Origin of the sequence: Haloactinopolyspora alba (assembly GCF_003014555.1) — a bacterium.
Taxonomy (GTDB): Bacteria; Actinomycetota; Actinomycetes; order Jiangellales; family Jiangellaceae; genus Haloactinopolyspora; species Haloactinopolyspora alba.
Genome location: NZ_PYGE01000013.1, coordinates 1 through 54,918, shown reverse-complemented (window position 1 = coordinate 54,918; position 54,918 = coordinate 1). Strand labels below are relative to the sequence as shown.

The window sequence follows — 54,918 nt, the reverse complement described above, 5'->3', positions numbered from 1 at the left end:
GAGGCGCGCAGTCTCTCGCGGAGCTGGCGGCAGCGGATCGAGCGTGCGACCAGCTTCCCGGATCCGCGTGCGGCGGCGTCGTTCATCGACGGGGTGTGCCGCCCGGCGGTCCGCGAGGTGGCCGAAGAGCTGCGCGCGCAGGGCGCCGACGTGACCGTGAGCGACAGCGCCGGCCAGGTCGTGCGGGCGCCGGACCTGCCGTGCATCGACCTGGTGGTGGACCTGGCCGACGAGCGCCCCTTTGCCTACCGGTTGCATCCGGTCGAGGCGCCGACGCCGTCGTTCGCGAGCCGCTCCCCGCGGTTCGAGGAGACGTACATCCGCATCGAGGTGCATCTGGACGAGGGCGGTCAGGGCTACGACGTCATGGGGTTCAGCCAGGACCAGCTGATCGGTGACATCCTCGACCAGTACGAGCGTCACCTCGAGTTCCTCCGGCTGCACCGTGAGGCCACCGGCAACAGCAGCACCCTGCCGGACACCGAGACGACGACGCCAGGGACCATGGACGACGGTCCGGATCAGGACGGGCAACGGCCCGTCGAGCAGGCGTGAGGAGGCGACGATGACACCGGCCACACTGTTCATCGACGGCAGATGGGAGGCCGCGGCGTCGGCGGGGGTCCGCGAGATCCGCTGCCCGGCCGACGGCACGCCTGTGGGCACGGTCTCCGAGGCGACGGCAGAGGACACCGAGCGTGCCGTCGCCGTGGCCCGGCGCGCGTTCGACGACGGGCCGTGGCCGCGCACACCGGCGCCCGAACGCGGCGACGTGGTGCTGCGCGTGGCCGCGCGGCTGCGTGAGCGCAAGGAGGAGTTCGCCCGCGCCGAGTCCCTCGACACCGGCAAGCGCGTCGTCGAGAGCCGCATCGACATGGACGACATCGCGAACTGCTTCGACTACTACGGCAAGCTCGCGGGCCAGGACGCCGGGCGGTTGGTCGACGCCGGCGATCCGAACGTCGTCAGCCGGGTCGCCTACGAGCCGCTCGGCGTGTGCGGGCTGATCTCGCCGTGGAACTACCCGCTGCTGCAGGCCGCGTGGAAGGTGGCCCCGGCTCTGGCCGCGGGCGACACGTTCGTGCTCAAGCCGAGCGAGCTCACACCGCACACCGCGATCCTGCTCATGGAGGTGCTGGACGAGGTCGGTGTCCCGGCCGGCGTGGCGAACCTGGTGCTCGGCGCGGGACCGGTCGCCGGTGCGCCACTGGCCGAGCACCCCGACGTCGACCTGGTGTCGTTCACCGGCGGGCTGGCGACCGGGCGCACCATCGCGGCGGCCGCGGCCGGCACGGTGAAGAAGGTCGCGCTCGAGCTCGGCGGGAAGAACCCGAACGTGGTGTTCGCCGACGCCGACTTCGACGCCGCCCTCGACAACGCGCTGAACGCCGCGTTCGTGCACTCCGGGCAGGTCTGTTCGGCCGGTGCGCGGCTGGTCGTCGAGGAGTCGCTGCACGGCCGGTTCGTCGACGAGTTGGTGCGGCGCGCGCGGGGGATCCGGATGGGCGGGCCGTTCGACGACTCCGCCGACACCGGACCGCTGATCTCGGCCGCGCACCGCGACAAGGTCACCGAGTACGTCCGCCGCGGCGTCGAGGAGGGCGCGGTGCTGCGCTGCGGTGGGACCTGGGGCGAGGGCGAGCTCGCCGACGGCTTCTACTACGCGCCCACGGTGCTGGACGGCGTGCGCTCGGGGATGTCGGTGGTCGTGGACGAGGGCTTCGGCCCGGTCGTGACGGTCGAGACGTTCAGCACCGAGGACGAGGCCGTCGGCATCGCCAACGACACCCGCTACGGCCTGGCCGCCGGCGTCTGGACCCAGGATGCGGGGAAGGGCCAGCGGGTCGCGCAGCGGCTGCGGCACGGCACCGTGTGGATCAACGACTTCCACCCGTATCTGCCGCAGGCCGAGTGGGGCGGTTACGGACAGTCCGGTGTCGGGCGCGAGCTCGGCCCGACCGGCCTGGCCGAGTACCAGGAGGCCAAGCACATCTACCAGAACATCGATCCACAGGTGACCGGGTGGTTCCCGGAGCGCGAAGGGTGAGCGGCGCAGTGAACGGACAGCACGGAATCGAGGAGTACGACTACGTCGTCGTGGGCGGCGGGTCCGGCGGAGCTGCAGTTGCCGCCCGGCTGAGCGAGGACCCCGACGTGACGGTGGCGCTTGTCGAGGCCGGGCCCAGCGACGTCGGTGACGACGCGGTCCTGCAGGTCACGCGGTGGATGGAGCTGCTGGAGTCCGGCTACGACTGGGACTACCCGGTGGAGCCGCAGGAGCACGGCAACTCGTTCATGCGCCACGCCCGTGCCCGGGTGCTGGGCGGCTGCTCGTCGCACAACTCGTGCATCGCGTTCTGGGCGCCGCGCGAGGACCTCGACGACTGGGCGGGCAAGCACGGCGCGGACGGATGGCAGGCCGAGAACACCTACCCGCTGTACCGCCGGCTCGAGAGCAACGCGGACGGCGGCGACGGGCACGGGACCGATGGCCCGGTGCGGATCCGGTCGGTGCCGCCGACCGACCAGTGCGGCGTCGCGCTGCTGGACGCGTGCGAGGAGACAGGGATCCCGCGGGTGCGGTTCAACACCGGCGAGACGGTCGTCAACGGCGCGAACTTCTTCCAGATCAACGTCCGCGAGGACGGCGTGCGCTCGTCGTCGTCGGTGTCGTACCTGCACCCGATCATCGACCGGCGGCCCAACTTCACCCTGCTCACCGGCTTGCGCGCGAAGAAGCTGGTGATCGACGACGGGCGCTGCACCGGGGTGGACGTGCTCGACAGCGACCTGATCCACACCCGGCGGATCGGCGCCAGGCGTGAGGTCGTGCTCTCGGCCGGCGCCGTCGACTCGCCGAAGCTGCTGATGCTGTCGGGCATCGGTCCGGGCGAGCACCTGCGCGAGTTCGGTCTCGACGTCGTCGTCGACGCGCCCGGCGTGGGGGAGAACCTGCAGGACCACCCCGAGGGCGTGATCCAGTGGGAGGCGAAGCAGCCGATGCCGGCCACGTCCACGCAGTGGTGGGAGATCGGGATCTTCACCACCACCGAGGACGGGCTGGACCGGCCGGACCTGATGTTCCACTACGGCTCGGTGCCGTTCGACATGCACACCGTCCGCCAGGGCTACCCGACGACGGAGAACGGGTTCTGCCTCACCCCGAACGTGACGCACGCGCGTTCGCGGGGCACGGTGCGGCTGCGCAGCATCGACTTCCGCGACAAGCCGAAGGTCGACCCGCGGTACTTCACCGACCCGCACGACATGCGGGTGATGGTCGAGGGCATCAAGCTGGCCCGCCGGATCGTCGGGCAGCCGGCGATGGCCGCCTGGGCCGGGCGCGAGCTGTACCCGGGCCCGGATGTGCGCACCGACGACGAGATCGCCGACTACATCCGCCGTACCCACAACACCGTCTACCACCCGGCGGGCACCGTGCGTATGGGTGCGCCGGACGACGACGGTTCGCCGCTGGACCCGCAACTGCGGGTCAAGGGCGTGCGCGGGCTGCGCGTCGCCGACGCGTCCGTGATGCCGGAGCTGACCACCGTCAACCCGAACATCACCACGATGATGATCGGCGAGCGCTGCGCCGACCTCCTCAAGTCCGCTGCTCGGGAATGACCACGTTCACCATGGAGTTCCATGCGTCACCACCCCTGCGGGCCTGGTGACGCGTGTAGACGCCTGGTGATGGCCAGCCGGCCGCCCGCCGCGCGACGAGACGTGCTCACCGCACCGCGTCCGCGCAGCGGGCGGCCTGGCGACGGATTTCGACGCTTCGAGTCGGTGTGCCGGGCAAGCGACCGGACGGTACGTTGTTCAGCGCATCTGAACGTAGAACAGCCTTGGCCGAATGGGGACCATGTCCGGCAACGACGAGTCCAAAGTCTCGAATCCGGCGCATGAGCGGTTGGTAGCGCTCAGGGATCGCGTCACGAACAATCGCTGGATGATCGAGCGGACGCTGAAGGACGCGAAGACGCGGATGCACGACGGGGAGACCTGGACCGGCAGTTCGGCCGCCGAGCCCTGGGCCGAAGAGGTCGGCGGCCGGCACGACAAGTTGCCTGACTTGCTGGACCGTGTGATCGACGCGATCGAGGACCGCATGGGTCAGGTTCCTGAGGAGATCGAGTCGCCACCGTACGGCGGCACGAGGCCCAACTGAGACGAGGGACGGCAGATGGCGGTGACGCGTGGCGGCGGGGGCGGCGGCAGCTACTCCAGCATCGACGTCGACTCGTTCGACTCGATGATCTCGACGCTCGAGAGTCGTACGGAGGACTCCCGCGAAGAGATGTCCGGTCTCAAAGCGAGCATCGAGAGTGAGGACGTCGACGCCACGAACGCCAAGGAGATCCTGGACATCTTCGATTGGGTCGACGACGAGCTGCCGCTGCTGCGACGGCGGTTGAGCTTGGCGAAGGTCGCCGACAGCGGGCAGGCGGACGGCCTGTCGGCGTACATATCGGAGCCGGTGACGCTACCCACCGAGGAAGAACTCAGCGAGGCGCGTGACCTTGCCGATAAGATCAAGAACCACGGGTACACCGACGAAGAGCTGGCCCAGATCATTCACGAGGTCGCCGGCAAGCTCGACACCAGCGACCCCGACGTGATGTCGGAGTTCTTCGGCAGGCTGGGCGTGCAGAACACCCAGATGCTGGCGTCCCAGATGAGCGCCAGCGGGAGCGACACCGGCCAGGAGGACATCCGGGCCTTCAGCCGAGCTCTGGGTGCCGCCACGATGGACACCGATCCGGGTGCGGACTTCACCGAAGTCGTCGACGCCTTCGCCACCGCGCCGGTCGAGGGCGATCACCTGGTCAACCCGGCCGCATGGGGCCGGCTGGCGCTGATGCAGCACGGCACCTTCGACCAGGAGTTCGTCGAGGACGTCGTGAACGCCAATGCTCTCGACCGCTTCAGCGACAACCCCGATTACGACTTCCGTGGCGGGAGCACCTTCGACGTCCAGACCACCGGTCTGTCCGAAGACGTGCTCGCGCTGGCCTTCGGAGCTCTGGGCAATCACCCGGACGCGGCCCGCAACGCGATCAACGGCCTGCCCGGGGACATGGGCGACACCGTCGGCTCGGTCTTCGGTTACGCCGAGTCGCGCGGAACCGGTGACGACGTCGCCGACGCCTTCGGCCAGGCCATCAACTCAGGGTCCGGAGTCAACGACGAGTACTGGCGCGACCACAGCGACGAAGCGTCCCGGTTCGCCTTGGAGTTCATCAAGGCCGCTGGAAAGCATCCGGAAGTGCCGTGGCCGATCAAGGACGACATGAGCGAGCTGGCGGCGTCGTACCGACAGGAGTTCCTGACCGGCGCGAGCATGGACGACGCCGAGTTCCGTGAGTCGCGGACGACCGCGCCGGAGAATTTCGACGGTCTGTACAACGTCGACCCTGCGTTCTACCTGTCTCCGCAGGACACGTACAAGTTCCTGCACGGTTTCGCCGACAACGACGAACTCATGGCACCGTTCGACGAGGCCATGGGTGAGATGTTCGAGACCCTCCCGTCTCAGGCCGCCAACGCCGACTATCGAGCCCAGAACGACGGCGAACAGGATCCGCGGAACTTCGAGAACATGATGACGGCCTTCGGCAACCTCGCCGGGCTGGAGAACACCGCGATGATCGACGTCCGCGGTGACCTGGACGAACTCGAAAAGAGCGTGCGTGAGGGCATCGCAACAGTGCTGACGTTGGGTCTGGCAGAGGTGCCGACGCCGCAGTCGATCGGCCCGAAGCTCGCCTGGAAAGCATTCACCTTCGCTGCGGGCAAGGGTCTTGGTGAGTACAAGAAGGGTGGCGAGACCCGAGTCGACCAGGTCGAGGCCGAAGACCACCAGGTGGCTCTGACGGTTCAGTACCACATCGCCGAGTCACTGATCGACGCCGACTACCCGCACACAGAGATGCCGGACGCGATCACCGACGACTCCGGCAACCTGCTCCCGGTGGAGGACATCGCCAAGAGCGAGGAAGCAATGCGTGCTTTCGCGGAGTGGTCCGACTCTAACAACAACGGCGACGTCACGCCGTTCGACACGAAGCTGGACCACGGCAGCATGATCTTCCTCGGCGGGCAGGACGATTCTGAGCACCGAGTGCGATCGTGGGACCTCGGCGAGGACTGGACGCCTCCGGAGTGATCCGGAACTGCGTCAGGTGCTCGCGCAGGTTGTCTTGCCGGTGAAGGTGACCTCGCTGTTGGGCTCACCGGTGGCGTGTACCTCGAACGTGATCGTCTCGTCCTCGTTCGTGGCCCGGTAGGTGCGTTCGGTACCGGAGTGGTAGTCGTCGCCAACCATGGTGTAACCATGATTGTTCTCGAAGCTCACGACGACTGCTCGCGTGAAGATCTCTAGGTTGCTTTCCGGGTCGCCTTCCATCATGGGGAAGGTCGCATCGAACTCGCGTCGGGCGCCGTCGTCGCAGGGGATGTTCTCGCTGCCGTCGTTGGTGATCTCGGCGGCGTCGGTGTTCGCGCTGTAGCTGTCGATGAGTTCTTCGAACACTTCGTTGGCGTCCTGTTCGAACTTGGGGCCGATCTCGTTCAGGCTCGGTTCGCTGGTGCAGGCGGTCAGGCCGAGGCCGGCGACGACGGCGATGCTGACGACGACGGCACCATGGCGCGGCCGCATACTCTCCACCTCCGTACCGCCCGACGAGCGGCGCTCCTGGATCACGTCCCAGCGGAACAGTAACCGATCACGCGACTGCGGTGTTGCTCCGGATCTTCGGTGACGAATGGGATGCCGGAACGATCAAGTGTCCGCGCAGGCGGTTTCACCGGTAAACGTGACCTGTCGGGGAGGTTCGGCGACGGCGTGTACCTCGAACGTGATCGTCTCGTCTTCGTTGGTGCCGTAATCAGTGCGTTCGGTCCCGCTCATCAAGCCGTCTTCTGTGTAGTTGCCGCCGCCCTCGCTGACCATCTCGTAGTCGTGATCGATCGATATTGCAGTGATGACGTTGTTGGTGAAGCCATCCAGGGTGTTGTCGGGGTCACCTTCGATCATGGGGAAGGTCCCCACGAACTCGCGTCGGGCGCCGTCGTCGCACGGGACGTTCTCGCTGCCGTCGTTCGTGATCTCGGCGGCCTCCGGATCGGCGCTGTAGTCGTCGGCGAGTTCTTCGAACACCTCGTTGGCGTCCTGCTCGAACCGGGGCGCGATCTCGTTCAGGCTCGGTTCGCTGGTGCAGGCGGTCAGGCCGAGGCCGGCGAAGACGGCGATGCTGACGACGACGGCATCACGCCGTACCCGCATACGGTTCGCCTCCCTACTGCCGAACGCGCCGCTGCTTTCCCTTGATCATCAACGATTTCCCACACCATAGACCGAGCTTGTTCTAGTCATGTAGACGGGTGCTCCCAACACCGCCAAGTGACAGGGAGCACCAGCAATGACGATCCTAGCCGCAGACACGCTCACCGGCCGCGCCTACGTCCGCTGTTCCAGCAACAACGATCAGTCGGTTGAAGGTCAGCTCGATGACATCGGGCTGGCGTGCGCCGAGCGTGGCGTCATGCTCAGCGCCGAGCGATACGAGGACAACGACCGTTCGGCGTCCATTCATGCCACAAAGGCCCGTGAGGGATACGACCAGTTGATTGGTGACCTCACGAACGGCCGGTTTACCGATCAGCTTCTGATCATTACCGATTCCTCGCGCGGTTCCCGCCGAGTCGGTGAATGGGTTCTACTTATCGACTTGCTCGCCGAACAGGGTAAGCGCGTATTCGTCGTGGACGACGAACAGATTTACGACCCAACCAACGGTAACGACCGTCACCACTTGGTAGGCAATGCGAACAACGCTGAGAAGTTCATTTGGGAGCTCAAGCAGAAAACGGGTAGGGGCATGGCCAAAGCAGCCAAAAAGGGAAAGATGCACGGCGGTCAATCCAACTACGGGCTACGGAAGGTTTACGACTCCGATACCGGCAAGCTTATCGGCACTGAGCGTGTCGAGGATGAAGCGCGCGTTATCGAGGAACTGTTTCAGCGTGTCCGGGCGAAAGAGACCATTGCGTCCATTTCGCGGGATTTCGAGCGGCGTGGTATCCGGTCTCGTAGTGGGAAGGTGTTCACGCAGCAGACGTTGCGAAAGATGCTGACGCGTCCCGCGTATACGGCTCTGCGGAAATATAAGGATGAAGAGTATGAGGGCAACTGGCCCGCCATCATTGACCGGGAAACGTGGCGCGCCGTCCAGGATATCATTTCCTCGCCCGGACGGGGGTCATCGAAGAACGCTGGAAAGCTCACGCATGAGTTCACCGGTGGTGCGGTGAAGTGCGACGTGTGCGGTTCCGGTCTGACGCTGAGCTATAACCGCAAGGACACGGGCGAATATCGGTGCGCCGGTAAAGGGTGCGTGAGCGGTATCGACAAGCTTGAGCTGGACGACAAGCTTGAGACCGTGATCCTCGCCTACCTGAGTGATCCGCACCGGGGGGAACAGCTCACGCGCGAGACGGACGACACGGAGGCATCGTCGCTACGCGCCGAGATTGCCCGTCTCGATGGTGAGCGCCGCGCCCTGGCCGACGACATGGATATTTCGGTTGAGTTCGCCAAGCGTCGTGACGTGAGGATCACCGAGCGTGTGAAGGCTGCTGAGGCGCGTCTACGGGAGTTGTCGACGCCGTCGGCTCTGCGGGACCTGGTAGGCCCCGGCGAAGATGTCGCGCGGCGCTGGGCGGCTGCGTCGGTGCCCGCCAAGCGGGAAGTTGCGGCGCTGCTATTCACGCCTGCCATCCTTGGTGAGGCACGGATCACACGTAAGCACGCACGGAACGTGATAGTTCCGATTGAGGATCGGATCATCTTCCGGCGTGAGCAGGACTGACACACAATCGCTCTGCCCAAGTCTTAGGCGTTTCCCTTTGCCTAAGACTTGGGCATTTCTCTGTTCGGGTATTGGCGCTCAGCCTGACAGCGGTTAGCGTTGTTTGTGGGTCGTGAGTAAGGACCATCATCATAGGTGGGCCGAGACTCCGTGCAGCGGCGAACACGACAGGGTGTTGCGGCCGTAGGGTCGACCAGTGATTCAAGCTGGTCAGTATCGCCTCAGCCCGGGTTGACCCCCAACTAGAAAGTGAGGCGCACTTCTCACACGTGGAGTGTGCCCGTTGGCTGGGAATGCCCCGAATACCCGTGAGCGCCGCGCGAAGAACACCCAACCGGCGCGTGACGCATTCATGCAGCGTTTCGAGCAGGAAGCCGACCCAGACGGGCGGCTGAGTCCTCAGGAACGCGCACGGCGTGCACAACAGCTCAAGCGCGAACACATGCAGAGCATCGGTAAGAAGGGTCAGTCGCTCGATGCATGGGTTGAACGCGTCGTGAACCGTGCTGGCGAACTGACCCCCGAGAACATCGAGCGGTTGCGCGCCCTGCTACCCCCGGCCGAGACGAACACGGATTCGGCCGCATGAGGGCAAAGGAAGGCCCGCCGCTTCGGAGGAGACGGCGGACCAACGGGGGAGCAATACCACCAACCCTAGCGCACCGTTGCGCGGGTGGCGCGTGATGTCTCGCAAGCAAGCCAAATTCGCCCGCCAGTGTCGGAAGTGTGGCGCACCGTGCCGCCAGTACGCCTATTGCGCCAACTGTGATCCCCGGAAAAAGACCACGGCGCATTTCGATAAATACGCCGCTGGAAGAAGGCCGGGCGATTATCGATGAGCGGCAGGAACAAGGCCATCGTCGTTACCTGGCTGAGGTACCTATACGGCTGGCTTGAGGAAATCGAAGACGGGCCACAACACGGCGTCATTCTCTCCGTAGCCGTCGCGCGCGTTCTGCATGCGAATCCGAACGGCACAAACTGTTTCATCTCGAAACAGGCGATAGCGCAACGTCTCGGATACAAACGCGAAACCGTTCGCCGCGTCGATGAGTTTCTAGCCGCGCACGGCTGGCTGACCGAAACCGGGACGCGCGGACGTGGCCGGACAGTGGTCTATCGGCTCACGATCCCGGTTGTGACGGTGACCCCCGCAGGGACCACCGTGGAAGCTGACGGTGACCCCCGCAGGGACCACCGTCACAACGACGGTGACCCTGACGGTGACCCCGACGGTGACCCCCGCAGGGATCACGACCTCCCACCTCCGACGGAGGAGGAGGGGCGCGCACGCGCGGGGGCGCGCACGCGCGAGAACGGCAAGCCTGGCGAAGCACTCGGGAAGCCAACCGCAGAAGAAAAGATGCTTGCCTTTTTCGCGGAGAAGTGGATGCCGGAAGCGAACATCAACCATCCGGATATTCGGCGAGAGTTGAAGCGGCTAGCCGACGGTGGCTGGGAAGGCGAAATGCTGGGCTGGCAGCTTGACCGGGACCAAAAGCCCAAACAGGTTAAATACCCGGTCGGTTTCCTAAGGCAGACGTTGGAGACGTTACCCAGTGATCCTGAAGAAATGATTATCGATGAAGGCGATTAGACAGTTAGAACCCCTCGGGCGCTTCGCGCCCGGTCGTGGCCAGCCATTGCCCCGGCGGCTTCGCCACCTGAGCGGGAAATCTACACGGGAAGGATGCAGACATGAGCGCAAAGCCAGATTGGAACACAGCGGCGGAGCTGGATAACGAATACTGGATTGCACATGTCATCGATGCCGACGGCAACGCCTGGCCGTGGTTGGTGAAATGCCAGTGCCCCGATTGCGCGCATGGTGCGGTCAACGGTTGCCACCACGGCGCGATACACGAGCGTGAAGGTCGCTTGCCACGCGAATACCTTGAGCGCTTGGGCATGCTCTGCGGCGCGCCAACGTCGACCACTGGTAGGCCATGCCGTAACTACCGGCCATGCTCCAAGCACACCGACAATCCAGCCACGCAAAGCGGGAATGGAGCGCGCGCCAATGTTTGACGACAAAGTGAACGAGGACGTGTATCACGAGCATTACGAGAATGCGCGCAAGCTGATCACACCACCCACCATGGGTGGCGAAGAGATTCTGCCGATTCCCGACGACAACCGGGATCGCGCCATTGTGCACGCATTGCTTGCTGTAGCCGCAGCCGCGAACCGGTTGGCGGACCAGCAAGCCGCAGAACGGGCCGGGGGTTGAAGCATGCCCCCCGCCCGCCGTGCGAGCACACGCCAGCCTGGCTGGACCGCCACCCCCGGGTGGGGCGGCCCACACGGGCCACCCCTACCCGTGGCAGGCCGCACACGCCCCACACAGAGCCACACACGCGCCCCGCCTGGCTGGCTTGCCCCCTCCCCGTCTGGCCGGACCCCCGGCCACGCCAGCCAACCACCCTGGCGGGCATCTCCGGCCGACCCCCGCCCACTCCGCCGCACCGAGCACCGAGCCGAATGAGAATGCACAAACGAATGAGGCAAAGATGGACAAAGGGAATGGTTCGGTCGGCGCATTCCGGTTGACCGATTCGAGGAATGCGAACAGGAATGGAGAATGCAAGAATGCACCGACGGGGATTCGGGGGTCGTTTTTTCCCTTGACCTTTCGAGTCGGGGCGGTGATTGCCCCTTGTTCTCTTTCTCCGGAAGCGCGTTTTTACTGGTGAGAAGCTTACGAGCGCTTCAAGATTGTCGACAGAAAGGCGGAATCATTCAAAATAGCCCAAAGAAATGCCCGATTCGTTGAAGAAAGGCGGAATTATGACGAAGAAATGTCCAGCATGCAGCGAGAATCTGCCAGTGGCCGATTTTGCGCCGGACGATTACCGCACAGACGGGCTGGCGTCGAAATGTAGGGAGTGTGATGCGGCAATGTCGCGGGAGTATTACGCCAAACACCGGGATCAGGTATTGGCGCGTCAAAGGAAGGCGAAAGCATGACTATCAAAACCGAGTTCCGGGCCAATCAGAAGGCTCGCACCGTATCGGGTCTGATCGTTCCTTGGGGACGGAAGGCGCGCACCAGTGGCAGGGATGCGCAATGGTGGCTGTTTGAGCCGGACAGCCTGAAATGGTCCGGCTCGATTCCGCTGGTGCTTGATCATGACAAGGAGCGGCGGATCGGTGAGATGCTGAGCATCAAGAACACCGAGTTCGGCGCGTATGGCATGTTTCGGATCGACAACACGCCGGAAGGTGATCGTGCGCTTGAGCAAGTCCGGAACGGCAGGCTCGACGGGTTCAGCGTCGGTATCGAGGTCAAACCTGGCCGAGACACCATCGTCACTGACCCGGTTGATTCCGAGTTCCAGATTGCGAAATCGGTCACGCTTCAGGAAGTCACGCTAACCGGGATGCCGGTGTATCAGGAAGCCAGGGTTAACTCGGCCCGGTTCGAGGATTCTGGCCAGGTGTACACGTTCGCGCTTACTGAACCGTCGTTCGCTTCACCTAGGTCCAGTCCTAGCGGTGCCCGTCCTGGCGGGGCGTTGTCGTTCGGCACGTTGAAGCGCAAACCGGCCAAGCGGCCCCATTGGGAAACGGAAGTCACGATTCGGCGGCAGTCCGAGATGTCGCCGTTGGGCTTCAATAAGGAAGACGAAGAGGCGAAGATCAGGCAACACCGAGCCGAACAGCGGGAAGCGCAACGGCGGAAGGAAGAACGGGAGAAGACTGAAGCTGCCGAACGGGAACTGATTCAAAACGGCTGGGGCCAGGCGTTGCTTGATACGTCGGACCGTCAGATTGCTAACGAGCTTACGGTTGAAGAGCGGAAACAGTATTGGGACGAACCGTATAAGCGGAGTGAGATTATCGAGAACGCTCGTGCCCGCGCGTACGGTCGTGGATTCACGAATCAAGTTGGAGGTACACGCTAATGAGTGAGCAGGAACACGAACAGAGCCAGGCGGAAGCCTTGCAAGACGTGCTGGGCGAACCGCGTACGGCGAAATCCAGTGACGGTCACCCGATGAACGACTATGGCAGGGCGATTGACCAGCCAGGTGCGCGGTTGCACGGGCCGGACGGTGAGAACGTGCGGGATCAAGGCGTGTTCTCGAATATGGGCCGTCACAAGCGGCAGGAATCGACGGACGACGACACTGCCGCCTAGGGTGGTTGGTGGTTGTATTCATGTTGTGCCGCCCGATGTGGCGCGGCGGCACTGGTGCCCCGCCGGGAAGGTCCGGCGGGGCACTGTCATGCCGTCAGCAAGGCGCACAGGGCCGCACAACGTGAAACGGCCCGCCACCGGGCAAGTGGCGGGCCGTTCGGTGTGGCCTGGCTCAGCTAGCCGAACCTAGAACGTGTCGTCATTTGCTGTACCTCTTAACCGCCTTGAGCAGCATTTCCCCGAGTTCTTTGGCCTCACTCCACGTCAACGATGCCGAGATGAAGAATTTCGGTTCGTCTTTCGAGTCGAGGGTGAGTTGCAAACCCGGCTAGCTGGTTTCGCTGGTCAAATTGACATTGAGCAACCATGCAGACGCGCCGCGAATTCCGCCTATCGGATCGGGCTTCCGGTTCGTGAGAACAATGTTGCCAATGAAGTTGTAATGCGGGCCGATGTGATTCGGGATTTCGTCACACCAGTTCGGGCACTTGCCGTCTGGCCGGTGTCGCCTGGCTTGATACGTCGACATTGGGTTAATTCACCCCAGACATAGCGGTAATCGGTGCGATGTCGGCACCGTCGGCAAGATTGCGCCATTCGGCGGTGCGCATGAGGCCAGCCACGGCTAGGGCAGCGTCGGCGGCATCAACGTCAGCCACCGGCCGCACGGCGAGCACGGTGTGATCGGTCCGCTTGGCGATGTCGGGCAGCGTGGCCGGTTCTTGCTCAGCCTCGATGATCCAGCAATGCGCCGGAACATCGACGGTGGCACGGAGGACAACGGCGAGGATCATCACCGACCACCCCCGCCGCAGACCTCGTTGCCGTGGATGCGGCAGTCCCAAGCGGGATCGTCCTCCGCTGGCTGGCCGGTGTCGGTGACGACGCCGACAACCACGATCACGGCCATGGCGAGCAGCAGCCCAACAAGCAGGGCAAGCGCGTCCGAGCGCGTCACGACTCATCACCACCCTGAGCGGTCACGAGGTCACGTACGACGCGCAGATTCCGGCGAAGCTCCACCAGCGCGTCCGATGCGTCGTCCAGAGCTTGGAAGGCGGCTTCAATGGCGACTGCCGTTGTGGGCCTGTCTGGCGGGCTGTCAGGGGCAGGTGTCGGTACGTTGGTGGGCACGGCAGAACCTCCTCGCTAGGTCTCTGTCGAGGTCCCGTCAGCCGGTCACGTCGGCTGGCGGGACCGTCTTATGTGTGCTGATCAACGTACTACTTATATCTACTTAGGTAAAGGTATAGTGACAGTATGCCTAAGGTGCCGCAGAAGACGATTTACGTCCGCGAGGAAGACGTGCCGCTCTGGGATTGGGCCATGGCGCACGCCAAGCAACACCGCATGCCCATTTCCGGTTTGTTGATGACGGCGCTTGAGCACTATCGCCAGGCCGTGGAGGCTCCGCGCGACGACGGGGAGTAGAGCGCATGAAGAGGCCCGCCACCGGGACAAGTGGCGGGCCGTGGGTCGTGTTTTTGCAGGTCAGCTACTAGGCGTGTGAAATAAGACCACACCATGTTGTGGCATACCGTTGATGATCAAGGGCGGCAGGGGCGGAACGGTCAGCGGTCGCCGCGCGCGGGCGCCGGGAGCCTGGAACGGTGGCACGTCCTGGCCGCAGGTAGAGCCGTCGGCGGGCGCGTCCAGCCGGACCAGGTAGTTGCTGATCACCCGGTCCGCGCAGCGGCTCTTGCCCAGGACGGTGTGCCCGTACCCCTCGACCGTCATCGTCCGCGCATCCGGGAAGTGCGCCGCGTACCGGCTGGTGCCGTCGTACGGCGTGGCGGGGTCGTACCGGGTGCCGATGACCAGCACCGGCTCGTCGACCTGCTGGTCCCACGGGCCGACGTAGGCGTCCTCGTCGGTCACGCGCAGGAACTCGCACTGCACGCCGACCCACGCCCGGTACCGGCCGAAGTGCGCAGCGTCGGCGGCGACGTCGTCGACCATCTCCGGGTACGCGAACGGCTCGCCGGTGGTGCCACCGTCGACGCACAACGAGGCCAGCGAGCCGCCGACGGACGCGTAGTCGGCCCCGCGCCGGGGAGGCCGGTCACGTTGCGGCACGACCTGCTCCACCAGCGCGGCAGCCGCACCGGTCATCTGAGGTTCCGCGGTGGCCAACTGTGCGAGCAGGCCGGCAAGTCCGGTCCAGGCGGCGGGGTCGTACAGGCCGCTGAATGTCAGTGCGACGGCCGTCGGGTAGTCGACGACGAGCTCGGTGCCGTTCGGCGTGACGATACGCACGGACTCGTCCTTCAGCCGGTCGAAGGTCCGCTCGACCACCGTTCGCGGCTCACCCAACGCTGCCAGCGCGCAGCGTCGTGGGCCGGCCTCGGCACAGAGCCGAAGAAACTCGTCGAACGTTTCGGCGGCTCCGTGGCCCTGACGCATCCGCGCGCCGACGGACGAGGTCTCCTCGCCCGGGCGGCCGGTGTAGTCCTCCGGGACGACGGTGCCGTCCAGGGCGAGTGCGCGGACCCGGCCGGGGAACAGCCGTGCGTACGTCGCGCCGAGCAGGGTGCCGTAGGAGTACCCCATGTAGGTGAGCTTCTCGTCGCCGACCGCTTGGCGCAGCAGGTCCATGTCGCGCGCCACGTTGGCCGTCGACGAGTGCGCGAACCGCTCGGGAGAGGTGCGGCGGCAGTCGGCTCCGAGCCGTGCGTTCAACCCGAGGTAGTCGTTCTCCTCCTCGGCGGTGACCGGGAACGCGGGGTGTCGTGCCAGCTCACGCTGCTCCTGCTCAGGTGTCCGGTAGCAGGTCGCGGGATCGGAGCGGTGCACCGCCCGGGGATCGAAACCGAGGATGTCGAAGTGGGCGCGGACGTCGTCGGTGTAGGCGGTCCGGCCGCGGGTGTGGACGAAATCGACGCCCGACCCGCCAGGTCCGCCCGGGTTCGTGAACAACGTGCCGATGCGTGCGTCCGGGTCGGTGGCGGGCAGCTTCGTCAGCGCGATCGTGGTGGTCGGGCCGTCCGGACGGTCGTAGTCGGTGGGAACCTCGGCCGTCGTGCACAGGAACGCTTCCAGCCCTTCTTCGCACGGCTTCCAGTTCAGCTCCGGCACCGGGGCCTGTACCTGAGCGGCCGGTCGTGCGGGTGCGTCGGACGCCGGTGTCGCGGCGGCGGGCATGCCGGGCGCGGCGGCGAGGCCGGCGGTGGTGAGCGTGAGCCCGGCCGCAGCCAGGGCGAGCGTGTTCCGGATGGTGCTGCGGACGTCCATGCGGTCCTCGGCGAGGTCGGGAGCGTTCCGACGACCGTAACGATCTCCACCGGCGACGGTCGTCCTCCCACGGTCGTGGTTCGGCGTCCTGCGTGGTGATGATCCGCCGCTGTGGCGTCCGGCGGAAGGCGGCCGGATTGATGACAGCTGGTGTCAGGATCGGTGCGTCACCATCGTGGAGCCCGCGTGACCGTGCGGGTGACGACCTGTCGGGGAGGACACGAATGGCTGGAACGCTCGACGGCGCGGTGGCTCTGGTCGCCGGGGCGACCAGAGGTGCGGGACGCGGCATCGCGGTGGAGCTGGGGGCAGCCGGCGCGACCGTTTACGTCAGCGGTCGCAGCACCCGTGAGCGGCGCTCGGAGTACGACCGCCCGGAGACCATCGAGGACACGGCGGACCTGGTCACCGCCGCAGGCGGCCGCGGCGTCGCGGTGCCCACGGATCATCTGGTCGGCGACGAGGTCCGCAGCCTGGTCGACCGCATCGACCGGGAGCACGGACGCTTGGACGTGCTGGTCAACGACATCTGGGGCGGCGAGAACCTGTTCGCGTGGGACGCGCCCGTCTGGGAGCACGACCTGGACGCGGGGCTGCGGCTGCTGCGGCTCGGCGTGGACACGCACGCGATCACGAGCCATCACGCGCTGCCGTTGCTGCTACGGCAGCCGGGCGGACTCGTCGTCGAGATGACCGACGGCACCGCGGAGTACAACGCCGGCACCTACCGGGTGTCGTTCTTCTACGACCTGGTCAAGTCCGCCGTGCTGCGGATGGCGTTCGGGCTGGGCCACGAGGTCGGCCCGCGCGGCGCGACGGCGGTCGCGCTGACGCCCGGGTGGCTGCGCTCGGAGATGATGCTCGAGCACTTCGGCGTGCGCGAGGACAACTGGCGCGACGCGCTCGACGCCGTGCCGCACTTCGGCATCTCGGAGACGCCGCGGTTCGTCGGACGGGCGGTCGTCGCGCTGGCGACGGACCCGGATGCGTCGAGGTGGAACGGGCAGTCGTTGTCCAGCGGCGGGCTGGCACGCGAGTATGGCTTCACCGACCTGGACGGCAGCCGGCCGGACGCGTGGCGCTACATCGTCGAGGTCCAGGACGTCGACGGCCCGGCGGACGCGACCGGCTACCGCTGACGCGGCCCTGCGGACGACGGCCCCCGTCCGTGGACGAGGGCCGATCGGTTGTCCCGTGCGACTCCGCTGGTTACCTGAGCTCAGAAGAGGTGGTTCAGGGACGAGAGCCCGGTGAGGAGCGGGATGGTCGCTGCTGCGAGGATCTTCACGCCGAGGCGGACGATCCTGAGTACGACTTCGCCTCCGTGCAAAATTCCTCGGGACGTCCCTGCGACACCGAGCTTCCACATGGTCGCCCCAGCGACACCAAGCTTCCTCGGTGTCGGAGCGCCTCAGGTTGCGTGCTGGTCGTACCAGGGTTCGTCGGGGTGGGCGGGTCGGGCGCCTTCGCGGGTGAGCCGTTCGAGCCGTTCCTGGTACCCGTCGGGTTCGGGGCGGAAGTGTTCGGAGTCGGGTGCGGAGTCGATGTCGGCGTAGGTGAGACCGCGAGCCCGTAGCCAGGCGGGGGCGCCTTCGCCGCTCGTTTCGTCGGAGCGGCCGACGTTGTGGAGCAGGTAGGGGGTCCAGCGGGCTCGGCCCCAGCGTTCGGGTGCGACGGGGTAGGCGTCGCCGGGTGGTGGTTCCGGGCCGAAGAGGTCGTAGTGCAGGTTGCGCAGCCATTCGTCGTTGATCCACTGTGGCTCGTTGCCGGCGAGTGGCTTGTGCGAGGAGTCGCGGATGTGCGCGGCGAGTTCGTCGCGGAAGCTTCGAAAGTCGTCGGTGTCGTCGGCCAACCACTCGGGCGCTGTGTCACAGCCCTCGACGTAGGTCTCGGGATCGCCCTGGTCGTCGAACCAGTTACCGACCCAGAGCCGAAGGTTCTCTGTTCGCGGCGTCATGAGGTCGATCCTCGCAAGCGTGTGAAGTCCTGGGGTTGCTGTGCCACTGGGTAGCACGTGGTCATGATCCAGCGGTCACCGGCCTTGCGGAAGATCATGGCTGCTCCGGGATCGGCTCCGTCGACGGTCGGGTTGGTGGGGACGATCGGCATCGGGTCGGCGCCATTGTGCATCGCGTATGTCCGGCCCTTCTGCCAATCGTCGGCCATCTTCGCTGTCTTCGCTCCGGCGCCGCGGAAGGCGGCGGTGTCGCCGGGTTCGAGGCCGGCGAGCGTGGCGGGAACGTAGATGCGGGCGATCTTGCCCTTGGAGTTGGCGTTCAGGTAGGTGTCGAGGCCGTCGGTGGTGTTGCCGCATGCGTGGACGACGGCCTGTAACGGATTGGCGAGTGCTTCGATCGAGTTGAAGCGCCCTGCGGTGGCGCCGACGCCGTGGTTGGTGGTGACGGTGCCGTCGTCGTGCAGGGTCCAGCGGTGGGCGTGGTTGTCGCGCCCGACGGGGTCTTTGCGCCAGGTGAGGCGGGCTTGGAGCGCGTCGTCGGTGACGTCGGGTCCGTGTGCCTGGATGGCGTGGCTGCGCGGATGGGTGATCATCGCCGTGATCGTGGGCCGGAGGTGGTCCGGGAACATGGCGGTGAACGTGTCGACGTGTGCTGGCGACGCGGCCGTCCCCGTGGTCGCAGCGGTGCCGGCGGCGTCGGCGGGCTGGGTGCTGCTGGCGTCGTGGTCGCCGAGCAGGTGGCCGACGTAGCGGCGGGACGTGTCGGTGGTGAAGGTGGCGACGATACCGGCGATGCCGGATCCGGGGTCGGGGAGTGTGAATGCGGCGGTGGTCAGGCCGGGGTCGCCGGTGAGCAGCGCGAGCAGTGCGCGGGTCTCGGTGGCGTAGCTCTCGCCGGCCCGGCGTAGTTCGTGTTCGGCCTGGGCGGTGCCGGTCTTCATGATCCCTGCGACCTGTTCACCGAGACTGTCGAGTCCATCGACACCGGCGAGTCCATCGATGCCGTCGAGCATGCGGGCGAGGTTCTCCGCTTCGCGGCGCGTCCCGTCCAGCACCTCGGTGCAGCGTTGGTCGTGCTCGCGCCACGCGGACAGGAGCCCGTGCACGGCGTACTGGACGCGGCCGCCGCCGTCGTCACCGGCTGTCATGCGTCACCAGCCGTCGACGGCTCACTCGTGCACACACCGGTGAAAGTCGTGCGAGGTGAGTGGCTGTGACACGGCATCCGCGCACCGTGCCGGTGAGCCGCGATCCGCTCGGCGTCGGCGATGCCGTGGGCGAGTGATCAGCGCTCGAAGTACTCGCTCATCAGCTGCGCGACCCATGCGGGTTGGCGGACGTCGCTCGGTTCGAACTCGTGCATCACCGGCTTGAGGTCGAGCACGGGCGTGCCGTCGACGGCGTCGAGACCGCGGACCTCGAGGTCGGTGGCGCCGACCCTGACGATCGGGCACGCGGTCACGCCGATCCGGTTCGGGCGGCGCGGCCCGCGGTCGGCGAACAGGCCGACCGCAGGCAGGTCGTCGCGCCCGCGCGGTCGGCGCACGCCGGTGTAGTCGGCGCGCTCGTCCAGCTGGTCGAGCTGGTACAGCACGAGGACGTGGGAGAACTCCTCGAGCCCCGTGAGCGCGTGGTCACCGAAGCGCTCGTCCAGGACGATGCGGCTGACGACGTCGCCCCAGCCGTCGCTGTCGCCCGGGTCGGTGCGATGGTTGCGCACCCGGCCGACGGCGACCATAGGGCCGAGCTGCGACGCACTGGACGGCTCGCTCATCGTTCGCGGGTCCTCTCGTTGCCGGGGGTCGGTCTCCAGTGTCGGTGACCGGCGCTGACGTGGCACGCCGGGGTGCACCTGGCACGCCGGAGCGCACTGTCGCGCCTGAATCGTCCCAGGCATGTGGAACGCTCCGACGAGGCACGCCATTGTTCAGACTGGCCTTATATAAGTGCTGCCTTTTAAAATGGCTCCCATGCACGCGTTCGACGTTCTCGGGGACCCGGTCCGGCGCCGGATCCTCGAGCTGCTCGCCGATGGCGAGCAGTCCGCCGGCGAGGTGAACGCCGTCGTCCAGCGTGAGTTCGGCATCTCGCAGCCGGCCGTGTCGCAGCACCTCAAGGTGCTGCGTGAGGCGGGTTTCACGACAATGCGCCCGGACGGTGCGCGACGGCTCTACGCCGTGAACGCCGATCCGTTGCGCGACGTCGACGAGTGGCTGGAGCGGTTCCGGCAGTTCTGGACACCGCCGCTCGAGGCTCTCGCGACCGAGCTCGCGCGGGGCAAGCGCGAACGCCGCTTGCGTGAACAGGACGAGCAGGACCCCGATTCACAGGAGTGACTCATGATCGAAGTCGATGAGCAGATCAACGCCGTGCGCCGCGAGGTCGGCAGCCGGGTGCTCGAAGCGGGTGAAGCGCGGACCACCACGGTCAGCCAGACGTACGCGGCGGATCTCGAGGACGTCTGGGATGCCTGCACCAACCCCGAGCGGATTCCGCGTTGGTTCCTGCCGGTGTCGGGCGAGCTTCGCCTGCATGGTCGTTACCAGCTGGAGGGCAACGCCGGTGGCACGATCGAGAGCTGCGATCCTCCGCACGCGTTCACCGCCACCTGGGAGTACGGCGGTGAGGTGAGCTGGATCGAGCTGCGTCTCACGGCGGAGGGCGAGGGCCGCACCAGGTTCGAGCTCGAACACATCTCCCACGTCGACGACGATCGCTGGGCGCAGTTCGGTCCGGGCGCCGTCGGGGTCGGATGGGACATGGCGCTCATCGGACTGGCCTTGCATCTCGGTACCGGCGAGGCTGTCGACGTAGAGCAAGTCATGGCATGGGTGACAGGCGAGGAAAGCAACCGGTTCATCGCTCTCAGCAGCGAGCGCTGGGGCGCGGCGAGTGTCGCGGCGGGCGCCGACGCCGCCGAGGCCCGCGCTGCGGCCGAGCGGACCACCGCTGCCTACACGGCAACCGAGGACGCTGACGTACCGGACTCCTGACCGTCGTCCGTCGTGCGTCAGGTACGGCGGACGACGGTCAGCGTAGTCGTCGGCGGTGTGTCCGGCGGCCGGGTCCGTCGCGGCTCCGTCGAACCAGTGCGCGAACATCTCGTCCGCGTCGGCACGGCGCCGATCGTCTCATCACGGTTACGCGGCGGGCGCGTCGTTCTCGGTCGTCGTTCCGGGTGCGAGCGGACCTGTTCGGCGGAACCGTCCTCCGTCCGCGACCGGCTGTGGCACGATGACGTCTGATGAACATGAGTCTCACTACCAAAACTCTGTCAAATCGACCAACTTCGGACATCGTCGCTGCTCGCAGGGACACCGTCCGCACGGAACTGCTGTCCCTGCACCGCGAGCTGGAGTCGTTGCCGGACCTCCGTCCTGGCCAAGTCGCCGACGACGTGTTCGGGCGTCTGGTGCGGCTGGTGCTGAGCGTCCCGCACGAGCTCGCCCCCGCGGTCCTCGACGACGAGACGGTCCGCGCCGCCGGCCCGCGACTGCGTGAGTTGTGCTCGCGCGGCGAGAGCGAGCTGGAGCGGGCGTGGTCCGAGCGGATCGCGACGGCGCGTTCACCGCGGGACGAGCTGGCACGCTTCCCGTACGCGGACAACTACCGCCGGCTCAGCCGGATGGAGATCGGGATGCTGGCCTCGGCCGTCGGCTCCCGGGTGCGTTCGCTGGCCTTCGTCGGCGCGGGGCCGTTGCCGCTGAGCGCGCTGCACCTCGCGGGCGAACTCGACGTCGCCGTCGACCTCGTCGACCACGACCCGGAGGCGCTCGAGGCCGGTGCGCGTGTCGCGGGCGCGCTGGGCTTCGGTGGTCTCGGCCGGGTCCGCGCGGACGCCGCCGACGTCGACCTCGGGCGCTACGACGTCGTCGTCCTGGCCGCACTGGTCGGCGGCGACGCGGCGGGCAAGGCCCGCGTCCTGCGCCGGATGGCCGGCTCGGCGAAACCGGGCGCCGTTGTTCTCGCGCGCAGCGCCCGCGGGCTGCGGCAGGTGCTGTACCCCGCGGTCGACGTGGACGCGCTGGACGGCTACGAGCTGCTGTCCGTCGTGCACCCGGTCAACGACGTGATCAACTCCGCCGTGCTCGCGCGCGTGAACACATCGGAGGAGTGACCGTGGCGACGTTGCTGATGATCGAGAGCTGGCTGCACTCCACCGGGTTGAGCCTGCCACCGCTGATCCGCGAGTCGGGACACCGCTACGTGCTGTTCACCCGTGACCCGTCGCTGTACCCCGACCTGCCAGACGGCTCGGCGCACCCGGTCGTGCGTGACGCAGACGAGGTCGTGGTGGTGGAGACCAACGGCCGGCCGGATCTGGCCGCCGCCGCGACCGCCCTGGCCGCCCGCCGGACGGTCGACGGCGTGCTGTCCACCTGTGACTACTACCTCGAGGCGGTCGCGCATGCCGCGTCGACGCTGGGCCTGCCGGGCGTCGACGCCGAGGTCGTCCGGCGCGCCGCACGCAAGGACGAGGTCCGCGCCAGTACCGCGCGTGCCGGGTTGGCGACGCCCGCGTACCGGACGGCCGCGTCGTGGGAGGCCGCCCGGCTCGCGGCCGCGGAACTGGGCTACCCGCTGGTGGCCAAGCCGGTGGACCTGAACTCCGGCACGTCGGTACGGCTGGTCACCGACGAGGCCGCCCTGAAGGACGCCTTCTGGGAGGTCAGCGGGGTCGAGCGGAACACCCGGGGCCAGCGGCTGGCGCGGTTGCTGCTGATGGAACAGCCGCTCGACGGCCCCGAGGTCAGCGTGGAGGCGGTGACCCGCGACGGGGAGACGACCGTCATCGGCATCACGGCCAAGGCCGTCGACGGTGCTCGCGCGTTCGTCGAGACCGGTCACCGGTTCCCGGCCGCGCTCGCGCCGGACACCGGGGCCGCGGTCGAGACGCACGTGCGGGCGGCCCTGCGGGCGATCGGCTACACGCACGGGCTCAGCCACACCGAGGTGCGCCTCACCGGCCAGGGACCGCGCATCGTCGAGATCAACCCGCGCCAGGCCGGCGGGTACATCTTCGACCTGGTCCGGCTGGTCACCGGCACGCATCCGCTGGAGGTGCTGATCGACCTGGCGCTCGGCCGGGCGCCCACGGTCGGGACGGTGCGCGCACCGGTCGCCGCCGGAGCTGATGCGGCGGCCGTGGCGTTCGTGGTCTCGCCGTCCGCGGGGACGGTGACCCGCGTCGACGGCACGGACCGGCTGGCGGCCGACCCGGCGGTGCACCGGTGGGAGACGGCGACCCCGGTCCGAGCCGGCCGGCCGGTGGACAACAACAGCCGCCTCGGGCACGTCGTCACCACCGGCGCGTCCGGCTCGGACGCGGGTGCCCGAGCCGGGGCCGCGGTCGGTTCGCTCCGGCTGCGGATGGATGACGGAACGACCCTGGCCCCGTTCGGGCACGGCGGCTGAGCTACTCGTGAGCGGGCGGCCGCGCGAACACGCCGACGGCGTCGTAGGCGATCCAGGAGCCGTCGTCCTTGTGCAGCTCGAGGACGTTCTCGCCGGGGACGAACAGGTCCGCCGGCAGCGCGCGCTCCACGTACGAGGGCCGCAGCGGCGACCCGGGAACGGTGCTGTCGCCCTGCAGCGAGCCCTTGGTCGCGCCGCCGGCGAACTCCAGGCGATCCACGGTCGTCCCGTTCACCTTCAGCACGGCCGAGCCGGGGATGCTCGCGTGGCTGTCGATGAGCCACAGCGCGAGGTCGACGTCGTCGGCGGGGGCCTCGTCCAGCGGGAAGCGCAGCCGGAAGCGGTGCTCGCGCCGGCCGGCCCAGCCGTCGGCCGGTCCCGGGTGCAGGTAGCTCCAGCCGGTCGCGGGGTCGTCCGCGCCGTGGCGGAAGTCCACGCCGTCCGGGAACGTCTGCGTGTACCGTGCGTACCCGTCGGGCGACAGCGCGAGCTCCAGCCCCTTGCCGTCGAACTCGCCGACAACGGCGACCGGCGTCCCCGAGACGGTCACCGACTCCTGGCTGGTCACCGTGATCGGCTTTGACGGCCTGCTGCGTGTCCCGGCGGCGTCGACGGTCACCACCCGGTACACCCAGCGCCGCGCCGTGCCGCCGAGGCCGCGGTGCTGGGCGTGCGGGTAGACGGTCTTGGCCAGCAGGGTGGCGTCCTCGACGGCGACGTCGTCGGCGTCCTCGGCCGCGTACAGCGCGTAGTGGTCGACGACGGTCTCCCAGGGAACCGGGGTCCAGTCGAGGACGATGCCGGCCAGTTCGCCGGTGCCCTGCAGCCCGGTGGCCGGTCGCGGCGGCGCGGTGTCGATCGTGCTCATCTCACTCCTGCCCTTCCAGGCCCGGCGCGCCGGCCGGGGTGACGAACCGCGCGGTCGTCCGGACCGGCGCGTCGGCGTCGGCTTCGATCCACGGGACGATCCGGAACCGGGACGTCAGCTCGTCGGGTGTCATCCGGCAGTGGACGTAGCCGCGTCTGCCGTCGTAGAGCTTCACGTACGGGTGCTGGACCCAGTCCGGCGTGTAGCCGTCGGTGGGCGCACCGTCGCCGCCGGAGGCGACCGAGGTGCAGATGAGCTCCACACCCACGGTCGGCGAGTCCGGGTCGGCGAAATCCGCCTTCAGCTCGGAGGCGACGTGGCGGTGGATGTCGCCGGTGAGCACGACGGGGTTGCTGGTGGTGCGCATCGCCTCGATCAGGCGGGCGCGCGCGGCCGGGTAGCCGTCCCACTGGTCGGTGCGGTCCTCGGTGATCGCGGAGACGGTGACACCGTTGGCCGCCACGTTCCATGTCGCCGGCGAGCCGGACATGCCCTCGTACAGCCACCGTTCCTGTTGCCGGCCGAGCATGCTGCGCCGCTCGTCGTACTGGTCCTCGCGGTCCACCGGCGGCGCGTCCCGGAACTGGCGGGTGTCCAGCACGTTGAACCGGGCCAGCGACCCCACGTCGAAGCGGCGGAAGACGGTGCTGTCGGGGCCGTCGGGCATCGTCGACAGCGACAGCGGCAGGTTCTCGTAGAACGCGCGGTAGGCGACGGCGCGCAGGTGCGGGAAGTGCTCGGTGCTGATGCCGTACCGGGAGCCGTCGGCGCCGTAGTTGTTCTGCACCTCGTGGTCGTCCCAGGTCACCATCCACGGCGCGGTCGCGTGCAGCGCCTGCAGGTGCGGGTCGGTCTTGAACAGGGCGTAGCGCAGCCGGAACTGCTCCAGGGTCTCGATCTCGGCGCCGTGCTCGGGAGCGACGGAGGCGCCGGCGCGCCAGAGGTTCGACTCGCCGATGCCGTACTCGTAGATGTAGTCGCCGAGGAAGAAGACCGCGTCCAGCTCCTCGTTCGCGAGGTGCCGGTAGGCGCTGAAGTGGCCGTGGTACCAGGCCTGGCACGACGCGGTGGCGAAGCTGAACGACGACGTGGATGCTCCAGCGGCCGGCAGCGTCTTCGTGCGGCCGACCGGGCTGACCTCCCGGCCGACCCGGAACCGGTAGAAGTACTCGCGTCCTGGTTCGAGCCCTTCCACCAGCGGGTGGACGGCGTGTGCGAGCTCTGGCGAGGCGATGGCCGTGCCGCGGCGGGCGACGACGCGGAACCGCTCGTCCGGCGACACCTCCCAGCGCACCGGCACCGGGCGCAGCGGCATCCCGCCGTGGCCGTCAGCGGCCAGCGGTTCCGGGGCGAGTCTGGTCCAGAGCACGACGCTGCCGGGGCCGGGGTCGCCGGAGGCGATGCCCAGGCCGAACACGCCGTCGGGGACCGGGCCGCCGGGCGTGGCCGCGGCATCGGCGTCGCTCGCGGCGACACCGAGTGCCAGGGCGGCCGAGCTGACGCCGCTGAGCCGGAGGAACGTTCGTCGGTCGAAGGTGGGTGGCGGCGTATCCGTCGGCGCCATGCTGCTCCGTTCGAGTGGGGGACGTGGGCGGCACACCGGGGCTCGAGACCCCTGGCTGGCCATCGGGCTCGAGGCCCCGGCCATGGTTTCCGGCGTAGGTGAACGCGCGCCGACATTGAGGACAATTGCAGACCATTGGTCTATGTATCCCCTGAATGATGGTCACTGGGTATTCAGGACGAGGCCACCCGTATGACACTGTTGTTGACGCACGCTGTGCCACGACCCCCACCCGGGCGTCATGTCCGGACGAAGGAGAGCACTCATGCGCACCATGCGGACCCTCGGCGCGGTATGCGCCACCGCCGTGTTCGGCGCCGCCCTCGCGGCTCCCGCGCAGGCGAAACCGGAGGCCGACGTCGTGGACATCGCCCATCGCGGATCCTCCGGATCCGCCCCCGAGAACACCGTCGCGGCGGTCGAGTACGCCGTCGACCAGCGGTCGAGCTTCGTCGAGGTGGACGTGCAGCGCTCGGCGGACGGCGAGCTGGTGATCATGCACGACGTCACGCTCGAGCGCACGACGAACGTGGAAGAGGTCTTCCCCGACCGCGCGCCGTGGAACGTCGGCGACTTCACGCTGGAGGAGATGCGCCAGCTGGACGCGGGCTCCTGGTTCTCGCCGGACTTCGCCGGTGAGCCGGTCCCGACCTTGCGCGAGGTGGTCGAAGCGCTGGGCCCGCGTACCGGGCTGTTGCTGGAGCTGAAGAGCCCCTCGCTCTACCCGGGCATCGAGGCCCAGATCCATGAGGAGCTCTCGTCGATCCCCGGATACATGGAGCGCTCGCTGCGGACCGGCCGCCTGGTGGTGCAGTCGTTCGACATCGACTCGATGCGCACCTACGACGAGATCGCGCCGGAGGTCCCGGTGGGGCTGCTCTACGGCTCGCAGCCGACGGAGGAAGAGCTGGTCGAGGCCAGCACCTGGGCCGAGCAGGTCAACCCGAGCTACCGGGTGACCGACGCGGCACTGGTCGAGCGGATCCACGAGCTCGGCATGACCATCAGCGTCTACACCATCAACAGCGGGCAGCTGATGCGTGAGTACATCAACCTCGGTGTCGACGGCATCATCACGAACTACCCCGGGGTCCTGCGGGACATCCTCGAACACCGCTGACCAGGACCAGCCGAGCCCACGCGGAAGTCCGTCCCCGGCCGGAGCCTCGGCCGGGGACGGACGTGCGACGGTCGATCAGCTGCCGTCGAGCCGGGCGAGGTGCCGGGTGGCCTCGCGGCGGCGGTTGCGGGCCGCTTCCGCCTCGGCGCCGGCCCCCTCGAGCTCCGCGTGGGTGTCGTCGACGGCGGCGCGTGTCCGCTCCAGCTGTCGGCGCGCGGATTCGAGTTCGTCGGTGAGGCGCTGAACGGTCGCCTCGGCGTCGTGCAGTTGTGTGCGGCGGTGCTCGAGGGCAGCCGTCAGTTCGTCGACGTGTTCGTCCGCCGCCGCGACGGCCGAGCGGGCGCGTTCGAGCTCCTCGCTCGCCTCGGTCCGGCGGCGGTCGCGTTCCTGCCTCCGGTTCTCGTGCCGGGGCGGCTCCGTGCGCGCGGCGTCGGGGGAGGGCGCCGTCGCGAGTGCCTCGTCCGCGCCGCCCTCGTCGCCCGTCCCCGGCGTGGCGGCCGGTGTGGCGGTCGGTGTGGTGGCCGGTGTGGCGGCCGGTGCCGCGGGCGTTGCCGTGGTCGGGTCGGCGCGGCGCTGTTCGCGTACGGACCGCGCCTGCCCGAGCGAGATCACGTCTGCCGTCTCGTCGCCTCCGATCACCGGGCCGAACCCGGTGTGCTGCAGGGCACGGCCCAGTCGGCCGGCGCGCAGTTGCTCGCCGGAAGCGGGATCTGCCAGCGCCGCGTGCAGCGTCTCGCCGAGCGCGGAGGCGACGTCGTCGCTCATGCCGTACCCGGCCGCGCCGGCCAGCTCGCGCGCCGCGCGGGACAACGCGTCCACCAGTTCCTTACGCCGGGCGGTCAGCTCGCGCAGCAGGTCGCCGTCGCGGGCGGCGGTGGCCTCGCGCATCCGGGCGCCGAGGTCGACAAGCTCGTCAACGTCCTCGCGGTGCCGGCGGGCGAGCTGGTTCGCCAGCCACGCCGTCGTCGTCGGCTTGCGCAGCGCCTTGATGCGCGCAGCCAGATCGGCGGAAACGTCGGTGCGGGCCCGCTTGCCGAGTGCGTTGCGGGCGGCGACGAACTCCTCGAGCGGGAGACCGAACAGCGTGCTGATCTCCGCCTCGACGTCCATGGTGGCGCTCCGTGTCACTGCGGGTAGTCGTCGGCCTCGTTCCTCGTCACGTCCCGAGCTTAGGCCACAGCAGGATGCGTCCACGGGGGACGACGAGCATGTCCGGTTCGGTTCGGCACGGACGGGTACGGAGAGGAAGAGGAACGATTCCTCGTCACTGCGCTGCTCGGGAGGACTCGTGGATATCGGCGGAATCATCTCGGCTGTCGTCGTCGGCGCCATCATCGGCGCGCTCGGCCGGCTGGTCGTACCGGGCAGGCAGACGATCGCCATCTGGCTGACGATCCTGATCGGCATCGTCGCCGCGCTGATCGGAACCGCCATCGTCGGCCCGTTGCGGGACACGTCCGGCATCGACTGGATCGAGATCGTGGTCCAGGTCGGGCTGGCCGCGGTGGGCGTGGGCGGCGCCTCGAAGCTGATGGCCGCCCGCAAGCAGTGACCGTGTCCCCGCGTGCCGGCGTGGCCGGCCCGTCTCAGCCGCGCCGGCCGGCCGCGTACGGGTCCGACGCGGGCACTCCGTCGCGCCGGAACCAGGCGACCGTGCTCGCCAGTCCCTCGCGCACCGTCGTCCGCGGCCGCCACCCCAGGACCTCGGTGGCAAGCCCGATGTCCGGCCGCCGCGAGTGCATGCGGTCGGTGGGTGAGTCCACGAACTCCATCCCGGTGTCGCTGCCGGACAGTTCGGTCAGCTGTCGCGCCAGCTCGTAGACCGACGTGTCGTCCGGGTTGCCGATATTCACCGGGCCGGGGTGCTCGCCGTACGCCAGCGTCGTCAGGCCGGTCACCGTGTCGGCGACGTAGCACAGCGACCGCCGCTGCGCGCCGCTGCCGGGGACGGTCACTCGGTCGTTGGCCAGTACCTGCCGGATGAACCGGGACAGGACCCTCCCGTCGTCCAGCCGCATCCGCGGCCCGTACGTGTTGAAGACCCGCGCGATCCCGGTCCGCAGGTTGCATGCGGCGCGATAGGAGCTGGTCAGCGCCTCGCCGAAGCGGCGGGCCTCGAAGTAGGCGTCGTAGGAGTGCACCGGGTCGACCACGCCCAGGTCCAGCTCCTGCTGCGGGTGGGGACTCGGCGGGCCGTAGATTTCGGACGTGGACACCAGGATGAACCGCGCCCGGTTGTCGTGTGCGAACCGCAGCGCGTTCATCGTGCCCGCACTCGCCGTGCGCATCGCCCGTACCGGATCGAGCAGGTAGTCGCCGGGCGTCGACGGTGCCGCGAGGTGGAAGACGACGTCGGCCGGCCCCTCGATGTCCATACCGTCGACGACGTCGCCGATGACCAGGTCGAACCGTGGATCGTCCAGCAGCGGGGCCAGGTTGCCCCGTTGTCCGGTCTCGAACGAATCGATGCAGGTCACCCGGGTTCCGGTGCGGACGAGAGCGTCGCACAGATGTGATCCGATGAACCCACCGCCGCCGGTGACGACGGCGTGCCTGGTCCGGTCGGGGTCGTGTGTCATGACTCCCTCAGTTCCAGCGGGACCGAGGCCGGTCGCCGGGGGCGGCGGCCGCTCACACCCGCGTGTCGGAGGTTGCTTACCCAGGAGACGGCGATCCGACACGCCGGACGGTAGTCTGTTGGCAGGCGACGGCTGTGGACGGACGACCTGGTGTGTGTCCACGGGAATCCGTGGACCTCATGTGGGGGAAGGCACCGTCATGCACGACCCGGACGCAACAGAGTTCGCGAACATGGCGCTGGTCATGTTCAACGAATCCGACGTCGAGCACACGCTCGACCGGGTGGTCGAGTACGCGCAGCACGCGACCGCGTGCGACGACGCCGGTCTGATGCTGCTGCACGGGCGCGGGCGCATCGAGACAGCGGTGGCGACGCACGACCGCGTCATGCAGGCCGACAAACTCCAGACCGATCTCGGCGAGGGCCCCTGCATCCGGGCCATCTGGAACCACGACGTGTTCGTCGTCGACGACACCTCCGCCGACGAGCGTTTCCCGGAGTGGGGACCGAAGGTCGCCGAGCTGGGCCTGCGCAGCATTCTCTCCGTCCGGCTGCACACGCTGAACTCCACCGTCGGCGCGCTCAACCTCTACGGCAACGAGCCGGGCGCCTTCGACGAGGACGACCACGACGTGGCCGACATCTTCGGCCGGCACGCCTCCATCGCGCTGGCAGCGGCACGTGAGGAGGACGGCCTGCGCCAGGCCATCGGCGCGCGGCACCTGATCGGCCAGGCCCAGGGGATCCTGATGGAGCGCTTCGGACTCGACGCCGACCGTGCGTTCGCCCTGCTGCGCCGGTACTCCCGCGACAACAACGTGAAGCTGCGTGAGGTCGCACGGCGCATCATCGAGAGCGGGCGGTTGTCCCAGGAGCCGTGAGCCCGGCGATCACCGCGAGGCGCCGGCGTACAGGACGTCGTCGGCGACCGCGGAATCCAGTGCGGCGCGGACGCATCCGGCGGTGAGCCGAGGCAGCTCCGCCGTGGGCACCAGCTCGGCCAGCTCGGCAGCGGTCTCCGGCAGGCCCAGCCGACCCGCGCCGTCGCGGACGCGCTTGTCGAGGTACGGGGCGACGTCGGGCCACACGCCCTGCACCTCGCGGCAGAAGATGGCCGAGCCCGTGGGCCCGATGCCCGGGTAGCGCTGGAGCAGCCGCTCGAGCTCCCTGGTGCTGCTCGCGTCGCGGTGCAGCCGCCGCAGGTCGCCGCCGTAGTCCTTGATCAGCGCCTCGGCGCCGTCGCCGAGCATCGTGGACGTGCGCTCGTCGTAGCGTCGGTAGTGCCCCCGCCCCAGGGCGTCGACCCGGTCCTGCCAGCTCGCCTCCGCCATCCGGGCCGGTGTCCGACAGCCGGCCCTGGACAGCTCGCGCGCCGCGGCGGTCGCGATGCCTGCGCTGATCCGGGCCGAGAGCAGCAGCGACAGCACCATCAGCCGGTACAGCGGCGACGGCTTGTCGTCGAGGGTGATGCCGGCCTCTTCGGCGTAGGTCGTGCCGTGCCGTTCCAACAGGGCGCGGACCCGTGGGTGCTCGGATGCCATGTCGGCATCGCTACCCGGACCGGCTGGAGCGGAAACGCCCTGGCCGGCTGCGCCATGGGCTCCACGATCGGTTTGGCCGCCGCGATCAGGGGTACTCGATGCGCATGACTGCCACTGGTACCGAGTTCTCCGGTGCGCCGCCGAGCGCGCACACCGGGCGGGCGACGCCTGGTCCGTACGACGCGGTGCCGACACCGCGTGGTCCGTCGTGGTGGGAGTTCGCGGCGTGCCGGACCGCGGACGCGGATCTGTTCTGCGTGCCCGACGGCGTGCCGTTGCGCAGAAAACGTGAACGTGAGCGACGGGCCAAGGCGATCTGCGCGACCTGTCCGGTGCGGGCTCGCTGCCTGGACGAGGCGCTGGCCCGCGACGAGCAGTTCGGTGTGTGGGGCGGCAAGGACGCACGGGAACGCCGCGAGTTGCGGCGCCGCCTCGCGTCGTGATCCGGCATCGGGAACGCTCACGCGTCCGGTGGCGGGAGCGGCTCCTCGCGCACGACCTCCTGCGGGTCCTTGTCCCTGCGCAGCCCTTGGTAGGTGGGGTGGCGTAGCGTCCCGTCGCTGGTCCACTGCGCGAACTCCACCTCGCACACCAGCCGTGGCTCGGCGAAGACCGCGTCCCGCTGTGGCTGCCTGCCGGTGAACGGGCTGTCCCGCGTGTGCAACGCGTCCAGCTCGGAACGCAACATGCGGCGGGTGGCCAGGTCGAACCCGGTGCCGACCTTGCCGGCGTAACGCAGCCCGCCGGAGTCGCGGTAGCCGACCAGCAGCGCGCCGAAGTCGTCCGCCCGGCTGCCTTGCCCGGGGGTCCATCCGCCGATGACGACCTCCTGCCGGTGCACGTTCTTGATCTTGAGCCAGTCGCGGCTCCGCCTGCCCGGCCGGTACGGGCTGTCGAGCCGTTTGGCGATGACGCCCTCCAGCCCTTGCGCCCGGGTGGCCTCGAGCAGCGGAGAACCCTCGCCGATGTCCACGGTGGGCACCTGCCAGTGGGGTCCGGCGAGCCCGAGGTCGGTGAGCTGGTGACGCCGGTCCTCGTAACGGTGCCGCAGCAGCGAGCGTCCGCCGGCGTACAGGACGTCGAAGATCACGTAGATCACCGGGGCGGTGCGGCTGCCGTGGCGAGCGTCCGCCTCGGACGCGGCGTGGATGCGCGGCTGCAGCCGCTGGAAGCTCGGCTGGCCCTCGTCGTCGAACGCGACGATCTCGCCGTCCAGGATCACCCGGCGCGTGCCGATCTGCTCGCCCAGGGCGTCGAGCTCCGGGTAGCGGCCGGTGAACTCCTGCCCGTCGCGCCCGAACAGCCGCAACCGGCCTGGCGTGGCGTGGGTGACGACACGGACGCCGTCCCACTTGATCTCGAAACCCCAGCCGGACTCCTGAGCCGGCAGCGCGGAGGGCGTGGCGGCCATCGGACGGATCGACGTGGGCATCGGGTCCGCGGCCTCGGTGCTGTTCATACCAGGCATCATCCAACGTTGAGTGGGCTTGCGGGTGGCGGGTACGTCCCCGGTATGACAGGTATCCAGCTCCGAAGCCCCGACTTCGACGACCACGGCACCATCCCGGCACGGCACGGGCGCGACGGCGAGAACGTGTCGCCGTCGCTGGAATGGGTCGGCATCCCGGCCGAGACGAGCGAGCTGCTCCTGGTGTGCGAGGATCCGGACGCGCCCGGCGGATCGTTCCTGCACTGGTTGGTGACGGGAATAGATCCGCACGTCGTCGGCGTTCCGGAACACGAGACGCCGGCCGGGGGCCGCTCGTGGCCCAACGGATTCGGCGACGACGGGTGGGGTGGTCCGGCACCGCCACCGGGCGATGACCCGCACCGATACGTCTTCACGGTCTACGCGCTGTCGGCACCGGCCGACCTGCCCGCCACCCCCACCGTCGAGGACATCTATCGTGCCGCCGATGCGGCCATGCTCGAACGTGGCACGTTGGTGGGACTCTTTCAGCGCTGAGGAGACGGATGACGATCGTGAACGGGCACGGCGCCGACACGGCCGCCGTGCGAAGCGAGCCGCGCGAGCTCGACCAGGACTACGACCTCGTGGGGCACTACCTCAAGCAGATCGGCTCGACGCCGCTGCTTTCGGCCCAGGAAGAGGTCGATCTCGCCCGCAGGATCGAGGCGGGTCTGTACGCCTCCGAGCTGCTGCGCGCCGCCGACGCCGGCGAGCGCGAGCTCACCCGGCCGCGGGAAGAGCTCGACGCCGTCGCGCGCGACGGTGAGCACGCCAAGGACCACATGATCCGCGCCAACCTGCGCCTCGTCGTCGCCGCGGCTCGCAAGCACTACCGCAACACCGGCCTGTCCTTCCTGGACGTCATCCAGGACGGGAACATGGGCCTGATCCGCGCGGTCGAGAAGTTCGACTACACGCGCGGATTCAAGTTCTCCACGTACGCGATGTGGTGGATCCGGCAGGCCATCGAGCGTGGGCGTGCCGAGAAGGCTCGCACGATCCGGTTGCCCGCGCACGTGGTCGAGAGCATCTCCAAGCTGGCCCGCACCGAGCGCAAACTGCACCTCTCGCTCGGCCGCGAGCCCACGGCCGACGAGGTCGCCACCGAAGCGGATCTCACCACCGAACGGGTGGAGGAGCTGCGCCGCATCTCCCGCGACGTGGTCAGCCTGGACATGCCCGTCGGCGACGACGGTAGCGCCAACGTCGGTGACCTGATCGAGGACACGGAGGTGTTGCAGGCACCGGACGTGGTCGAGTTCAAGGCGCTCGGCGAGGAGGTGCGCACGCTGGTGGAGACGCTCGCGCCGCGCGAGGCGATGATCGTCAGCCTGCGGTACGGGCTCAGCGACGGCCGCCAGCACACGCTGCAGGAGGTCGCCGAGCGGGTCGGGCTGACCAAGGAGCGGGTGCGTCAGCTCGAGAAGGAGGCGCTCGCCGAGCTGCGTGATCCCGCTCGCTACGAGCCGCTGCTGGAGTGGGCCGGCTGACCGACGTCCGGGCCGGTCAGTCCAGGTGCTCGGAGAACCAGTCGGCGGCCAGCCGGCCGACCTCGTCGAGCGTTCCCGGCTCCTCGAACAGGTGGCTCGCGCCCTCGACGATCTCGACCCGCCCCGGCCCGCCCAGCTGTTCGAGGGCGCGCCGGTTCATCGTGAGCACCACGTCGTCGAGACCGCCGACGATCAACAGCGTCGGCGCGCTGACCTCGGCCAGCGCCTCGCCCGCCAGATCAGGGCGCCCGCCGCGGGACACCACGGCCGCGACCTTTCCGCCGGCGCGGGCCGCGGAGACCAGAGCGGCCGCCGCGCCCGTGCTGGCTCCGAAGTAGCCGAGCGGCAGGCTCGCCGTCGACGGATCCTGCGCCAGCCAGGCCGTGGCGAGGTCCAGCCGGCCGGCCAGGAGCTCGATGTCGAAGCGCAGGCTGCGGGTGGTGGCGTCCTGCTTGGCCTCGTTCTCGGTCAGCAGGTCCATCAGCACGGTGGCGAACCCGTGCTCGCGCAGCGTGTTCGCGACCGCCCGGTTGCGCGGGCTGTGCCGGCTGCTGCCGCTGCCGTGCGCGAACAGGACGACGCCGGTCGGGTGTGCCGGCATCGTCAGGTCACCGTGGACCGACTCGTCATCGGTGACGGTGATGGCCACGTCCCTGGAGCGCGCGCCGGCGAGCAGCTCGACCACCTGGTCGTCGCTGATCTGGCTGAAGTCGCGGTAGTACGAGCCGATCGATCCGAGCCCGCGGTGCGACTCGATACAGATGACGTCGTCGGCGATGCGGGCCAGGCGCCGCGCGCTCTGCGGCGGGCAGACCGGGATCGCCAGCACCAGCCGGCGCGGGTTGCGTTGACGCAGCGACCGCAGCGCGGCCTCGGCGGTGATGCCGGTGGCCAGGCCGTCGTCGATGAGTATGACGTCGTGGTCGTCGAGCTCCGGTAGGGCCAGCGCACCGCGGTAGGTCTCGACGCGGCGGTCCAGTTCTTCGCGTTCGGACACGGCGAGTTCGCGCAGGCGGTTCTCGTCGACGCCCACGCGGTCGGCGTCGGGGGTCGCGACGACGTCGTCGCCGCCCTCGGCGATCGCGCCGATACCGAACTCCGGCTGACCCGGAGCTCCGATCTTGCGCGCGACGAACACCTCCAGCGGGGCGTCGAGCGCCGCGGCGACGTGCGCGGCGACGGGGACGCCACCGCGCGGCAGGGCGAGCACGACCGGCCGCTCGAACCGCTCGTGCGACAGCCGCTGCGCGAGCCGGCGGCCCGCGTCGTCGCGATCGTGGAAGGTCATCAGCGATTCACCAGGTACTGGACGGCTTCGGCGATGGCGGTGTGGTCGATGCCCGCGGCGCGCATCTGCTCGGCCGGCGTGGCCGAGCCCGGCATGCCGTGTACCGCCAGCTTCAACACGTGCGGCGACGGGTCGCCGTGGCTGAACACGTCGAGGACGGCGTCACCGAGACCGCCCTCGGGCCAGTGATCCTCCACGGTGACGATGTTCCCGGTCGCCGCCGCCGCGTCGCGCAGCGTCTGGGCGTCGACCGGCTTCACCGAGTACAGGTCGATCACGCGAGCCCGGACACCCTGCTGGGCGAGCTCGTCGGCCGCCTGCAGGGCTTCGTGCACCGTGATGCCCGCGGCGGCCACGGTGACCTGGTCGTCCGCCGACGAGCGCAGCACCCGGCTGCTGGCGATGGAGAACTCCTCGTCGGCGGAGTACAGCACCGGGGTGTCGCCGCGGGTGGTACGCAGGTAGGCGATTCCCGGGTAGTCGGCCAGCGCCGTGACCAGCGCGGCCGCCTGGTTGGCGTCGCACGGGTACAGCACGACGCTGCCGTGCACGGCCCGGAACGCCGCCAGGTCCTCGAGACCCATCTGCGAGGGACCGTCCTGCCCGATCGCCACGCCGGCGTGCGATCCGACCAGGCGTAGATCCGCTCCGCTGATGGCGGCCATCCGGACGATGTCGTAGGCCCGGGTCAGGAATGCGGCGAACGTCGCCACGTACGGGATCCAGCCGCGCGCCTGCATGCCGAGCGCGGCGGCGACCAGCTGCTGCTCGGCGATGTAGCACTCGAAGAACCGGTCGGGGTGGGCGTCGGCGAACTTCTGCATCCGGGTCGAGTCCGCCACCTCGCCGTCGAGGCCCACGACCTCGGGGCGCGCCGAGCCGAGCGCGGCGAGGGCGGCGCCGAACGCGGTCCGGGTGGCCACCGAGTCGCCGGCCTCGTAGGTCGGCAGCTTCACCGGTTCGACCTCGCCGAAGGCGTGCGGGGCCGCCCGTGACCCCGGCGGTGTCACCGGCACGCGGATGTCGCGGACGCCGCCGAGCTCGTCGATGGCTTCGTCCGTGTCGGGCAGCGGCTTGCCGTGCTTGCCCTCCTGGTCGGCGACGGCGGCGACACCGGCGCCCTTGACGGTGCGCGCGATGATCGCGGTGGGCCGCTCGCTGCGCGCCGCCTCGGAGTACGCCTGGTCGATGGCCTCGGTGTCGTGGCCGTCGATCTCGATGGTGTGCCAGTCGAAGGCCCCGATCCGGCGCGCGTACGCGGCGGTGTCCCAGCCGTGCCTGGTGGCGCCCCGCTGACCGAGCCGGTTGACGTCGACGACCGTGACGAGGTTGTCGAGCCGGTGATAGCCGGCGTGTTCGAAGGCCTCCCACATCGAGCCCTCGGCGAGCTCACTGTCGCCGCAGAGCACCCAGACCCGGTACGGGAGCCGGTCGAGGTACCGGCCCGCCAGGGCCATGCCCACGCCGACCGGCAGCCCTTGGCCGAGCGAGCCGGTGGCGACGTCGACCCACGGCAGCCGCGGTGTCGGGTGCCCCTCGAGCCTGCTGCCGAAGGCGCGGAACGTCAGCAGCTCCTCGTCGGTGATCGCGCCCGCGGCCTTGTACAGCGCGTAGAGCAGCGGGGAGGCGTGCCCCTTCGAGAAGATCAGGTGATCGTTGTTCGGCTCCTCCGGGTCGGCGACGTCGTAGTGCAGGTGGCGGGCCAACAGGGTCGCCATCAGGTCCGCCGCCGACATCGACGACGTCGGGTGTCCCGAGCCGGCCTCCGCGGAACAGCGCACGGCGTCGACGCGCAGCTGCTGGCCCAGCTCGGCGATGTTCAGGCCGGAGTTCAGGTTCGTCTCACTCACGCCCGACGGGTACCCAGGTGGACGCGGTTGAATCCCTTCCCGATCAGCGCCGGCGCCGGCGGGACCTCAGGAGTCCGAGTCCGTCTGCACGCTCACGGTGTCGAGGACGTTGCCGTCGGCGTCGAGAGCCTCGGCAGCGACGTACGGCTGGTCCGGAACCGGCATCGTCGTCTCGAACCCCTCTCGCGGCACCGTGGCCACCTCGGTGGCGTCCTCGGCGTCCGGGCCCCCCAGGAACCGCCACGAGGCCACCTCGGTCGCGCCGTTCCAGCTGACGTAGGCCATGCGGTCCTCGACTTCGAGCCTCGGCGGCCGGGTCGGGTCACCCTCCCACGGGAGCCGGTAGGCGCGGTAGTTGTCGCCGCCGCTGAGCTTTGCGTCGTAGAGCAGCTCACCCTCGGCGGTGTACTCCGAGTAGAACGGTTCGGCGCCCCAGCCGATGACCACGTTGCCGTTGTCGCGGACCTGCAGGTTGCCCTGGCTCGCCGCCAGCCGCCCGTCCGGTGGCAGGTACTCCGTCACCACGCTCGCCGTCATGTTCTCGGTGTCGACGTCGAGCCGCAGCCCGCGCGACTGATCACCGATGGGCGGCGAGCTCTGGTTGTCGAACAGGGTGATGGTGCCGTCCTCCTGGCGCTGGGCGTCGTGCTGCCACGCGAAGTACGAGTCGCCGGTCATCTTGAAGTCGCTCGCGTTGCCGCCGAGTGTCCAGTCGAGCTCGCCGGTCTCGCGGTCGATGCGGTAGATCGCGTGCGTGTTGCGTGCCGAGACGAGCAGCGAGTCGCCGTCCTCGGTGACGGAGTTGATGTGGAAGAAGTCGAAGGGCTTCTCCTCGCTGCCGTCCTGCTCGTCGCGGTCCTCCATGGAGTTCTCGGTCTCGCTGAGGTCGACGTGGTCGAGCGCGCTCCACTCGAACAGCACCTCGCCGGTGGCGATGTCGACCTCCTGGATGACGCCGTCGAGAACGTAGCCGTCCTTCGGGCCGTCGAACTCGGTGAGATCCTGTCCGCCGACGGTGGGGTAGCTGGCCAGCAGTGCCGTGCCGTCGTCGGTGATGGTGATCTCGTGGAAGTCCGCCCGGGCGGTGCCCGTGGTGGTGACGGTGGTGATCACCTCGTACGAGTTGTTCATGATGACGAACTCGCCCTTGCCGTGGCCCTGCGTGCTGTTGTCGCCGCGCCACCAGGTGAGGACCTGCTCGCCGTTGTACTCCTGGGTACGGAAGTTGTAGCTGTTCCCTTCCACCGGATGGACCCACACCGGATCGCCCTCGGAGTCGGCGATCATCAGGGCGGTCATCGGTGATTCCTCGCCCTTGGGCGCGACCATGAACAGGTCCTCGTCGGCGGGCCTGGCCGGCGCCTCGGTCGCCGGGGCCCGCGTCTGCGAGACGTCGACGAGTGGGGGTGTCAGGTTCGGGTGGGTCGTGAACTCCCAGCCGGCACCCGGTGTGGGCGTCTCGGACGGCCTGGCGCTGGACGGCTCCTCGCCACTCTGGCACGCGGTCGCCGTCAGCATCAGGGCGGCCCCGCTGAGGGCGACCGCACGGGTTATACGTTCGTAACTCATCGACCACATGATGCACGTCCTGACCGCTTTGTGCCGCCTCTGCTGCGCAACGCCGTGTCGCGGCGGACGCATCACCCGTCGCGAAGGATGTTCACACGCTCAGGTGTGCGGGCTGGTGCGTGACGTCCTCGATCTCGGTCGCGGCCCGTTCCATCAACTGGTGAACCAGGTCGGACATGGCGCGCGCGGCGGCGATCTCCTCGCCGACCCGTGGCCGTGCCGGGTCGTCCGGGTTCCGCCGGGCGTGTCCCTGCGCGCGCAGCGCAGTCCCGTCCGCCAACGTCAGCGTGACGATGGCGTCGGTGCGGTCCGGGTCCTCCTGGAACGAGACGTCGACTGTCCACTCGACTGCCTGCATGGCGCTCACCTCCGGGTGTCAGCCGTTCCGTACCCCGAAGTCCCGGTTTCCAACGTCGCGACTTCCCGCTCATCACCAGGAGCGATTCGTGACTCTCTCGCACTCCTGCCACACGGCTCGACGGGTACCTGCGTCCAGCACGGCTTCCGGCCACCGGGCGGGACGCGCTTTCCGGTCGATGTACACGCCGGTGATGCCGTCGAGGCCGGGATCGGACACGAGCCGGATGCTCGACCGGGATGCTCGCACGGCGGCGCGGTTGCCGAGCACGAGCGGGCTGAGCAGTTTCAGCAGCGGAACGATCGGCCGTGCCGCGAGTGGGTAGGTGCTGATCGGCAGGCCCTTGTTCATCGCCGTGGAAGCGTGCCCCGGGTAGGCGACGTTCACCGCGACGCCGTTGGTGCCGAGCCGTCCGGCGAGCGTGATGCTCATGGCCATGAGTGCGAGTTTGGTCTGGTTGTAGAACGACAGTCCGGCGTAGGAACGCTGACCTTGAAGGTTCTCCACGTTGATGTGACCCCGCGGGACGCCGCCGGTGATGTTGACGACCCGTGGTCTCGGCGCCGCTCGCAATGCCGGTAGGAGTAGGTGGGTCAGGAGGAACGGGGCGACGACATTGGTCGCGAAGACCGTCTCGACGCGGTCTTCGGTCAGCTCGCGCTGGACTTTGGTGCTGCCGGCGTTGTTGATCAGTGCATCCAGCTTTCCGTATCGGTCGGTGACCTGATCGGTGAGGCGGCGCAGATCCGACTGCCGGCTGACGTCGGCGGTGAGGGCGTCCACCCGGTCGGTGCCGGATTCGTGACGCAATTGGCCGGCAGCACGGGCGGCACGTTCGGGGTCCCTCCCCACCAGCACGACGTGCTTGCCGAGATCGGCGAGCCCCCGCGCCGTCTGCCTGCCGATACCACCCGTACCGCCGGTGATGAGAACCGTCTCGTCGTGCATGCGACACCTCCTGCTCTTACTGTCACTTGATGCCAGTCCGAGCATACGATGTCGAAGAGTAAACTGAGCGACATGCCTGAGCACGGGAACGCCCTGCGCGAGCGTGGCCGTCGTGCAGTGCGCTCCGAACTGTCCGAGTTGGCGGTGGCGATGTTCGCCGAACACGGGTTCGACCAGACGACCGTGGACGACATAGCACGCGCCGCTGGCATGTCGAAGCGCAGTTTCTTCCGGTACTTCGAGTCGAAGGAGGACGCCGTACTGGGGGCGGTCGCGGTCATGGGGGAGCAGGTCGCCGACGACGTGCGTTCTCGCCCACCGGAAGAGGACACATGGGAGAGTCTGTGCCACGTCGTCCGTGCGTGGCAGGACCGAATCGACGGGTCGGTGCAGCGCGTGGCCGAGTTGCGTCTGGTCGAGCAGACGCCCGTATTACAGGCCCGTTACCAGCAGCGACGCGAGGAGGCACGTAAACTGATCAGTGCGGCGGTACGTGATCGCGCCGCGGAGCGCCTCGACGCTCTCACTGCGGACCTGCTCACGGCCGCGGCTGCGTCGGCGCTGGAAGCCGCGCAGCGGGAATGGCTCCGCTCGGGCGGGTCCGCCGACCGCGCCGAACTACTGGATCGTGCGCTGTCGATCGTGCGGCCGCGGTCGCCCGGCTCCGGCTGATCAGCCCGGTAGGAACGAGAGCCGGAGCCGGCGGTGGCGGTTGTCGACGTTGGAGTCGACGACGACCACGCTCTGCCACGTGCCCAGGGCGGGCTCGCCGTCGATCACCGGGAGGCTCAGCGACGGCGCGATGAAGGCCGGCAGCACGTGATCGCGGCCGTGCCCGGTGCTGCCGTGGCGGTGCCGATAGATGTCCTCGGGAGGGAGCATCCGGTCGACCGCCGCGGCGAGGTCGGGCTCGGTCCCCGAGCCCGTCTCGATCAGAGCCACCCCGGCGGTCGCGTGCGGGACGAACACGTGGCACAGCCCGTCGCCGCGGCCGCGGCAGAACTCACGCACCTGGCCGGTCACCTCGGTCACCAGTTCGCTGCCGGTCGAGAGGTCGAAGGTCTCGGAATCCACGGGACCATTCTGTCCGCCGGCACGCGGACGCGTCGAACGCCTGGCGCGCCGCCCGCCGCTCTCGCACGGGCGACCCGGATGGCCGTACCCTCATCCGCACCGGCACGATGTCCGAGTTTGAACGCACTGTGTCCGAGGCGGTGTACCCGGGAGGCAGTCTGTCCATCGGAGAAGACTTCGACGGCATTCTCGACGCGGCACGTTCTGGCGAGCCGTGGGCTTTCGAGCGTCTTTATCGTGATCTCGCTCCGGCCGTCGCCGGCTACCTGCGGTTGCAGGGCGCGGCCGAGCCGGAGGACCTCAACAGTGACGTGTTCCTCGGCGTGTTCGCCGGCCTGAGCTCGTTCTCCGGCACCGAACAGCAGTTCCGGTCGTGGGTGTTCACCATCGCGCATCGGCGCCTGGTCGACGAGCGCCGCCGCCGCACTCGCAAGCCGTCGACGCCCACCGGGGAACCGGAGGTCCTGGACCGGCCGGCCGGCGACGCGGAACAGGACGCGATGGCGGCGCTCGGACAGCGCCGCGTGGCCGAACTGTGCGCCGAGCTGTCCGCGGACCAGCGCGAGGTGCTGCTGTTGCGGATCGTGGCTGACCTCACCGTCGAGCAGGTCGCCGAGGTGCTCGGCCGATCGAAGGGCGCGGTGAAAGCGTTGCAACGACGCGGGCTCACGGCGTTGCGCAAGAAACTGTCGGGGGAAGGCGTAACCCTGTGATGAGTTCCAGCGATGACGTGCATGAGATGCGACGACACCGGCTCGACGACGATACCGCGGTAGAGACTCTGCTCAGCGGCGAGGCGGTGCCGCCCGGGCTCGAGCCGCTGTCCGGCGCCGTGCGCGAGATCCGTTCGGAAGGCACCGGCTGCCCCGACCCGACGCCGGAGCTCGCCGAGCGCATGGCGACGGGCGACTTCGCGGGGATACAGCCTGCCGGCTCCGGCGCCGATCAAGGCCGCCGGCGCTGGTGGCCCCGGGTGTCGGCGTGGCGGCCCCGGACCAGGGTCGTGACCGGCGTGGTGGCTGCGTTCACCGGTTTCACCGGTGTCGCCGCCGCCGGAGCCCTGCCGGACGGCGCGCAGCGATCGGTGGAGTCGTTCATCGAGTCCGTCTCACCGATCACCTTTCGCGACCGGTCGGGCGAGGTCGCCGACGTCGAGGAGACCGAGACGCCGTCGCCCGCGGACGCGTCGCCGCTGTCGGGTCATGGCAGCGAGCCGGACCACGAGACGTCCGACGACACGACCGACACGCCGGCACGGAACCCGGGAACGTTCCCGCCCGGGGTCGGGCGTCCCGACACGCCGGACCGTCCGGAAACGCCGCCGAGGGAGCCGGACACGCCGGACCGTCCGGAAACGCCGCCGAGGGAGCCGGACACGCCGAACCGTCCGGAAACGCCGCCGAGGGAGCCGGACACGCCGAACCGTCCGGAAACGCCGCCGGAGGAGCCGGACACGCCGAACCGCCCCGAGACACCGCCGGAGGAGCCGGACACGCCGAACCGCCCGGACACGCCGCCCGGGCAGCCGGAGGATCCCGGCAGCAATGCCGAGGAGCGCCAACCCGACGGGAGCCCCGGCGAGGGCAACGAGGGAAACCCGGACCGGAACCAGCCGGATCAGGGCAATCCGGATTCGGGCAACCGGGACTCCGCGCCGGAAGGTGCACCGGAGTCGAAACCCGGCGATTCCACGGAACGCGGTGAGCCCGGCGACACGTCCGACAACGGGAACTCCGACGGCTCGGCGTCGCAGCGCGACGGCTCCGGACACGGCGACGGCGGCTCCGGTGCCGGGAACGGCGGCTCCGGTGACGGCGGCAGCGGCGACGACACGTCGGAACGTCCCGGAACGTCGGCGAACGCGCGGGGGAGATGACACCGGACGCAGATTCCCTCGCAGAGGGCGTACCCCTGTGCGGGGGCGTAGCGATGACGTATGTGAAGGCTCGACAACACCGTGCGATGAAGCACGGTCGTACCGGTCCCGATCGGTGCGACCCCTGATCGCCCGACGGATGCGACCCCAGTCCCGTCGGGCAAACGGGTTGTGGCCCCGGCTCGCTGCGGAGGCCGGGGCCACAACCTCCTTCTAGGTCGAGCGCTGGTACAGGCGGAACGCACGGGTGGCCAGCCAGCACGGTCGCGGCGGCAGCACGACCAGCACGCCGGGGACGCCGCCGTCGAATCGCGCCCCTATCAGCAGACCCACCCCGAAGATGATCAGGGACTGCACCACGGTGATCACGGCCTTCGGCCCCGGGTTCCCGCTCCGTCGATACGATGTCCGGCATGTCCGCGGAGCACGTCATCATCATGTCCACGACCGACAGCGAGGAGTCCGCGCTGGCGCTGGCCTCCGGGGCGGTGGAGGCCGGGCTCGGTGCCTGTGCGCAGATCGTCGGCCCGATCACCAGCGTCTTCCGGTGGGACGGCGCCGTGCAGACCGAGCGGGAGTGGCGGGTCGAGGTCAAGACCGCGGGCGACCGCGCACAGGCGCTGATCGAGCATCTGGAGGCGAACCACGGCTACGACGTGCCCGAGGTCGTGACGGTGCCCGTCACCGGCGGCAGCGTGGCGTACCTGTCCTGGGTGGCCGACGAGACGCGCTGACGGGTCGGCCGGAGGTGCGGTGCGTCGACGTTCGCGGCGAAAGAACTTGATCATCCACGCCGGTCGTGTCAGAGTGTCGCCCTGTGTGATCATCCGAGAGCATCTTGACACCGTGGCTCACTCTCAGTAATCGTAGGCGTCGGATCAGATGGGTCGGCACGGTGAGGGGCGACGCCGGGCCGGTACCGGCCACGAGGGAGCGAAGGAGGCATGCGGGTGACTCCGACGCTCTCGCACACAGATGGTGGTGAAGCATCCGTGCGTAGCGATGTCACCGTGACCAGCCGTGACTTCGGCGGCTGCACGATCGTGACGGTTCCGGGCGATGTCGACCCGGGACGTGTGGACGAGATCCACGCAACGACCGCTGCCGCTGGTGGCAAGCACGTCGTTCTCGATATCGGCAACGCGAGCGAGGTGCATCCGTCCGCGGCCACCGCGCTCGCGGCGCTGCATCGTCGCGCGCAGGCCCGCGGTGGGGGCGTGTGCATCGTGACCCGCGAGGACGGCGTCCGCTCGCAGGTCTCCGCGGCCGCCAACGGTTCGCAGCCGCGGTTCTACGACGAGATCGGTGACGCGCTCGAGGATTCCATGGCTGCCTATCAGGCCGCCGCGCGTGCCCCGATGCCTGTCGACCCGGCCGGCTGACGCGGCAGCTCGCCGCCGCGGCGTGTCGTCGGAGCGTCGTGCCGCGCGGTGGGTGCCAGCCCCAGGCTCCGGCGCATCTGGCTGAGGATCCGTGCCAAGAGCCTCGACACCTGCATCTGCGTGACGCCGAGCTCCGCGGCGATCTCCTGCTGCGTGAGGCCCCGGAAGAAGCGCAGGTACAGGATGTGCCGGTCGCGCGGGCGCAGCTCGCGACAGGCCCCCGCGAGCGCCACGATCGCCTCCGCCCGGTCGAACCCGGAGTCCTCACCGCCGATCGCCTCGGCGAGCGGCGTGTCGTCGCCCTCCGTCCCGCGGTAGTCGATCGACGCCACGGTGAAGCACTCGTGTGATGCGCTCGCCTCGGCCACCTCGCTCACGTCCACGTCCAGATGCTCCGCGACGTCCGCGGCGCTCGGTGACGAGCCCTGCCGCTGCGCGATCTCGGCCGAGGCCGCGGCGAGCGCCGCGTGCAGCTCCTGGACGCGGCGCGGCGGGCGTACCGTCCACCCGTGGTCGCGAAAGTAGCGCTTCACCTCGCCGGTGATGGTGGGAACGGCGAACGAGGCGAAGTCGCGGCCGCGACCCGGGTCGTACCGGTGTGCGGCGTTCACCAGCCCGAGGTAGGCGACCTGGACGAGGTCGTCGCGGTCGACGCCTCGTCCGCTGTAGCGGCGCGCGATGGACTCGGCGAGGCTGAGGTTGAGCAGTACCGCTTCGTCGACGAGCCGCTGCCGCTCGTGTTCTTCGACTTCGGCTGCCGTGGCGAGCAGATCGTTCGTCAGCTCGTTGCGGTCGGCGTGGCTTGTCTCGCGGCGGTCGATAGCGCCGAGCGTCTTGACGGCCAAGGCCAACACCTCTTCAGCTCGAAGCGATGTGGCGATTGCTTGACCACGTCATCACAGAAACACGTCCGTGCCTGCTCATCAACCCCTTTCGGAAAGTTCGACCGATGTGGTTCGGACCAGTGTGTACCGCATGACCCACCGACCGGTCGTCGGTTCCGCTCCGGCGGCGACAATGTGCGGTGTGGAGCCGAACTCAGCGGAGGCCGTCGCGGAGCTGCAGCGGGCATGCCGGCTGGTGGCAGGCGTGCCGGTGCCGGAGCCCGTCCCGGTGGTCGGTACGGGCTCGACGGCGTGGGTGCCGGCCTCTCGGGCGGCGGAGACGGTGGACCTCGTCGGCGAGCGGATCCGGGCCGGCCGGACCGGCCACGGGACGGTGCTCGCGACGGCCATGGCCCATGCTCAGGGTCTGTCCTATGCGGTCGCGGGGCCGAGCGTCGCCGGCGCGCTCGCCGCGGAGGTCGCCGTCGACATCGATCCGGAGAGGCTGTGGCTCGGCTTCGGCCGCGGCGGGTTCTGCGAGCGTGTGGCCGCCGAGCCGTGGCAGCTGGCGAGCGCACGGCCGGGCGAGTTCGAGGACCGGGTCGCCGAGCAGATCGTGGGGGTGCTCGAGCCCGCGTTCGAGAACGTGCACCGGGTATCGCGGATCGGGCGCAGGGTGATCTGGAGCGCGTTGCCGGACTCGGTCGCCGCCGTCGCGCTGACGGCGAGTCTCGCCGGTGCGGGTGGTGGCGGCGCATCGCCCGCGGGCGATCTGTGCGGGGCATGGAGGGCCGCCGCAGCGTTGATCGATGCCGTGGCGGCGCGGGTGCCGGCGATGAGCGCCCGGCCGCGCCCGGTCACGTTCACCTTCGGTGACGGCGAGACGAGCGGCACCTGGATGGTCCGGGGCGGGTGCTGCTTCATGTACCGGCTCGGTGCGAGCACGGGCTACTGCGTGACCTGCCCGGTGCTCGATGAGGACGGCCGGCGGCAGCGGCTGCGGGAATGGGCCGGTGAGTCGTCGCTGTGGCGTCGCGGGACGTCACAGCGCGGTGATGTGCGCCGGTGACACTGGAGACATGGACCCGCAGACACCACTGCCCCCGCACCGAATCGGTGCGGGGGCAGCAGTGCTGTCAGGTTACTCAGACCGTGCGGACCATGTCCGCCTGCGGGCCCTTCGGGCCCTGCGTGATCTCGAATTCCACCCGCTGGTTCTCGTCCAGCGTGCGGTATCCGTCTGCCTGAATTGCCGAGTAGTGCACGAAGACATCGGGCTCCCCGTTGTCCTGTGCAATGAAGCCGAAGCCCTTCTCGGCGTTGAACCACTTGACGGTTCCCTGTGCCATGTGCCGTGTCCTCCTACAGGGACGGTGTCGGAGCCGCACCGTGCGACTCCGGGTTGCTGCCGCCGTCTCCCGCTACCACAGTGCTGGGCACAGAGAAGCGAAAAACGCCCGCGATAACATCCCACGGGCGTTCAAGGACGTGCGAGGAACTGTTACTGCAACCGCTGGAACAGTACCACCTTGAGCCCGCGCCGGGAAGCATACGATGACCGAACGCTTGTCGCACAAGGGCGAATCCCACTGTGTGAACGGTTCGCCTCAGGGGAGCTTCCAATCCACCGGTGTCGCGCCGGCGGCGCTGAGCAGCTCATTCGCCCGGCTGAAGGGGCGTGACCCGAAGAAGCCGTTCCGGGCCGACATGGGGCTCGGGTGCGGGGATTCGATGCACGAAATGTTATCAAGAAGTGGCCGAAGGTTTCTCGCATCGCGTCCCCAAAGAATGGCGACGAACGGTGTGCCCCGAGTGACGAGCGCCCGGATGGCCTGTTCGGTGACTTCTTCCCACCCTTTGCCACGGTGTGAGGCCGGTGACCGAGGTGCGACGGTGAGCGAACGGTTGAGCAGCAGGACGCCGTTGTCCGCCCACGGCGACAGATCGCCGGTGCTCGGCGTCGGGTAGCCGAGATCCGTGGAGTACTCCTGGAAGATGTTGACCAGGCTCGGCGGCAACGGACGGACGTCGGGCGCGACAGAGAAGCTGAGGCCGACCGCGTGCCCCGGAGTCGGGTACGGGTCCTGCCCGACGATCAGCACCCGGACGTCGTCGAACGGCTGGGTGAACGCCCGCAGGACGTGCTCGCCGGCGGGCAGGTAGCCGCGTCCGGCTGCGATCTCGGCGCGGAGGAACTCGCCCATCTGCGTGATCCTCCCGGCGACGGGTTCCAGCGCGCGTGCCCAGCCGGGATCCACCAGTTCGTGCAGCGGTTGCGCAGTCATGGCGGTCACTGTAATGGTCATCTCGCCGGTTGTGAGGCGCGGTCACGGTATGCCGCTCCCGGTCCGGCGACCGGCCGGGCAGGCACGTGCTCCGGCCTGGTGGGGAGGTGGTTCCATGCCGGCCGACGACGGCACACGCGCGGCCGCGTCCACCCCCGTCGACACCATCGTCGTCCTCGGTGGCTGTGGTGACCTGGCCATGCGTTACCTGCTCCCGGCCGCGGCGGAGCTCGTCGCCGCCGACCGGTTCCCCGACGGCGGGTCGATCATCGCCGTCGACCGCGACGCTCTCGACGACGGCGCGTACCGCCGGACGGCGGCGACGGAGCTGGCCGAACACGCGGCGGAGGTCCCGGCCGACGCCCGGGACGAGCTGTGCCGGCGGCTGCGCTACCGCCGCGGCAGCGCGACCGAGCCGGACGACGTGCGCGCCGCGATACCGGCGGAGACCGGGCCGGTGGCCGTCTACCTGGCGCTGCCGAACACGTTGTTCCAGTCCGCCATCGAGGCGCTGAGCCGTGTGGAGCTGCCAACGGGGAGCCGGCTGGCGGTGGAGAAGCCGTTCGGTGTCGACCGGGCCGATGCGGCCGGCCTGAACGCTCTGATCGGCCGCGAGTTCCGTGAGGACCAGGTCTTCCGGGTCGACCACGTGCTCGCCGAGCGGACCGTGCTCGGCCTTCTCGGCTTCCGGTTCGCCAACCGCGTGTTCGAACCCGTCTGGAACGCCGGGAACGTCGACGCGGTGGACATCGTGTGGGACGAGACCGTCGCGCTCGAGGGCCGGGCCGGGTATTACGACCGGGCCGGCGCGCTGCGGGACATGATCCAGAACCATCTGCTGCAGATCCTGGCGATGGTGGCGATGGAGCCGCCGTCCGGGTTGGACGAACGGCAGCTGCGCGACCGTCGCGCCGAGCTGTTCCGTGCGGTCCGCCCGCCGGAGCCCGGCCAGATGCGTACGCGCAGCCGCCGGGCGAGATACACGGCCGGCGGCTGGCCGTCGGGCGAGTCGGTGCCCGCCTACGTCGACGAGCCGGACGTGGACGCCTCGCGGGGAACCGAGACCTTCGCGGAGGTCACGTTCACCGTCGACAACACGCGCTGGCGGGGAGTGCCGTTCCGGGTGCGGACCGGCAAGGCGCTGGGCGCGGACCGGCGTGAGGTCGTCGTGCGGTTCCGTCCCGCCGAGCCGGCGCTGTTCGGCCCACGGACGCCGCCCACGGTGCTCAGGTTGTCGCTCGCCCCGGACGCCATCCGCATGGAGGTCAACACCAACGGTGGTGACGCGCCTGGCGACCCACGCCGGCGGACGCTGACCGCGGAACTCGACGAGCCGGGTCCCGGCCCGTACAGCCTGGTGTTGCGCGCGCTCATCGACGGCGACCCCGGTCTGACCGTCCGCGGGGACGAGGCCGAGGAGTGCTGGCGGATCGTGGAACCGGTGCTGGCGGCGTGGTCGGACGGTGCCGTGCCCATGGAGGAGTACCCGGCCGGGTCCGCGGGGCCGCCGGGCACGTGACCGGCCCGCGTCGTCACTGCGTCCCGGCGACCAACGGCTCGAGGTGCACGTCCGGGTGACGGCGCTCGACCGACGAGAGCCGCCACTTGTCCGGGAACAGCGCCAGCAGCGCCCCGTCCCGGCGCTCGGTCACTTCGACCCCGGACTCGCCGTTCAGCAGCGCGACGTGCTCGGCGCTGGTGCGCCGCGCCAGGCTGTACGGCAACGTGTCCAGCGCCACCGGCACCCCGAACTCCTGCTTCAGCCGCGCCGTGGCGACCTCGAACTGCAGCGGCCCGACGGCCGCCAGCATCGGGGCGCCGTCGCCGCGGCGGTCGGAGTGCAGAATCTGCACGACGCCCTCCTCGGCGAGCTGCTCGATGCCACGCCGGAACTGCTTGGCCTTGCCGGTGTCGGTGGTGCGCGCGATGGCGAAGTGCTCGGGTGAGAACGACGGCATCGGCGGGAACGCCACCCGGGATCCCTCCGCGTGCAGGGTGTCGCCGACCGTCAGCGCGGTGGCGTTGACCAGGCCGACGATGTCGCCGGGGAAGGCGTCGTCCACCGTGTCGCGGTCGCGCCCGAGCATCGCGCGTGCGTACTTCGTGGCGAACGGTTTGCCGGTGGCCGCGTGGGTGACGACGGTGCCGCGCTCGAACCGCCCGGAGCACACCCGGACGAACGCCAGCCGGTCGCGGTGCGCGGGGTCCATGCCCGCCTGCACCTTGAACACCAGGCCGGAGAACGGCGCGTCCACCGCGCGGGGAACCCCGTCGGCATCCACGCGCGCCGACGGCGCCGGCGCGAGCTCGACCAGTGTGTCGAGCAGTTGGCGCACGCCGATGTTCGCCACCGCGGCGCCGAAAAGCATCGGCGTGGTGGACCCGGTGTGGAACGACTCCACGTCGAGGTGGTCCATCAGCGACACCTCGTCGAGCGCGGTGCTCCACTCGTCCGGGTACTCGGCCTTCGCCTCGGCGCCGGTCAGAACGTACTCGGTGGCGGCTCGTGCGCCGCCGGGAGCACGCTCGAAGGTCGTCATGGTCTCGTCGGTGCGGCTGAGCAGGCCCTGGAAGAAGCCCGCCTCGCCGACCGGCCAGTTGATCGGCGTGGCCTGCAGGTCGATCCGCTCGGACAGCTGGTCGACGATCTCCAGCGCGTGCATGCCCGGCCGGTCCCACTTGTTCACGAAGGTGACGACCGGCACGCCGCGGTGCCGGCAGACGTCGAACAGCTTCAGCGTCTGCGGCTCCAGCCCCTTGGAGGCGTCGAGCAGCATGACCGCACAGTCGACGGCGGCGAGCACCCGGTAGGTGTCCTCGGAGAAGTCGGCGTGTCCAGGGGTGTCGAGCAGGTTGATCACGTTGCCGGCGTACTCGAACTGCAGCGCGGCGGACGTGATGGAGATCCCCCGGGCCTGTTCCATCTCCATCCAGTCGGAGATGACGGACTTGCGCCCGGACTTGCCGTGCACGGCGCCGGCTTCGCCGATGACTCGTGCATGCAGCGCCAGGGCCTCGGTCAGGGTGGACTTGCCGGCGTCCGGGTGGCTGATGACGGCGAACGTGCGCCGGCGGTTGGCCTCGGCGGCGACGTCGGCCGTGGTGGCTGGTGTTGGCATCGGATGTCGATCCTATGGATTCGTATCGGTGCTGGTGTTGGTGCTGGTGCTGTCGTGGTGCGGGGCGAGGGAGGGTGGGCGGACCACGAACGCGGTGAAGGCGATGACCAGGGGGATCGGCGCGGTCGCGACGAGGATCGTCGTGTACGCGTCAGTCAGTTCGTGTGCTGCCGAGAACAGCAGCGGGCCGAACGCCGTCGAGCCGACACTGACGGCGGTCACCATGCCACGGATCGACCCCAGATGCGTGGTGCCGTAGTACCGGGGGAACGTGGCGGCCTCGAGGGCGCGCATCGCCCCGCCGGCCGAGCCGAGCAGCGCACCGAAGGCGATGGCCGACAGACCCGGTTCGACCCGGCTCCCCAGCACCAGGCTGCCGGCCAGCGCGACCATCGACGCCGCGATCAGCCAACGCGGCTTGACGCGGTCGGACAGCGCGCCTGTGGCCAGCGTCGCCAGCAGTGCGGCGATGGTCTGCCACAGGAAGTTTCCGGCCGCCTCGGCCGTGGTGAGCCCGCGCTCGGACAGCAAGCTGATCTGGTGGAAGTTGATCGCGGTGGACAGCAGCCCGCACGCGGCGACCCCGCCGGCCACGACCCAGAAGAACGGTGTGCGTACGGCTTCGCGGACGGTCACGCCCCACTCGACGTGCTCATGGGTTTCACCGGGTTCCGGTGCCTGTGCGCCGTCCGGCAGCTGACCGAGATCCGCCGGCCGGTCACGCATGCCCAGCAACGCGAGCGGGATGACGATCGCCCAGATCGCCAACCCTTCGACGAGCCACGCCGTGCGCCACCCGTGCTCGGCGACGAACCCCTCCATGAGCAGCGGGGTCATCGAGATCCCGATCGCTCCGAAGGCGGTGACGATGCCGGTCGCGGTGCCGCGCCGGCGGCTGAACCACAGCGCCGTCGCGGTGGTGGCCGTCAGCCCGAGCGCGCCCTGGCCGGCCATCCGGATGCCGACGAACCCGGCCGTGAGCCCGACGATCCCGCTGGCGGTTGCCAACAGCATCAGCACCGCGCCGAACACGAGCCCGATGGTGGCCATGGTGCGGCGCACGCCGTAACGGTCCAGCGCCCGTCCGATCCACGGCAGCGTGAACGCGCCGCACAACGTTCCGATCAGGTATGCGGTGGAGATCGCCGACCGGGACACCCCGAGGTCGACGATGAGCGGGTCGATGAACACCGACACGCCCGCGGTCTGACCGGGACCGGTGGCGGCCAGCGCGACCGTGGAGCCCACCACGATGTGCCAGCCGTAGAACCCGCCCGGTCTCAGTGGTGACGTGCGCCGGGACGTCGTAGCAGTAACGGTCACACTCTTCCTTCGTGTTGTTCCTCGCTCATGGTGCGGCGTCGCTGGTCGACTCCGCGTTGTTCTCGTTACCGGGCACGGCGTCGGTCCCGGCGCGTGTCGTTATGTGGTGAGGGGTGTGGCGGGAAGGTTCGCGGCCGAGAACTGCCGGTGCAGCGGCCTACGATTCGCCGGAAGGACGGTGGAGCCCACGGTCAGTGGCTGACCGTGACGCGGCGACATGCCTGGCTCCCGCTGAATTCGTCCAAGATTTGACCAAGCCCAGTGTACACGGCCCTCCACCCCCGGTTCCGCGGCTTGGAGATTGACCACGTTCACCATGGAATTCCATGCGTCACCACCCCTGCAGCCCTGGTGATGCGTGTCAACGCCTCGTGATGGGTCCCCGTAGAGGCGCGGCGCCGCCCGAACCCCCGTCAGCACACGTTCACGAACGGGCGGTTGAGGTGGGCGGCGGCGAGCACGGCGTGACGGCGGCGGGCATCGTTCAGAAGCGTGCGACGGGTCGCGTGCGCGAGCTCCGGGTCGCCCTCGTACTGATACGTCACCGCCGGGTTCGCCAGTTGGACGGCGTGGACCAGCACGTCTCCGGTCATGACCATCCGCGCGCCCTGGTCGTCGACCACGACGGACTGGTGGCCGGCAGTGTGCCCGGGCGTGGGCACGGCGGTGATCCGGTGACCGGATCGGCCGTGCCCTCCGGCCAACCGGGTCCGGCCGTCGGCCTCGGTCAGCTGCCCGGTCCGGCGCAGCGGGTCCACGACGTACGGCACCAGCGCACTGCCCGCAGCTTCGAGCGCAGCGATCTCGGCGCGCTGGACGACGTAGCGGGCTCGGGGGAAGACCGGCTCCCCACTCGGGTGGACGGCCCAGCCGATGTGGTCGGAGTGCAGGTGAGTCTGGACGACGAGGTCCACGTCCCGTACGTCGACCCCGATCTCTGCGAGCGCCTGCGGGAGCCGTCCGGGAACCGGTGCCCAGCTCGACGCCGGGCTGCCGGCCGGCCCCACGCCGGTGTCGACGAGGGTGATCCGGCTTCCCGGCCCGGCGACGACGAAACACTGGAAGCTCAGATGCCACCTGCCGTCGGGTCCGAAGGCCTCCGGGTCGATCAGGCGGGCCGCCGACCAGTCGGCCTCGGTGGCGTTCGGAAACGCCGTGGCGGGTGAGCTCAGGGTGAACGGTCCGGAGGCGTCGAGCAGGCAGATCACCTGGATCGCTCCCACCGACCGGGTGATCGCCACACCCCCGGAACGATGTCCGGCGGCGACGGCTGGTGTCGTGGTCAGGACGCTGGTCCCGGCCAGCGCGGTGGTGATCATCAAGGTTCGTCGATCGATTGCGGTACGGACGTGACCCACGGTGGTCCCCTCTCCTCGGCTCTCCTACAGCGGCGGCGCGTGCCGTCCGGGGGTGCGCAACGCGGGTGCCGGACGGGTCAGCGCTACGGTGAGTCGACCTCGGCCCGCCGTCGGCGCGCCAAGGATTCGAACGATCTCGAACTCGCCGGGTGGGGTGCCGTGTGATCACGTTCGAACTCGGCCCGTACGGGCTCGCTCACTCCCGGTTCGCGCTGTCGCGGCTCGTCGAGCTCAACGACGCCCTGGAGGTGCTGACTCACCCGGACCGGGCTCCGTACGCCAGGCGTTGGGTGCAACGGACCCGTCGGCTGGTCGATCGCTCGTCTCTCGCCGTCCTGCTGGCCCTCGTGGAGCACGAGTCGTGGTACGTGCCCGACTTCCTGGTGCCGTTGCCGGATCGGTACGAGCCGTCGTTCGACGACGAACTCGCGGCGGTTGCCGCCGCTCCCGCGGACCGCGTCCGGGCCCAGCTCGAACTGGCGTTCCGGATCGGCGAGCCGCCGGCGGAAGTGCTCGAGGTGACCGGCAGCGCGCCCGGGCAGGATCCACGCGCGCCGTTGCCGGACGCGATCGCGGCGGTTCTCGACGGTGGAGGAGCGGAGGCGTTACTCGCCTGCGTGATCAACGAGGTGCACCGTTGCTGGACGGTGGTCCTGTCGGACGCGTGGGACGCGGTGCGTCGAGTGCTCGACGAGGACGTGCGCCACCATGCCGTCCGCGCGAGCCGGACCGGGCTGTCCGGGATCGTCGCCGGCCTGCACACGTCGCTGGAGCACGACGACGATCGAGTCACCCTGGACCACCCGTACGACATGCGGCTCGGATGCGCCTCCGGGCTCATCCTGACCCCGTCGGTGTTCCTGCCGCGGCCGGCAGCGTGGCGAGGGAGCTCCGGGCACGCGATGGTCGGCTATCCGGCACACGGACGCGGCCGGGTCTGGTCCGAGCCCGTACCGTTGACGGAGGCGTCCGGCCTGGTCGGCGCCCGCCGGACGGCGTTGCTGGCGGATCTGGCCACCGCGCGGTCGACGGCGGAGCTCGCCGACCGGCACGGTCTGAGCCGGGCCACGGTCTCTTACCACGTCCGGAAACTCCATGAGGCCGGCCTGCTCAGCCGCCGCCGGGCCGGGCGAGCCGTGCTGTACGAACGGACCGGAAACGCCGCCGCCGTGCTGGCGGGCCTGGGCGTACCCGGTTCCGCCGATTGACCGGTCGCTCCCGGGCCCGTTCGGCGGCGTGGGCCGCCGCAGTCATGGTCATGCGGCCGGATTCGCCTGGATGTTGCTGAGCCGATGTCGAGGGCGGACGTTGTCGGTGGTGGGCGGTAGTGTTTCGGACATGGGTTCGGTTGAGGTTGATCGGCTGGTCACCGTGGTGCAGGCGCTCGCGGCTGCCCCGGCCGGTGAACT

The 54,918-nt window shown here is 69.1% G+C and carries 58 protein-coding genes (1 of these 58 only partly in view); 32 read left to right on the top strand and 26 right to left on the bottom strand.

Features of this window, described 5'->3' with window-relative positions; genetic code table 11:
• From betT to CLV30_RS17015, 5 genes are all read left to right on the top strand, one after another.
• Positions 1-555, top strand: the 3' portion of a protein-coding gene (gene betT, locus CLV30_RS17035) for a choline BCCT transporter BetT (protein WP_106538430.1). The gene continues 1,587 nt to the left of window position 1, outside the view; the window shows 555 of its 2,142 coding nt (coding positions 1,588-2,142); the start codon falls outside the window, past its left edge; the stop codon is at positions 553-555.
• 10 nt (positions 556-565) lie between these two features.
• Entirely contained in the window at positions 566-2,047 is a 1,482-nt protein-coding gene (locus tag CLV30_RS17030) for an aldehyde dehydrogenase family protein (protein ID WP_106538429.1), read from the top strand.
• Positions 2,044-3,627 (top strand): GMC family oxidoreductase, encoded by a 1,584-nt coding sequence (locus CLV30_RS17025; protein WP_240723365.1) that lies wholly within the window; start codon positions 2,044-2,046, stop codon positions 3,625-3,627. The genes CLV30_RS17030 and CLV30_RS17025 overlap by 4 nt, the downstream gene beginning before the upstream one ends.
• A gap of 241 nt (positions 3,628-3,868) precedes the next feature.
• Positions 3,869-4,174, top strand: coding sequence for a hypothetical protein (locus tag CLV30_RS17020; RefSeq protein ID WP_129711090.1), 306 nt, complete (start codon positions 3,869-3,871; stop codon positions 4,172-4,174).
• A gap of 15 nt (positions 4,175-4,189) precedes the next feature.
• Positions 4,190-6,172 carry a hypothetical protein gene (locus CLV30_RS17015; protein ID WP_106538427.1) on the top strand — a complete coding sequence of 661 codons (1,983 nt, stop codon included), beginning with the start codon at positions 4,190-4,192 and terminating at the stop codon, positions 6,170-6,172.
• Positions 6,173-6,184: 12 nt separating this feature from the next.
• On the opposite strand, the gene CLV30_RS17010 is transcribed toward CLV30_RS17015, so the two are convergent.
• On the bottom strand, positions 6,185-6,709 hold the full coding sequence (locus CLV30_RS17010; protein WP_129711089.1) for a hypothetical protein: 525 nt from the start codon (positions 6,707-6,709) through the stop codon (positions 6,185-6,187).
• A 78-nt stretch (positions 6,710-6,787) separates the two neighbouring features.
• Entirely contained in the window at positions 6,788-7,291 is a 504-nt protein-coding gene (locus CLV30_RS17005) for a hypothetical protein (protein ID WP_106538425.1), read from the bottom strand.
• 136 nt (positions 7,292-7,427) lie between these two features.
• Between CLV30_RS17005 and CLV30_RS17000 the strand changes: the two genes are divergently transcribed.
• The 7 genes from CLV30_RS17000 (at position 7,428) to CLV30_RS16980 (ending at position 13,017) form a co-directional block, all read left to right on the top strand.
• Positions 7,428-8,876: a recombinase family protein gene (locus CLV30_RS17000; RefSeq protein WP_106538424.1), complete on the top strand. Its 1,449-nt coding sequence runs from the start codon at positions 7,428-7,430 to the stop codon at positions 8,874-8,876.
• Between the two features lie 283 nt (positions 8,877-9,159).
• The gene (locus tag CLV30_RS16995) at positions 9,160-9,465 is read left to right on the top strand and encodes a hypothetical protein (protein ID WP_129711088.1); all 306 of its coding nucleotides are present in this window, start codon (positions 9,160-9,162) and stop codon (positions 9,463-9,465) included.
• Between the two features lie 246 nt (positions 9,466-9,711).
• On the top strand, positions 9,712-10,473 hold the full coding sequence (locus tag CLV30_RS16990) for a helix-turn-helix domain-containing protein (RefSeq protein WP_106538422.1): 762 nt from the start codon (positions 9,712-9,714) through the stop codon (positions 10,471-10,473).
• Between the two features lie 101 nt (positions 10,474-10,574).
• Positions 10,575-10,904, top strand: a complete 330-nt coding sequence (locus CLV30_RS26080; protein ID WP_129711087.1) for a hypothetical protein — start codon at positions 10,575-10,577, stop codon at positions 10,902-10,904.
• Positions 10,897-11,106 carry a hypothetical protein gene (locus CLV30_RS26075; RefSeq protein WP_129711086.1) on the top strand — a complete coding sequence of 70 codons (210 nt, stop codon included), beginning with the start codon at positions 10,897-10,899 and terminating at the stop codon, positions 11,104-11,106. Before CLV30_RS26080 ends, CLV30_RS26075 begins: the two co-directional genes overlap by 8 nt.
• 733 nt (positions 11,107-11,839) lie before the next feature.
• A complete protein-coding gene (locus CLV30_RS16985) occupies positions 11,840-12,781 on the top strand; it encodes an HK97 family phage prohead protease (protein WP_106538421.1) in 942 nt (313 codons plus the stop codon).
• On the top strand, positions 12,781-13,017 hold the full coding sequence (locus tag CLV30_RS16980; protein WP_106538420.1) for a hypothetical protein: 237 nt from the start codon (positions 12,781-12,783) through the stop codon (positions 13,015-13,017). The genes CLV30_RS16985 and CLV30_RS16980 overlap by 1 nt, the downstream gene beginning before the upstream one ends.
• A gap of 533 nt (positions 13,018-13,550) precedes the next feature.
• Here CLV30_RS16980 and CLV30_RS16975 read toward each other — a convergent pair.
• Together CLV30_RS16975 and CLV30_RS26590 are read right to left on the bottom strand one after the other, a co-directional pair.
• Positions 13,551-13,811: a hypothetical protein gene (locus CLV30_RS16975; RefSeq protein WP_129711085.1), complete on the bottom strand. Its 261-nt coding sequence runs from the start codon at positions 13,809-13,811 to the stop codon at positions 13,551-13,553.
• Positions 13,811-13,975: a hypothetical protein gene (locus tag CLV30_RS26590; protein WP_165358716.1), complete on the bottom strand. Its 165-nt coding sequence runs from the start codon at positions 13,973-13,975 to the stop codon at positions 13,811-13,813. Before CLV30_RS26590 ends, CLV30_RS16975 begins: the two co-directional genes overlap by 1 nt.
• Positions 13,976-14,277: 302 nt before the next feature.
• Between CLV30_RS26590 and CLV30_RS26585 the strand changes: the two genes are divergently transcribed.
• Complete coding sequence (locus tag CLV30_RS26585; protein ID WP_165358715.1) at positions 14,278-14,448, top strand: hypothetical protein; 171 nt, start codon at positions 14,278-14,280, stop codon at positions 14,446-14,448.
• A 60-nt stretch (positions 14,449-14,508) separates the two neighbouring features.
• Here CLV30_RS26585 and CLV30_RS16970 read toward each other — a convergent pair whose 3' ends face one another.
• Positions 14,509-16,248, bottom strand: coding sequence for an alpha/beta fold hydrolase (locus CLV30_RS16970; RefSeq protein WP_106538418.1), 1,740 nt, complete (start codon positions 16,246-16,248; stop codon positions 14,509-14,511).
• 224 nt (positions 16,249-16,472) lie between these two features.
• On the opposite strand from CLV30_RS16970, the gene CLV30_RS16965 reads away from it, so the two are divergent.
• A complete protein-coding gene (locus CLV30_RS16965; protein ID WP_106538417.1) occupies positions 16,473-17,387 on the top strand; it encodes an SDR family oxidoreductase in 915 nt (304 codons plus the stop codon).
• A gap of 272 nt (positions 17,388-17,659) precedes the next feature.
• Here CLV30_RS16965 and CLV30_RS16960 read toward each other — a convergent pair whose 3' ends face one another.
• The 3 genes from CLV30_RS16960 to CLV30_RS16950 all read right to left on the bottom strand — a co-directional run bounded on the left by CLV30_RS16960 (position 17,660) and on the right by CLV30_RS16950 (position 19,979).
• On the bottom strand, positions 17,660-18,205 hold the full coding sequence (locus tag CLV30_RS16960; protein WP_106538416.1) for a hypothetical protein: 546 nt from the start codon (positions 18,203-18,205) through the stop codon (positions 17,660-17,662).
• The gene (locus tag CLV30_RS16955) at positions 18,202-19,353 is read right to left on the bottom strand and encodes a hypothetical protein (RefSeq protein WP_106538415.1); all 1,152 of its coding nucleotides are present in this window, start codon (positions 19,351-19,353) and stop codon (positions 18,202-18,204) included. Before CLV30_RS16955 ends, CLV30_RS16960 begins: the two co-directional genes overlap by 4 nt.
• A 137-nt stretch (positions 19,354-19,490) precedes the next feature.
• Entirely contained in the window at positions 19,491-19,979 is a 489-nt protein-coding gene (locus tag CLV30_RS16950) for an SAM-dependent methyltransferase (RefSeq protein WP_205741044.1), read from the bottom strand.
• A gap of 196 nt (positions 19,980-20,175) precedes the next feature.
• On the opposite strand from CLV30_RS16950, the gene CLV30_RS16945 reads away from it, so the two are divergent.
• The 4 genes from CLV30_RS16945 (at position 20,176) to CLV30_RS16925 (ending at position 23,620) form a co-directional block, all read left to right on the top strand.
• Positions 20,176-20,541: an ArsR/SmtB family transcription factor gene (locus CLV30_RS16945; protein WP_106538507.1), complete on the top strand. Its 366-nt coding sequence runs from the start codon at positions 20,176-20,178 to the stop codon at positions 20,539-20,541.
• Positions 20,542-20,544: 3 nt separating this feature from the next.
• Positions 20,545-21,198 carry an SRPBCC family protein gene (locus CLV30_RS16940; protein WP_106538413.1) on the top strand — a complete coding sequence of 218 codons (654 nt, stop codon included), beginning with the start codon at positions 20,545-20,547 and terminating at the stop codon, positions 21,196-21,198.
• 251 nt (positions 21,199-21,449) lie between these two features.
• Positions 21,450-22,322, top strand: coding sequence for a nicotianamine synthase family protein (locus CLV30_RS16930; RefSeq protein ID WP_106538411.1), 873 nt, complete (start codon positions 21,450-21,452; stop codon positions 22,320-22,322).
• Positions 22,323-22,324: 2 nt separating this feature from the next.
• Positions 22,325-23,620 (top strand): ATP-grasp domain-containing protein, encoded by a 1,296-nt coding sequence (locus CLV30_RS16925; protein WP_106538410.1) that lies wholly within the window; start codon positions 22,325-22,327, stop codon positions 23,618-23,620.
• A 1-nt stretch (position 23,621) separates the two neighbouring features.
• Here CLV30_RS16925 and CLV30_RS16920 read toward each other — a convergent pair whose 3' ends face one another.
• A complete protein-coding gene (locus tag CLV30_RS16920) occupies positions 23,622-24,488 on the bottom strand; it encodes a polysaccharide lyase family protein (protein WP_106538409.1) in 867 nt (288 codons plus the stop codon).
• 1 nt (position 24,489) lies between these two features.
• Positions 24,490-26,052: an alkaline phosphatase D family protein gene (locus CLV30_RS16915; RefSeq protein ID WP_106538408.1), complete on the bottom strand. Its 1,563-nt coding sequence runs from the start codon at positions 26,050-26,052 to the stop codon at positions 24,490-24,492.
• Positions 26,053-26,317: 265 nt separating this feature from the next.
• On the opposite strand from CLV30_RS16915, the gene CLV30_RS16910 reads away from it, so the two are divergent.
• On the top strand, positions 26,318-27,172 hold the full coding sequence (locus CLV30_RS16910; RefSeq protein WP_205741043.1) for a glycerophosphodiester phosphodiesterase: 855 nt from the start codon (positions 26,318-26,320) through the stop codon (positions 27,170-27,172).
• A 75-nt stretch (positions 27,173-27,247) separates the two neighbouring features.
• Here the strand turns inward: CLV30_RS16910 and CLV30_RS26580 are convergent, their stop codons facing one another.
• A complete protein-coding gene (locus CLV30_RS26580; protein WP_165358714.1) occupies positions 27,248-28,282 on the bottom strand; it encodes a hypothetical protein in 1,035 nt (344 codons plus the stop codon).
• Between the two features lie 178 nt (positions 28,283-28,460).
• Between CLV30_RS26580 and CLV30_RS16900 the strand changes: the two genes are divergently transcribed.
• Positions 28,461-28,724, top strand: a complete 264-nt coding sequence (locus tag CLV30_RS16900) for a GlsB/YeaQ/YmgE family stress response membrane protein (protein WP_106538406.1) — start codon at positions 28,461-28,463, stop codon at positions 28,722-28,724.
• Positions 28,725-28,758: 34 nt separating this feature from the next.
• Here CLV30_RS16900 and CLV30_RS16895 read toward each other — a convergent pair whose 3' ends face one another.
• A complete protein-coding gene (locus tag CLV30_RS16895; protein WP_106538405.1) occupies positions 28,759-29,751 on the bottom strand; it encodes an NAD-dependent epimerase/dehydratase family protein in 993 nt (330 codons plus the stop codon).
• A gap of 199 nt (positions 29,752-29,950) precedes the next feature.
• Here CLV30_RS16895 and CLV30_RS16890 point away from each other — a divergent pair, with 199 nt between their 5' ends.
• Positions 29,951-30,634 (top strand): GAF and ANTAR domain-containing protein, encoded by a 684-nt coding sequence (locus CLV30_RS16890; protein WP_106538506.1) that lies wholly within the window; start codon positions 29,951-29,953, stop codon positions 30,632-30,634.
• Positions 30,635-30,643: 9 nt separating this feature from the next.
• Here the strand turns inward: CLV30_RS16890 and CLV30_RS16885 are convergent, their stop codons facing one another.
• Positions 30,644-31,294: an HhH-GDP family DNA glycosylase gene (locus CLV30_RS16885; RefSeq protein WP_106538404.1), complete on the bottom strand. Its 651-nt coding sequence runs from the start codon at positions 31,292-31,294 to the stop codon at positions 30,644-30,646.
• Positions 31,295-31,398: 104 nt separating this feature from the next.
• Here CLV30_RS16885 and CLV30_RS16880 point away from each other — a divergent pair, with 104 nt between their 5' ends.
• Positions 31,399-31,737, top strand: coding sequence for a WhiB family transcriptional regulator (locus CLV30_RS16880; protein ID WP_106538505.1), 339 nt, complete (start codon positions 31,399-31,401; stop codon positions 31,735-31,737).
• 17 nt (positions 31,738-31,754) lie between these two features.
• Here the strand turns inward: CLV30_RS16880 and ligD are convergent, their stop codons facing one another.
• A complete protein-coding gene (ligD, locus tag CLV30_RS16875) occupies positions 31,755-32,753 on the bottom strand; it encodes a non-homologous end-joining DNA ligase (RefSeq protein ID WP_205741042.1) in 999 nt (332 codons plus the stop codon).
• A gap of 54 nt (positions 32,754-32,807) precedes the next feature.
• On the opposite strand from ligD, the gene CLV30_RS16870 reads away from it, so the two are divergent.
• On the top strand, positions 32,808-33,260 hold the full coding sequence (locus CLV30_RS16870) for a YbhB/YbcL family Raf kinase inhibitor-like protein (protein ID WP_106538403.1): 453 nt from the start codon (positions 32,808-32,810) through the stop codon (positions 33,258-33,260).
• Between the two features lie 8 nt (positions 33,261-33,268).
• Positions 33,269-34,255, top strand: coding sequence for a sigma-70 family RNA polymerase sigma factor (locus tag CLV30_RS16865; RefSeq protein ID WP_106538402.1), 987 nt, complete (start codon positions 33,269-33,271; stop codon positions 34,253-34,255).
• A 16-nt stretch (positions 34,256-34,271) separates the two neighbouring features.
• Here the strand turns inward: CLV30_RS16865 and CLV30_RS16860 are convergent, their stop codons facing one another.
• The 5 genes from CLV30_RS16860 to CLV30_RS16840 all read right to left on the bottom strand — a co-directional run bounded on the left by CLV30_RS16860 (position 34,272) and on the right by CLV30_RS16840 (position 40,268).
• The gene (locus tag CLV30_RS16860; RefSeq protein WP_106538401.1) at positions 34,272-35,543 is read right to left on the bottom strand and encodes a phosphoribosyltransferase family protein; all 1,272 of its coding nucleotides are present in this window, start codon (positions 35,541-35,543) and stop codon (positions 34,272-34,274) included.
• Entirely contained in the window at positions 35,543-37,393 is a 1,851-nt protein-coding gene (locus tag CLV30_RS16855; protein WP_205741041.1) for a transketolase, read from the bottom strand. Before CLV30_RS16855 ends, CLV30_RS16860 begins: the two co-directional genes overlap by 1 nt.
• Before the next feature lie 66 nt (positions 37,394-37,459).
• On the bottom strand, positions 37,460-38,962 hold the full coding sequence (locus tag CLV30_RS16850) for an arylsulfotransferase family protein (RefSeq protein ID WP_165358713.1): 1,503 nt from the start codon (positions 38,960-38,962) through the stop codon (positions 37,460-37,462).
• A gap of 91 nt (positions 38,963-39,053) precedes the next feature.
• Positions 39,054-39,320: a DUF1876 domain-containing protein gene (locus CLV30_RS16845; RefSeq protein ID WP_106538399.1), complete on the bottom strand. Its 267-nt coding sequence runs from the start codon at positions 39,318-39,320 to the stop codon at positions 39,054-39,056.
• Positions 39,321-39,392: 72 nt separating this feature from the next.
• Positions 39,393-40,268 carry an SDR family NAD(P)-dependent oxidoreductase gene (locus CLV30_RS16840; protein ID WP_106538398.1) on the bottom strand — a complete coding sequence of 292 codons (876 nt, stop codon included), beginning with the start codon at positions 40,266-40,268 and terminating at the stop codon, positions 39,393-39,395.
• Positions 40,269-40,340: 72 nt separating this feature from the next.
• Here CLV30_RS16840 and CLV30_RS16835 point away from each other — a divergent pair, with 72 nt between their 5' ends.
• Entirely contained in the window at positions 40,341-40,940 is a 600-nt protein-coding gene (locus CLV30_RS16835; protein ID WP_205741040.1) for a TetR family transcriptional regulator, read from the top strand.
• Here the strand turns inward: CLV30_RS16835 and CLV30_RS16830 are convergent, their stop codons facing one another.
• Positions 40,941-41,342, bottom strand: a complete 402-nt coding sequence (locus CLV30_RS16830) for a YjbQ family protein (protein WP_106538396.1) — start codon at positions 41,340-41,342, stop codon at positions 40,941-40,943. It abuts the gene before it with no gap.
• Positions 41,343-41,449: 107 nt separating this feature from the next.
• Between CLV30_RS16830 and CLV30_RS16825 the strand changes: the two genes are divergently transcribed.
• From CLV30_RS16825 to CLV30_RS16805, 4 genes are all read left to right on the top strand, one after another.
• Entirely contained in the window at positions 41,450-42,055 is a 606-nt protein-coding gene (locus CLV30_RS16825; protein ID WP_106538395.1) for an RNA polymerase sigma factor, read from the top strand.
• Positions 42,055-43,218 carry a hypothetical protein gene (locus tag CLV30_RS16820; RefSeq protein ID WP_129711084.1) on the top strand — a complete coding sequence of 388 codons (1,164 nt, stop codon included), beginning with the start codon at positions 42,055-42,057 and terminating at the stop codon, positions 43,216-43,218. Before CLV30_RS16825 ends, CLV30_RS16820 begins: the two co-directional genes overlap by 1 nt.
• A 413-nt stretch (positions 43,219-43,631) precedes the next feature.
• Positions 43,632-43,952, top strand: coding sequence for a divalent-cation tolerance protein CutA (gene cutA / locus CLV30_RS16810; protein WP_106538502.1), 321 nt, complete (start codon positions 43,632-43,634; stop codon positions 43,950-43,952).
• A gap of 276 nt (positions 43,953-44,228) precedes the next feature.
• The gene (locus CLV30_RS16805; protein WP_211300076.1) at positions 44,229-44,600 is read left to right on the top strand and encodes an STAS domain-containing protein; all 372 of its coding nucleotides are present in this window, start codon (positions 44,229-44,231) and stop codon (positions 44,598-44,600) included.
• Here CLV30_RS16805 and CLV30_RS16800 read toward each other — a convergent pair.
• A complete protein-coding gene (locus CLV30_RS16800; protein ID WP_205741039.1) occupies positions 44,555-45,445 on the bottom strand; it encodes a SigB/SigF/SigG family RNA polymerase sigma factor in 891 nt (296 codons plus the stop codon). The genes CLV30_RS16805 and CLV30_RS16800 overlap by 46 nt on opposite strands.
• Before the next feature lie 181 nt (positions 45,446-45,626).
• On the opposite strand from CLV30_RS16800, the gene CLV30_RS16795 reads away from it, so the two are divergent.
• On the top strand, positions 45,627-46,493 hold the full coding sequence (locus tag CLV30_RS16795) for a (2Fe-2S)-binding protein (RefSeq protein ID WP_129711083.1): 867 nt from the start codon (positions 45,627-45,629) through the stop codon (positions 46,491-46,493).
• Between the two features lie 76 nt (positions 46,494-46,569).
• On the opposite strand, the gene CLV30_RS16790 is transcribed toward CLV30_RS16795, so the two are convergent.
• Both CLV30_RS16790 and CLV30_RS16785 read right to left on the bottom strand, forming a co-directional pair.
• Positions 46,570-46,773: a cold-shock protein gene (locus CLV30_RS16790; RefSeq protein WP_106538391.1), complete on the bottom strand. Its 204-nt coding sequence runs from the start codon at positions 46,771-46,773 to the stop codon at positions 46,570-46,572.
• A 258-nt stretch (positions 46,774-47,031) separates the two neighbouring features.
• A complete protein-coding gene (locus CLV30_RS16785) occupies positions 47,032-47,709 on the bottom strand; it encodes a uracil-DNA glycosylase (protein ID WP_106538500.1) in 678 nt (225 codons plus the stop codon).
• A gap of 115 nt (positions 47,710-47,824) precedes the next feature.
• Here CLV30_RS16785 and CLV30_RS16780 point away from each other — a divergent pair, with 115 nt between their 5' ends.
• Complete coding sequence (locus CLV30_RS16780) at positions 47,825-49,228, top strand: glucose-6-phosphate dehydrogenase (protein WP_106538390.1); 1,404 nt, start codon at positions 47,825-47,827, stop codon at positions 49,226-49,228.
• Between the two features lie 13 nt (positions 49,229-49,241).
• On the opposite strand, the gene CLV30_RS16775 is transcribed toward CLV30_RS16780, so the two are convergent.
• From CLV30_RS16775 to CLV30_RS16765, 3 genes are all read right to left on the bottom strand, one after another.
• Complete coding sequence (locus CLV30_RS16775) at positions 49,242-50,828, bottom strand: peptide chain release factor 3 (RefSeq protein ID WP_106538389.1); 1,587 nt, start codon at positions 50,826-50,828, stop codon at positions 49,242-49,244.
• A 12-nt stretch (positions 50,829-50,840) separates the two neighbouring features.
• On the bottom strand, positions 50,841-52,151 hold the full coding sequence (locus CLV30_RS16770) for an MFS transporter (RefSeq protein WP_205741037.1): 1,311 nt from the start codon (positions 52,149-52,151) through the stop codon (positions 50,841-50,843).
• Positions 52,152-52,564: 413 nt separating this feature from the next.
• Positions 52,565-53,470, bottom strand: coding sequence for an MBL fold metallo-hydrolase (locus tag CLV30_RS16765; protein ID WP_106538388.1), 906 nt, complete (start codon positions 53,468-53,470; stop codon positions 52,565-52,567).
• Between the two features lie 200 nt (positions 53,471-53,670).
• Between CLV30_RS16765 and CLV30_RS16760 the strand changes: the two genes are divergently transcribed.
• Positions 53,671-54,717: a helix-turn-helix domain-containing protein gene (locus CLV30_RS16760; RefSeq protein ID WP_106538387.1), complete on the top strand. Its 1,047-nt coding sequence runs from the start codon at positions 53,671-53,673 to the stop codon at positions 54,715-54,717.
• Positions 54,718-54,918: the final 201 nt, after the last annotated feature.

What these genes read in the sequence shown, in the direction of transcription:
- CLV30_RS16965 (WP_106538417.1), top strand. Translation starts at nt 16,473, where the DNA reads ATGGCTGGAACGCTCGACGGCGCGGTGGCTCTGGTCGCCGGGGCGACC.
- CLV30_RS16940 (WP_106538413.1), top strand. Translation starts at nt 20,545, where the DNA reads ATGATCGAAGTCGATGAGCAGATCAACGCCGTGCGCCGCGAGGTCGGC.
- CLV30_RS16865 (WP_106538402.1), top strand. Translation starts at nt 33,269, where the DNA reads ATGACGATCGTGAACGGGCACGGCGCCGACACGGCCGCCGTGCGAAGC.
- CLV30_RS16970 (WP_106538418.1), bottom strand. Translation starts at nt 16,248, where the DNA reads ATGGACGTCCGCAGCACCATCCGGAACACGCTCGCCCTGGCTGCGGCC.
- CLV30_RS16880 (WP_106538505.1), top strand. Translation starts at nt 31,399, where the DNA reads ATGACTGCCACTGGTACCGAGTTCTCCGGTGCGCCGCCGAGCGCGCAC.
- CLV30_RS16890 (WP_106538506.1), top strand. Translation starts at nt 29,951, where the DNA reads ATGCACGACCCGGACGCAACAGAGTTCGCGAACATGGCGCTGGTCATG.
- CLV30_RS16915 (WP_106538408.1), bottom strand. Translation starts at nt 26,052, where the DNA reads ATGGCGCCGACGGATACGCCGCCACCCACCTTCGACCGACGAACGTTC.
- CLV30_RS16775 (WP_106538389.1), bottom strand. Translation starts at nt 50,828, where the DNA reads ATGCCAACACCAGCCACCACGGCCGACGTCGCCGCCGAGGCCAACCGC.
- CLV30_RS26080 (WP_129711087.1), top strand. Translation starts at nt 10,575, where the DNA reads ATGAGCGCAAAGCCAGATTGGAACACAGCGGCGGAGCTGGATAACGAA.
- ligD (WP_205741042.1), bottom strand. Translation starts at nt 32,753, where the DNA reads ATGAACAGCACCGAGGCCGCGGACCCGATGCCCACGTCGATCCGTCCG.
- CLV30_RS16990 (WP_106538422.1), top strand. Translation starts at nt 9,712, where the DNA reads ATGAGCGGCAGGAACAAGGCCATCGTCGTTACCTGGCTGAGGTACCTA.
- CLV30_RS16920 (WP_106538409.1), bottom strand. Translation starts at nt 24,488, where the DNA reads ATGAGCACGATCGACACCGCGCCGCCGCGACCGGCCACCGGGCTGCAG.
- CLV30_RS16945 (WP_106538507.1), top strand. Translation starts at nt 20,176, where the DNA reads ATGCACGCGTTCGACGTTCTCGGGGACCCGGTCCGGCGCCGGATCCTC.
- CLV30_RS16960 (WP_106538416.1), bottom strand. Translation starts at nt 18,205, where the DNA reads ATGACGCCGCGAACAGAGAACCTTCGGCTCTGGGTCGGTAACTGGTTC.
- CLV30_RS16840 (WP_106538398.1), bottom strand. Translation starts at nt 40,268, where the DNA reads ATGCACGACGAGACGGTTCTCATCACCGGCGGTACGGGTGGTATCGGC.
- CLV30_RS16825 (WP_106538395.1), top strand. Translation starts at nt 41,450, where the DNA reads ATGTCCGAGTTTGAACGCACTGTGTCCGAGGCGGTGTACCCGGGAGGC.
- CLV30_RS17015 (WP_106538427.1), top strand. Translation starts at nt 4,190, where the DNA reads ATGGCGGTGACGCGTGGCGGCGGGGGCGGCGGCAGCTACTCCAGCATC.
- CLV30_RS16835 (WP_205741040.1), top strand. Translation starts at nt 40,341, where the DNA reads ATGCCTGAGCACGGGAACGCCCTGCGCGAGCGTGGCCGTCGTGCAGTG.
- CLV30_RS17020 (WP_129711090.1), top strand. Translation starts at nt 3,869, where the DNA reads ATGTCCGGCAACGACGAGTCCAAAGTCTCGAATCCGGCGCATGAGCGG.
- CLV30_RS17005 (WP_106538425.1), bottom strand. Translation starts at nt 7,291, where the DNA reads ATGCGGGTACGGCGTGATGCCGTCGTCGTCAGCATCGCCGTCTTCGCC.
- CLV30_RS16885 (WP_106538404.1), bottom strand. Translation starts at nt 31,294, where the DNA reads ATGGCATCCGAGCACCCACGGGTCCGCGCCCTGTTGGAACGGCACGGC.
- CLV30_RS26585 (WP_165358715.1), top strand. Translation starts at nt 14,278, where the DNA reads ATGCCTAAGGTGCCGCAGAAGACGATTTACGTCCGCGAGGAAGACGTG.
- CLV30_RS17000 (WP_106538424.1), top strand. Translation starts at nt 7,428, where the DNA reads ATGACGATCCTAGCCGCAGACACGCTCACCGGCCGCGCCTACGTCCGC.
- CLV30_RS16950 (WP_205741044.1), bottom strand. Translation starts at nt 19,979, where the DNA reads ATGAGCGAGCCGTCCAGTGCGTCGCAGCTCGGCCCTATGGTCGCCGTC.
- CLV30_RS16980 (WP_106538420.1), top strand. Translation starts at nt 12,781, where the DNA reads ATGAGTGAGCAGGAACACGAACAGAGCCAGGCGGAAGCCTTGCAAGAC.
- CLV30_RS26075 (WP_129711086.1), top strand. Translation starts at nt 10,897, where the DNA reads ATGTTTGACGACAAAGTGAACGAGGACGTGTATCACGAGCATTACGAG.
- cutA (WP_106538502.1), top strand. Translation starts at nt 43,632, where the DNA reads ATGTCCGCGGAGCACGTCATCATCATGTCCACGACCGACAGCGAGGAG.
- CLV30_RS16820 (WP_129711084.1), top strand. Translation starts at nt 42,055, where the DNA reads ATGAGTTCCAGCGATGACGTGCATGAGATGCGACGACACCGGCTCGAC.
- CLV30_RS16975 (WP_129711085.1), bottom strand. Translation starts at nt 13,811, where the DNA reads ATGATCCTCGCCGTTGTCCTCCGTGCCACCGTCGATGTTCCGGCGCAT.
- CLV30_RS16765 (WP_106538388.1), bottom strand. Translation starts at nt 53,470, where the DNA reads ATGATCACCACCGCGCTGGCCGGGACCAGCGTCCTGACCACGACACCA.
- CLV30_RS16930 (WP_106538411.1), top strand. Translation starts at nt 21,450, where the DNA reads ATGAACATGAGTCTCACTACCAAAACTCTGTCAAATCGACCAACTTCG.
- CLV30_RS16780 (WP_106538390.1), top strand. Translation starts at nt 47,825, where the DNA reads ATGCCGGCCGACGACGGCACACGCGCGGCCGCGTCCACCCCCGTCGAC.
- CLV30_RS16850 (WP_165358713.1), bottom strand. Translation starts at nt 38,962, where the DNA reads ATGAGTTACGAACGTATAACCCGTGCGGTCGCCCTCAGCGGGGCCGCC.
- CLV30_RS16955 (WP_106538415.1), bottom strand. Translation starts at nt 19,353, where the DNA reads ATGACAGCCGGTGACGACGGCGGCGGCCGCGTCCAGTACGCCGTGCAC.
- CLV30_RS16870 (WP_106538403.1), top strand. Translation starts at nt 32,808, where the DNA reads ATGACAGGTATCCAGCTCCGAAGCCCCGACTTCGACGACCACGGCACC.
- CLV30_RS17030 (WP_106538429.1), top strand. Translation starts at nt 566, where the DNA reads ATGACACCGGCCACACTGTTCATCGACGGCAGATGGGAGGCCGCGGCG.
- CLV30_RS16845 (WP_106538399.1), bottom strand. Translation starts at nt 39,320, where the DNA reads ATGCAGGCAGTCGAGTGGACAGTCGACGTCTCGTTCCAGGAGGACCCG.
- CLV30_RS16985 (WP_106538421.1), top strand. Translation starts at nt 11,840, where the DNA reads ATGACTATCAAAACCGAGTTCCGGGCCAATCAGAAGGCTCGCACCGTA.
- CLV30_RS16785 (WP_106538500.1), bottom strand. Translation starts at nt 47,709, where the DNA reads ATGACTGCGCAACCGCTGCACGAACTGGTGGATCCCGGCTGGGCACGC.
- CLV30_RS26580 (WP_165358714.1), bottom strand. Translation starts at nt 28,282, where the DNA reads ATGGACGTCGAGGCGGAGATCAGCACGCTGTTCGGTCTCCCGCTCGAG.
- CLV30_RS16790 (WP_106538391.1), bottom strand. Translation starts at nt 46,773, where the DNA reads ATGGCACAGGGAACCGTCAAGTGGTTCAACGCCGAGAAGGGCTTCGGC.
- CLV30_RS16910 (WP_205741043.1), top strand. Translation starts at nt 26,318, where the DNA reads ATGCGCACCATGCGGACCCTCGGCGCGGTATGCGCCACCGCCGTGTTC.
- CLV30_RS16895 (WP_106538405.1), bottom strand. Translation starts at nt 29,751, where the DNA reads ATGACACACGACCCCGACCGGACCAGGCACGCCGTCGTCACCGGCGGC.
- CLV30_RS16860 (WP_106538401.1), bottom strand. Translation starts at nt 35,543, where the DNA reads ATGACCTTCCACGATCGCGACGACGCGGGCCGCCGGCTCGCGCAGCGG.